This window comes from Zongyangia sp. (assembly GCF_965361945.1).
In genome coordinates this window covers 1-51,410 of record NZ_CBDTOK010000107.1, presented here as the reverse complement: position 1 = coordinate 51,410, position 51,410 = coordinate 1, and the positions used below count along the sequence as shown (strand labels likewise).

The window sequence follows — 51,410 nt, the reverse complement described above, 5'->3', positions numbered from 1 at the left end:
CTCATCTTTCCCTCTTTGACAAGCTGTAGCAGCTGCTTTATCTCCAAAGTATTTCACCTCTCCTTGTTAATATGTACATCCATGCTGCCAGATCGGAAGCCTTCTAGATCCAATGTTACATAGGAAAATCCCAGTCCTTTGATATATTGGGCCACATCTTCCCGCAGTTCCATCATTCTGTGGAAATCATCCGGTAGAATCTCAATCCGTACGGTATCTCCATACGCTCTCAGCCTGCAAACTTGAAAACCATTCCTTTTGAGAAAAGACTCTCCCTGTTCTATTTGTGCAAGGGCCTGGGGTGTAATCTGTGTTCCATAGGGCAACCGGGTCGCAAGACAGGGGGATGAAGGTTTTTGCGCTATCGACATTCCCATGGCCTGTGCCAACTCTCGAACCTGCGATTTATGGAGTCCAAGCTCTGCCAAAGGGCTCACCACTTTAAGCTCCGCCAAGGCCCGGAGTCCCGGCCGATATTCTGTCAAATCGTCTGCATTGGTACCGTCCATAACGCAACCAAGCCCCTGTTCCTCAGCGTACTCACGCAGCTTTGAAAACAAAAGCCGCTTGCACCGATAGCACCGGTCAGGAGGATTCATCAAAATCCCTTCGTCCATCAGTTCATCGATGGGGAGGATCGTATGGATTACTCCCAATTCATGGGCCATAGCACGGGCAGCTTCTAAATCCACGGCAGGGTGAAGCTGGGTGGCAAAGGTGACAGCATGGACTTTAATGGGCAGCTGGGCCGCGATTCCCAGCAAGAGTCCACTGTCCACGCCCCCGGAAAAAGCAATGCACAGCCCGTCTTTTCCGTGCTGTGCAATGGTTTTTTCTAAAAGTTTTTTCATCAAAATTCAGCTGTACCTACAGTTCTGGGGAAGGGCAGCACATCGCGGATATTGCTGATGCCCGTAATATACATAATAAGTCTCTCAAAGCCCAGACCAAATCCAGCATGCTTGGTTCCACCAAAACGACGCAGATCTAGATACCAATTGTAATCTTCTTCTTTCAGTCCCAGTTCTGCCATACGGGCTGTCAGCTTGTCCAGTCTCTCCTCGCGCTGGCTTCCTCCAATAATCTCACCAATCCCGGGAACCAACAGATCTACCGCGGCCACCGTCTTATTGTCGTCGTTCATCCGCATATAAAACGCCTTGATCTCTTTGGGATAATCGGTGACAAATACAGGCTTTTTAAACACCTGTTCCGTGAGATATCTTTCATGCTCCGTCTGAAGGTCGCAACCCCAGGAAACAGGATATTCAAATTGATCTTTGACCTTTTCCAGCAGTTCGATTGCCTCTGTATAGGTCACATGGGCAAAATCCGAAGTGATAATGTTGTCCAGCCGCTCTAAAAGCCCCTTGTCGTAGAAATTATTAAAAAACTGCATCTCCTGGGGGCATTGTTCTAACACATAACGCAGGACAAATTTAATCATATCACTGGCCAGTGCCATATCGTCGGCCAGATCGGCAAAGGCAATTTCCGGTTCGATCATCCAGAATTCCGCCGCGTGCCGGGCAGTATTGGAATTCTCCGCGCGGAAGGTAGGGCCAAAGGTATACACCTTGGAAAAAGCCATCGCCATGCATTCCGCTTCCAGCTGACCGGAAACAGTCAAGCTGGTAGGTTTTCCAAAAAAGTCCTTTTTAAAGTCTACCGCTCCCTCATCTGTGTGAGGAAGATTTTCCATATCTAAGGTAGTAACCCGGAACATCTCTCCGGCTCCTTCACAGTCGCTGCCGGTAATAATGGGGGTATGGACATAAACAAAACCCCGCTCATTAAAAAACTTATGGATGGCATAAGCTGCGACCGACCGCACTCTAAAAGCCGCCGCAAAGGTATTCGTTCTCGGACGCAGATGAGCAATGGTCCGCAGATATTCAAGAGAATGGCGCTTTTTCTGCAACGGATAATCTGGCGAAGAGGCCCCCTCAATTTCAATTGTATCCGCGTGAATTTCCAAAGGCTGTTTAGCGCCCGGTGTCAAAATGACTTCACCGGTAACAATTAGTGCCGTGCCAACGTTAATTTTTTCAATTTCTTTAAAGTTTTTAACCCTGCCTTCTCCAAAAACGACCTGTAGATTCTGAAAGGAGCTGCCATCACTGAGCTCAATGAATCCCAGTGCTTTGGAATTGCGCATGGTTTTTACCCATCCGCAGACCGTAATTGTTTCCTGTCCATATGTTTCCGCTTTTTCAAACAGGCTTTTTATCTCTACTCTTTCCATTATATACATAACCCCCAACGTTTTCTGGCACATGCAGAAATCCATCTGCCACAGTATATTTTATTATAGTACAAATCCCCATTTCCCACAAGTAGCCAGCGTTCATTTTCAGCATTATTCGCTCCTTTCCATATATATTTCTCCCTATGTTCCCCTTCTTTTCAAATAACCACAGCTATGTCCTGTGGCAACAGCTTTTCCCTTTACATATATTGGGTTGTGGGAATCTTCCCATAAATTTGCCAAACAAAGGATGAGATTCCATGAATTGCAATAATTGCCGTCCTAGTGGATTGGGCTGCTTTGTTGGGCCAACTGGCCCAATGGGGCCTCGGGGGCCTATTGGACCTTGTGGGCCTAGAGGTCCCGTAGGTCCGACTGGTCCAACTGGCCCTAGAGGAGTCACAGGCTCCAGAGGTCCTCAAGGTCCTATGGGTCCCACCGGCCTCCAGGGTTGGCCGGGTGCCGAAGGTCCTCAGGGGCCCATTGGGCCTCAAGGACCAGTTGGCGCAGCTGGCGCCACTGGTGCTACCGGGCCTACTGGACCAACTGGTCCTACTGGCGCTACAGGCCCCACCGGCGTAACTGGTACTACTGGTTCTACCGGACCTACTGGGCCTTCAGGTGTCGCTGCCACCATTACAGTGCGTAATACGACAACAGGAGAACCCGGTTCTGCTGCATCGGTCACTGATACTGTTGTAGGTAACAATCATATTCTTGATTTTGTCATTCCCAGAGGAAACGCCGGTGCTACCGGGCCTACTGGCCCCACCGGGCCTACCGGCGTTACCGGACCTATTGGCGCTACCGGACCTACTGGCGCTACCGGACCTACTGGCACCAGTGCTCCCGCTGATTTAGTAAACGCAACTAATGTTAGTCCTCAAACTCCAGCTGCAGGTGCCGCTTTGACCCTTGATACTAACCAGGTAAGTTTAGGCTCCGCTGTATCCCATTCTACTGGCGCAAGTAACTTTACTCTTGGAGCCACAGGCACCTATCAAGTGAGTTACAGTACCAATGCCACCCCCTCGGCCAGTGCTACCCCACCGGTCAATGCGAGCATCCAGCTCAATCAAGAAGGTTCCCTTATTCCCGGAACCCTTGCCACCGCCACCTTGGCCGCCTCGGGAAACAGCACACACCTCTCCGGTAACGCACTGATCCAGGTGAGTGCAATTCCTGCGACTATTACCTTAGTGTCCAACGATGCAAATAGCACCTACTCAAATACTTCGGTCATCATTCGAAAACTGAATTAAACTATGTTTATTCTTCAAACAGCCGCCTTCTCGGTGGCTGTTTTTCTTTTTTACTTTGCCCGTTATTGTTCATAGCGTTCGCGTTTTCATCTTCTCGAAAAATTTTGTGCTTGTTAAACATAATATGTCTCATTTGACTTTACTCCGGCAAAGAAAGGGCGTATTCTCCTTATTCTTGAAATGAATTTTAGTAAATATAAACAAAAATTTTGCATTTTTCACTGGGAAATGGTCCCATACTTTTACATAGCAAATGAACGACAGACATAATTTCTTAAAAAATTTATGCTATAATAAACCAAAAATTAGTATTTTCGTTTGAAAGCCACAGGAAATCAAAGGGGATGTAGGACGCCCATATTTGATAAGAAATTTTATGGAAAAGAGGCTATGACTATGTTGAATTCTAATGGAAACAGGTTCTCAGAGATCACTCCAGAAGTACAGGCTTTGACGGATCTCTGTTTAAAAAACAGTTACATCCCCCCTGAGCTTTACACCAAGTATAAGGTCAACCGGGGTTTACGTGATCTCAATGGTAATGGTGTTTTGACCGGACTAACCGAAATTTCAGAAGTCAAATCCACAAAAATCGTTGATGGCGAAAAGGTTCCTTGTGAAGGTAAGCTGTACTATCGCGGTGTGGATATTGATGAAATTGTCGCTGGTTTTGTCCAGGAAAAACGTTTCGGCTTTGAGGAAGCCACCTATCTTCTTCTGTTTGGGGAGCTACCCAATAAGGATCAATTGGATGGTTTCTGCAAGATTCTCTCTAACTATCGGACTTTGCCTACAGGTTTTGTCCGGGATATTATCCTAAAAGCACCTAGCTCCGACATGATGAACACTTTGGCTCGCAGCGTTCTAACACTCTATGCATACGACACCAAAGCTAATGACACCAGCATTCCTAATGTCATGCGGCAATGTCTACAGTTAATCGCTCTATTTCCCCTATTGTCGGTCTATGGCTATCAAGCATACAGCCATTATCATGACGGAAAAAGCCTTTACATCCACATTCCTCAACCTGACCTTTCGGTAGCAGAAAACATCCTCTATGTTTTACGTCCTGACAGTAAATATACCGAGCTGGAAGCACGTATTCTGGATGTGGCCTTGGTGCTCCATGCGGAACATGGCGGCGGCAACAATTCCACTTTTACTACCCATGTTGTTTCTTCCTCTGGTACAGATACCTATTCCACCATTGCGGCGGCGATCGGTTCCTTGAAAGGGCCTAAGCATGGCGGTGCCAATATCAAGGTAGTCCAGATGTTTGAAGATATGAAAAAGACAGTCAAAGATTGGCACGATGAAGAAGAAGTGGGGAATTATCTGCGTGCATTGCTCCATAAAGAGGCATTTGATAAGGCCGGACTCATCTATGGTATGGGGCACGCCGTCTATTCCCTCTCCGATCCCCGTGCCAACATCTTCAAGAAATTCGTCAAAAGCCTGTCAGAAGAGAAGGGCCTCACCGAAGAATTCGCCCTTTATTCCCTGGTGGAACGTCTTGCTCCCCAAATCATTGCTGAAGAGCGCAGAATTTACAAGGGTGTCAGTGCAAATATCGACTTTTACAGCGGCTTTGTCTACAGCATGCTCAACCTTCCCCTGGAACTGTATACTCCTATCTTTGCGATTGCCCGAATCGCTGGCTGGAGCGCCCATCGCATTGAAGAGTTAATCAATGCTGGAAAGATTATACGTCCTGCCTATCGGAATGTAGCCGAACATAAGCCTTATATTAAATTAGCTGACCGCAAATAAACATTAATAATAGAAAGCGCCATGGAAATTTCCATGGCGCTTTTCTTGCGAAAAAACAATGCTTATTCTGATAATTGGTTTGCTTTCTTTTTTCTATATAGAAGATAAGAATAAATAAACGGGATCAATACCATCAGTGCCAGACTTCCCCACAATATCCACTCCCAATTTAGAAAAGCATTTAGGATCATCAAGATGCCTCCTGCCATCCATGTCCAACCGGCTAGGCGGTGGGTTCTATTCCAGTTGTCCTCATCGTGCAATGTCCAAGGAAGTTTTATTCCCATGGTATAGTTCTGTTTGCATTTGGGCAAGTAGTTGCCAATAACCATAAAGAGTATACCCATTGCAAGAGAAAGGAAGAAGAAAATGGGGAAAGTGATTCCTAACCCAAAGGTTATAATCGCTGTTTGTACCAGTACAGAAAGGATCGGTACAAGCCAGTGGCTAATACCTCGCATGACAGAGGAATAATTTTTCTTTTTGGGATCGTTGGCCAATTGAAACCAAACAAACAGATGAATAAAAATTAAGATAACCGGTAGTAGAAATAAGGCAAAATCTTTGGAGGCAAACCCATTCGGTTCGCCGTTAAAATCAAAGTGGATGGCAACCTGATCTGGCAGCTCCTTATAAAAGATCAATCCCAATACCAACGGCAGCAAGCAAAGAAGCAGTGAAAGAACAAACTGCCTATCGACCTTCTTTTTCATCAGGAATATCCCCTTTCAATTGAGCAAGCCAGAGCATGACTTCCTCAAATATCGACGTGTTAATTTCATAATAGATATAATTTTTGTATTTGCTTTCCAAAACAAGTCCTGCCTTTTTGAGCCGAGACAAATGATAGGAGATCGTGGCACCTGTCATTTCAAAGTGGGAGCCAATTTCCCCCGCTGACATTTTCCCTCCCCGTGAAAGCAATGTCAGGATGTCCCGCCGCACTGGGTCAGACAAGGCTTTAAATGTATCTCCAAAACTCAATGATGACCCCCTCCCATCAGTATTTAGAATTTTTTCTAAATAGATAATAGCATTTCAATATGAAAAGTCAATAGCTATTTAGAAAAAATTCTAAATAGATAAGAAATAAGAAAACCGGCGAAAAGCCGGTTTTCTTATTTCTTTATCTTGGTACCTCCACAGGCACTGTCACCTCATCTTTTTTACGAAAGCTAAAGCTATAGACGATGCTGGAAATAAGTGGACCGGCTACACAAAAAACAAGCACAACCGCTATTTGCATCCACGTTAATGGGATTGTTTGGAAAATAAACTGTCCCCATGGATGATAAACAGAAAATATGACCACAGAAACGGAGATGCAAACCGCTGCTATCAGCTTCCAGTTGTCAAAGATATTGATTCTAAACAGGCTCTTTTTCTCACTTTTGCACTCAAAAACATGGATGAGCTGCGCCAACACCAAGGTCAGAAAAGCTCCCGTTCTTGCAATGGCCAAATTTCCAGTCATATTGATAAAGGTTACAAAACATCCCAGGGTGGCCAGGGCGATCAGACATCCACGGAAAAGAATAAGTCCCAAAAGTCCTCCAGAAAAGATACCGTCTTTGGAACTACGTGGTTTTCGACGCATCACGTCTTCCTGAGCGCCCTCCAACCCCAAGGCAATGGCGGGCAAACCATCGGTTACCAAGTTAATCAGCAGTATCTGAATGGGCAATAATACCACCGGCATTCCCATGAGCATCCCCACAAACATGGTGAGAACCTCGCCGATATTGCTGGAGAGCAGATAACGAATGAATTTGCGGATGTTATCATAAATAATCCTGCCCTGCTCTACCGCCGCCACCAAAGTTGCAAAATTGTCATCCATTAAGATGATAGAGGAAGCTTCCTTGGTTACATCGGTACCACCTAAGCCCATAGAGACACCGATATCTGCTTCCTTAATCGCAGGGGCATCGTTAACCCCATCCCCAGTCATTGCGACTACGTGACCATTTTTCTTCAGTGCTCGTACAATCCGAAGCTTATGCCCCGGTGTAACCCTTGCAAAAACGCTGATCCTATCCACCATCTGCTCAAAAGTTTTGTCATCCATGGCGTCGATCTCCGCACCGGTCATGGCAATACCATCCCCGGTCAGGATTTTAAGCTTCCGGGCAATGGCGGAAGCGGTGATGACATGGTCTCCCGTAATCATCACCGGCCGTATGCCGGCCTGACGGCAACGAAGTACCGCGTCATAGGCCTCCTGCCTGGGAGGATCAATCATTCCCACCAGGCCACAAAAAACAAGATTTGACTCTGACCGGTCAGCGGCCTTGCATTTTTTGTAGGCAAAGCCAAGAACCCGAAGAGCCTGCTTCCCCATCTCCTCATTTTGACGGAGAATTTCCTGTTTCATGGCAGAAGTCATAGGTCTAACCTGGCCATGGATTGATAGAAATCCGCACTTTTCCAGCACAACATCAGGGGCCCCTTTACACATAAGAAAAATATCTCCGTTGTTTTTTTCCGTTATGACAGACATACATTTGCGGATGGAGTCAAAAGGAATTTCATCAGTTCTTCGGTATTCTCTTTCGCTATCCTCCCTATAAACACCTGCTTTGGCCGCCATGACAAGCAGGGCTGTTTCAGTAGCCTCCCCCGCCGTTTGCCAAACGTCACGGGAGGGATTAAAGGTCCTATTGCGGGGTTCTCTAGGATCATCGGTATAAATGGCAGCGTTATTACAGCAGACGGCAATATCAAGCAGTATTCTGGCATCTGCTATCGCATTGATACTGATTCTCTTTCCTCCCAGTAGAAATTCTCCACCCTTCTCATATCCGCTGCCTGTAACCTCGACCATTCCCTCCATGGTGTAGATATGGGTAGCCGTCATCTTGTTTTCCGTCAGGGTTCCGGTTTTATCCGAACAGATAACATCGGCACACCCCAATGTCTCCACAGCGTGGAGCTTGCGCACTAGGGCATTTCGTTTGAGCATACGGGAGACGGAAAGCGCTAAGGCAATGGTCACAATCGCAGGCAGACCCTCCGGAACTGCAGCAACCGCTAAAGAAATTCCGGTGACGATCATATCAAAAATTGGTTCTCCCCGTAAGATACCGGTAATCGCTACGACGGTGCAGATGACAAGACAACCAATGGCGATATATTTTCCCAGCACCCCCAATTTTTTCTGTAAAGGGGTAGGCTCTGGCTCAATTTCACTGAGCATGCCGGCAATATGCCCCATCTCGCTTTGCATTCCGGTGGATACCACCAAGGCGCGGCCACGGCCCTTTGTGATTACCGTACCCATATAAACCATATCACTCCGATGCAGCTGGGGCGGTTGGGTCAAATCTGTGGAGGGAAGCTTTTCCACCTCTACCGATTCCCCGCTGAGCAGAGATTCATCACTAAAGAGTGAATTGGCATCCAATAATATTCCATCGGCGGGAACCCGATCCCCTGCTTTTAGAAGGATCACATCATCCCTGACAATTTGGGATGCGGGAATGATAACTGGAATCCCATCCCGTATCACTGTGGCCTGAGGTGCCGCCATATTTTTTAGCTTATCCAATGTTTTTTCGGTGCGAAACTCCTGAAAAAAGCCTAAAAGTGCATTGAGAAGCACAATCACGATGATGGTAATGGCTTCAGTCACTTCCCCCATCAACACGGATAAGATAGTACTCACCAGCAAAATCATCACCATGACGTCCTTGAATTGGGCGGCAAAAATATGGGATGCCTTAATTTTCTTGCCTCCCGTCAGCACATTTTCACCGAATTCTTCTAGACGTTTCTGTGCCTGTACCTGGGTTAATCCCTCTGTCAATGGTTGTTCCCCAGTCCTTTCCATTTTCTTTCTCATCGCTCTCCGTCCTTTTCTCCGCGCTCCCAATAAAGTTTCTCTCCGTCAGCCATCTGCGCGGAAAATGGCCGGCGCCCATCGCTGTTTTTACTGCCAGTCCCATTTTATTCTTTTTAGATGCTAAATATGTCTGCTTCTGCGCTGCCGTACCTCCTTGCACCAAAAGGCGAAACAGGATACAATAAAAAGAAAAGGCCATCGGACAGAAAGGAGCTCTGCATTGCGGATTTTGCATACCTCAGACCTGCACATTGGAAAAAACCTGAACGATTTTAGCCTCTTGGAGGATCAAGCCTATATCCTAGATCAAATCTGCGACATTGCCCTTCAGGAAAAAGCTGACTGCGTCGTTATTGCCGGCGATCTTTATGATCGTTCCATCCCTCCCAGTGAGGCTGTGGTTCTTTTGGATGACTTTCTCAGCAAACTCACCATGCAGCTTCATCTGCCAGTCATCGCCATTTCCGGAAATCATGACGGAGGCAAACGTCTTGCCTTTGCCAGCCGGCTTTATGAAGCTCAGGGGCTTTATATGGAGTCTATCTTTTCCCCCAAGCTACGACAGGTCACCCTATCCGACGCCTATGGAGAAATCCACTTCTGGTTGGTTCCTTATGTGGATCTTCCCACCATTAGAAGCGAACTATCGGCTTTTCCACAATTAGAAACGCCAGAGACCTTAAGCAGCGGTTATGCACAGTTCATGCGGCTCAACGTAGATCGAATCGACGCCTCCCAGCGTAATATTCTCGTGGGACACAGCTTCTTTGGCAAATTTTCCTCAGAAGGACAAAGTGAGCCAGATAAGCTAATCTTCAGCGAAAGTGAAGTAAGCGTAGGCGGGACCGACATTGTGGATGCCTCTGTTTTTGACTGTTTTGATTATGTTGCCCTCGGACATCTTCATGCGCCACAGAAGGTAGGTACAGAATGGATGCGGTATTCTGGATCTCCTCTAAAATATTCTATCAGTGAAGCGGAACATAACAAATCCGTCACTATGGTAGAAATGGGTCCCAAAGGTCAAGTGGATTTTAAAAAAATACCTCTGACGCCCTTGCGGGATCTACGGGTTCTCACCGGCTACCTGTCGGAGTTGACCGATCGAACCATGCTCTCAGAACAAAATCTGGAGGATTATGTGTTTGTTAATCTTCTCGACGACGGCTTTGTCCTAGATGCTATGAGCAAACTCAGGGTAATCTATCCCAATGTACTGGGCATTCGCATGGTCAAACAAGATGAAGAAATTTTGCTGCATCCTGCTTCTTCCTCCCATATCGCGAAAAAAGGCATGGAAGATCTTTTCGCAGAATTCTACGAAGCAGTCAAAGGCGAAACCCTCAATGAAGAACAGTTTCAAATTATGAACGATGTTTTTGAACAGGTGCGTAGAAACGAGGAAGGTGGTGACGAACAGTGAAGCCAATTGTGCTCACCATGAATGCTTTTGGGCCTTATGCTGGAGAGACTACCTTGGACTTCCGTGTACTAGGCAATACCCGGCTTTTCTTGATTACAGGTCCAACCGGCGCTGGTAAGACTAGTATTTTTGACGCGATCGCCTTTGCTTTATATGGAAAGGCCAGCTCCGCCAGCCGGGAAAGTGAGAATTTCAAAAGCCAGCACGCAGACGACACCACCCTTTGCTTTGTCAAGCTTCAATTTTCTGTCCGTGAAAAAAATTATTTCATTGAGCGTTATCCAAAACAGCTGCGGCTGGGCAGGGACAAGAAAAGCCTCAAGGTTTTTCCTGCCAAAGCAGTTCTCACTCTGGATGACGGTACCATCATCTCCGGTGTAGACAGCGTCAACGCAAAGATTCAGGAAATCTTAGGCTTAGATTATAAGCAGTTTCGACAGATCGTGATGCTCCCTCAAGGAGAATTTCAGGAGCTTCTTGAGGCAGAGAGCTCAAAAAAACAGGACATCTTTCGCCGCATTTTTGACACCAAACTCTATGACCAGGTTACTCGCCGTCTGGGACAGATGTGTTCTGAGCTGGAAAGCAATCTATCTGAATATAAAACGAGAATACAGCTCTCCTTGGGACAAATCGAAACAGATGATCCTGTTTTGCAGCAGCTGATCCTTGCGCCCTATCCCGATCTGCCCCAGATTACCGTCTATCTCAAGGAGTCCATCCAAGCTGACTCCTCCCGCTGTAAAACACTACAGCGGGAGATGGAGGCCCTCCGGAAAGAGCAGCAATCCATCCACCCTGATACGGCGAGAAAGCACAACGAAGCTTTGCATCGGCTTAAGGAAGTTGAGAACCAGCTTGCAGAGCTGGAAAAGGAACGTCCGTCCATTGAAGCCCTGCAAAAGGAGCTAACTAAAATCAAAGCAGCGTCGGAGCTTTCTACCTCTTTGACCCTGATCCAGGAAAAAGAGAATCAGATCCGTGGAACCTCTGAATCTCTCCATAAGAGCCAACATACACTGACTGGCCTGATGCCCAGATTGACGGCGGCCCAAAAAATGTTTGATTCTATGCCGGCTCTTACCAAGGAAAAAGAAAGGCTTTCCCGTCTGCAGATCTCACTGGAAGAAAGCTGCAAAAAGCTGCGGCAGTTAGAAGAAAGCAAGACAAAACTTGCCTCTGGACGTGATATTCTCCGCAAATTGGACAGCAATCTCTCTCTTCTCGGCTCCGTTAGCGCTTACCATGTTCTCTATGAAAAGATAGAAGCTAAAAAACGTCTTTTGGCTGATGTAGATTCCTTAAAGACAGCATTAGCACAATGCCGCTGCTGTAAGGAAAAACAATTAAAAGCTTATGAGGCATACCTGCAGTCCTATCACCAATTCCTTAATGGACAAGCCATCCTTCTTGCGCAGCAGCTCAAGGAAAACGCTCCCTGCCCTGTCTGTGGTTCCCTGGAGCATCCTAACAAAGCCCAGGCGGATGGCCCTCTGATTACCCAAGGCCAAGTTGACAAGCTGTGGGAACAACAAGACCAACTGACCCAAAAATTACATCAAATGCAGCTAAAAGGTCAGTCCATTCTCTCTTCCATCAACAGCCAGCTTGATTCTCCCTTAGATTTCTCTCTTCTGCTTACCGATTCCACTCCACTTCAGGCACTGCGCAACGCTACGGATAAAGCGCTTACACTCATAGAAAAAGAAGCAGCTACCATGCTGGAGAAAATTGGGCGGAGCCGCCAGGAGCTTTTAAATACGCCAGCTACCGCTTCAAAAGAAGAGGCCGACGCCGCCATTCTTTCCTTACAGGAGCGGCGTCTTAAATCCGCTTCATTGGTGCAAGGGCTTTCCCAGTCCATAGAACAACTTTCGGAAGGGCTGGAAGAAGGCCGTACACTTTTTACAATCGAGAAAGAAAAAAAGGATATTTTATCCCAACTGACCAAGCTCACCGATCATATTGTCCAGATACAGGCAGAATATCTAGATTGTAAATCTCAAAAAGACAAACTGGATGGAAATATTCGCGTTCTCACCCTTCAGCTTTCTCAAGCTGAGCAGGCCATGGCCAAAATGAAAGAAAAATTCGAATATGAGATTTCGCACAGTATCCTTCAAGACCGCGACACCTTTGATGAGTATGTTTCAAGGAAAGCCATGATCCCTACCATGGAAAAAACAGCAGAAAATTTTAAAAATCAGTTGCAGCTATTAACCTTTGAACGAAATACACTCAAAGAACAGACTGCCGGTAAAGGTCCTGTAGATCTTCAGGCCATGCAGCAGACGCTGGATGAGCTCTCTTCCACTGTTGATCGACTGGAGAAACAGTATACACCCCTCTATGCCCGTACCATGAGTAACCGCAAACAACTGGAATCTCTTCGGTCCGTAGCAAAACAGATGGATACTCTATATGAGCGCTATCGTGTGCTGGGGGATCTCTATAAGGTAGCAAACGGTGGAAACTCTAAAAATATCAACTTTGAGCGATACGTCCTTGCTTCCTACTTTGATGATATTATCAAAGCAGCCAATGTCCGGCTCATCGCTATGACAAATTCTCGATTTATGCTGCATCGCAGAGATGAAAAAGAAAAATATAACCGTGCCTCTGGTTTAGACCTGGAAATCTGGGACAGTTATACCGGTAAGCACCGTCATGTCAACACCTTGTCTGGTGGCGAGAGATTCAAGGCATCTCTCGCTCTCGCTCTAGGACTGGCGGATATCATCCAAATGCATTCTGGCGGTATTGTTATAGAAACCATGTTTATCGACGAAGGCTTTGGTACCCTTGACAGCCAATCTTTAGATAGCGCCATTGGCGCTTTAATGAGCCTTCAGCAGGATGGCCGGATGGTTGGTATTATTTCTCATGTAGCCGAGTTGTCCGAACGGATTTCTTCCAAACTGGTGGTGAAACCTTCCAAGTCAGGAAGTACCGCCTCCTTTGTTTGCTGAAATTTGCTAAAAAATGATTGACTTCACCTACAGAAAATGCTATAATATTGCTTGCTGAATGCGAGCGTGCTGGAATCGGCAGACAGGCACGTTTGAGGGGCGTGTGTCTTATGGCGTGTGGGTTCAAGTCCCATCGCTCGCACCAAGTAATAAACCGCATGATTAAGCTGTTTGTAGCTTGACCGTGCGGTTTTTGCTTTTCTCCATTTTCTTTTATTACGACACTTATAGCTCATTAATTCTCTATAACAAAGTTATTTAAAAGGAAAAGTTGAAAAGGCTATAATATAACAAAATTATTTTTATGAAAATTAATCTTTCCCTCTTTTTTTAATTTACTCAATTCTGCAGACATGGCACTTCGCTCTACCCCCAAATAGTCGGCAAGTTCCTGGCGATTGTATGGAATCCGGAAAGAGGCGGTGCCTTTATGTTTCGCCTCAGAAAGCAGATATGCCATCAACTTTTCCTTGGTGGTGCGCTTGGAAATCAATTCAATTTTCCGACTTAAAATCAGGTTTTTTGAGGCAACTACATAGAGAAGATTGTGTACCAGCTGATTATGAAATTCGTCGGCTTCCTGTGGCGCAATAATCTGCTCGCAGCGAATCAGCATAATTTCACTTTCACATACCGCAACTACGCTCACCGGCAGCGCCTCTACCCCTGCGCAGGCAAATGCCTCACCAAATAACTGGGAAGGTTCAATCTGAGCAACCAGATTTCGGTTGCCGTAATAGTCCTCCTTGACCACCTGCACCTGCCCCGAGAGGACAATGCCAATTTCTTTGGCGGGATCTCCTTCAAAGAATACCTGCTGACCTTTTGCAAATTGCTGTCTTTTTACCCCCAGATTTTGAAGCATCACAAGAAGCCTATTCGGATCAATATTCTCAAATAAAGAACATCTCTGTAGAATTTCCAGATATTTTTTCATTTTTCTCCTCATTTCGTTGGATTTCCAACATATTTTATTCTCCTATTTTAGTATAATCCAATCAGAAAGTCCAGAAACATGGAGGAAACAGAATATGTTGAGAAAAATTATAAAAATCGATGAAGAAAAATGCAATGGCTGCGGTGCATGCGCTGCAGCATGCCATGAGGGTGCTATTGCTATGGTGGACGGCAAGGCAAAACTCATGCGCGAAGATTACTGTGATGGATTAGGAGATTGCCTTCCTGCCTGCCCCACCCACGCCATCTCCTTTGAGGAAAGGGAGGCTCCTGCCTATAACGAGGCCGCCGTTCAGGCGAATAAGCAACGGATGGCCAATCCCACCCTTCCCTGCGGCTGTCCCGGCACACAGTCTAAGACCATCCATCATCAAGAGTCTCCTCGGAATGTAGGTGTCGCTGCTCCTGTAACAAGTCAGTTATCCCAGTGGCCGGTACAGATCAAATTGGTTCCCGTTAATGCGCCCTATTTTCACAATGCCAATCTGCTTGTTGCCGCGGATTGCACTGCCTATGCGTACGGGAATTTCCACCAGGACTTTATCAGAAACAAGATCACGCTCATTGGCTGTCCGAAGCTGGATGAAGGCGACTACGCTGAAAAACTTACTCAGATCATTGCGAATAACGACATTAAAAGCGTCACCGTGGTACGCATGGAAGTTCCCTGCTGCGGCGGCATCGAAACTGCTGTAAAAAGCGCTCTGAAAGCCAGCGAAAAAATGATTCCCTGGCAGGTTGTTACTATCTCCACCGACGGCAGGATTCTCGACTAATTTGTTGTAATTTTCTATCACTTGCAGTAACATGTACCAAATCAAATAACGAGCAACTTTTAAGTGGCATAAACGGCGCCGCGGAAAAATCCGCGGCGCCGTTCGCATTTTCTTATTGTGCTATTTCAATTTCTTTACCCGATTCTAATATTATCGGGAATTACCCTGTGGCAGGGCAGGAAAAACACAGATAAATTCTGTACCCTGGCCAAGTTCGCTTTCCACAGAAATTTGGCCATGATGGGCTTCTACAATCCACTTGACCATAGAAAGCCCCAATCCGCTGCTTGCCGAATTTCTGGACGGATCCACCTGATAAAATCGTTCCCAAATATGGGGCAATGCATCAGAAGGAATTCCTATTCCGTCATCTTTGACACTCATTTTTATATTTTCTCCCGCTTTTTGCAGCGAAATCCAAATATGTCCGCCTTTCTTCCCATAACAAATGGCGTTTTGTAGTAGATTGCTCCATAGCCGTATCATCAGCGTCTGATCTGCCATGAGATAAAGTCCTTTTTCGATGTCTGCTTCCAGGGATATTTCTGCTTCTGCGGCGATGTCTTTCCATTCATCGGCAGCCATTTCGCAAAGTTCACTGAAGTCAAGCGCTTCCAAATTCAACTTTTCTCTGCCCTGGTCCGCCCGGGAAAGCAGCAATAGCTGAGAAATCATATCAGACATGGACTTCACCTTTCGGTAGATCACTTCCACCTCTTTATATCTCTCTTCATCCAGATGGCCGCCATTGAGCAGTTCTTCACACTGCATTAAAACAACACTGATTGGAGTCCTCAGCTCATGGGCAACATCGCTGGTAAACTGCTTTTCCCGTTTAACCCCTGCCTCTATGGTATCTAACAGCTCGTCAAACGTTTTTGCCATGGTATAGATCTCATCACTCCCCGAGCCCAAACGGATTCTCTTGGAAAGATCCCGCTCTTTTTGGATTTTTTGCACCGTTTTGGTGATTTGGGAAACCGGAAGCAATGCCCGCCGGCTTAAAAGATAACCACACACTGCGGTTAACAAAATCAGCACTGGAAATAAAATGAGCGCCAGGTAAACTGTATACCGGAAATCCCGTTCGGCATCGGTGATGGAAACAATTCCTCTCACCACTAATGGATGATAGTTTTCTATAGGAAAGGTCATATCCAGGACATAATAGTCCGTAGCGCCAGAAGATATCGTCCGAATCCTGCCATTTTCAAAGGGCAGGTCATAGGAAAAGCCATAGGGTATCTTGCCATACAGCAGCTCGGTGCTTCCCTCCTCATAGACAGACAGATAAACGCCGCTGTCCAATTCCATCAGATCGGAGTCAAATTCCAAGCGGCCATTCTCATACTCGATATCCTCCATGGATTTGGATACCCGCTCTTCCAGGGTATTCTGGACATTGGACAGAATCTCATTGGAACTGATGGAGAAAAGCAAGCTGAACATAATACACATTACCAAAATCATCAGTCCGGTATGCAGCAGCACAAGCCTTGTTTTCAGCGACATCTTTCTCATGGCTTTTCATCTCTCAATACATATCCATGGCCCCTGACCGTATGGATTAGTTTTTGTTCATGTCCCTCGTCAATTTTCTTCCGCAGATACCGAATATATACATCAATCACATTAGAGCCACCTGAAAAATCATAGTCCCACACATGCTGCTCCAGTTTATCTCGGCTCAGGACAATACCGGCATTCTGCATCATATAGCGCAGCAGTGAATATTCCTTGGAGGAAAGCTGGATTTCCTTCTCTCCGCGGAAAACCTGTCGAGTATCCAGATGCAGGGATAAATCTCCGACCTTTAGAATCGTAGCTTTCTCTGTCATGGGTTTGCGCAAAAGGACACGGAGCCGCGCCAACAACTCCTCAAAGGCAAACGGTTTGACCAGATAGTCGTCTGCCCCCGCATCCAGACCAGTAACACGGTCTTCAATGCTATCTTTTGCGGTCAGAAGAAGCACAGGGACGGCATTGTGCTGCGCTCGCAGCTGGCGGAGGACTGTAATCCCATCCATCTTTGGCATCATGATGTCTAAAATCAGAGCGTCATATTCCGCTCCCATAAGATAGTCAAATACCTCCTCCCCATCAAAGCAGGAATCAACGCTGTAATCAGCCTCTTTCAACCTCTTCTTAAGCAGGCTGTTGAGGTCGCGTTCATCTTCTGCAACCAAAATTCGCATCATTCTTCCCCACTTTCCTGTTCTGGCACAGCATATCTACCTTGGAAATTGCCCATCCGCAGCAAGCTATTGATAGCTTGCTGCGGATGGTTTTTCTGGTATTACACGACAGAACCACTAATCTTTATAATCAACACTCCACTCGATGAAGTTTCCAGTAGAAGCATCAATCTCAAACTCGTATTCTATCCAGTTATAGTAAATTTCCCCTTCATAGATCTGCCGTCCGTCATCATGGTCCAAATGAATGCGGATATTGCTTGCCGTAGCACCGCTGACCCTTGACAACGCTAGTTCCTGTGCCTGCTCCAGGGAAATGATCGACCCGTTGCTTCCAGCGCCACTCTGGGGAGTATAATTTTCAATATCATAATCGCATTTTACAATTGCCCCACTATCTTTGGCGATCTCATAATCGTATTCTGTACCATTGGCATAAAATTCTATTTCATAGACGGCCCGACCATCGTCATAGTCTTCCTGCACACGGATAAACTGTGCGTCGGATTCCTGAACACCAGCATCCTCTAAAGCAATGGTCTTTGCCTGATCTTGGGTGATTGCGGAGGCGGTACCTGCGCTACTGTTAGTCTCCCCATTTGTCTGCGAAGAAGTTGAGCCTGCGGATTCAGCTCCCACATTCGATGAAGCAGATTGAGAAGAGCCGCTTCCGTTCTGAGTATCATCTGTATTGGAGGCAGAAAGGACCTCATAAGAAGAATTGATGATTTCTCCCGAGTTTCTCAGCACATCATAGTCATAGCTTCGATCTTTGGTTGTAAAATCGATGTCATAAATATCTGCGCCGTTTTCTTTGTCTTTGCTGATTTTAAGGGACAAGACATCGGATTCCGCGATTCCTGCATCAGAAAAAACAATGGCCTTGGCTTCTTGTTCTGTAATTTCAGCGGCAGACCGCGCTTGATGGGATAGTCCAATGGCAAGCGCCGTTCCGCATCCCACTACAAGTACCACTATTACTGCAACAATGGTGACCACCTTTGTATTTAACTTTTTCAAAAAATCCAATTTCATAGTCGCTACCTTCTTTCTGTCTTTCTCAAATTTATTTTTGACTGTATCTGAAGTATAGCCCTGAAAAATTAAAACTAGATTAAAATACTCTCTTTTTAGAAAATTTTTTGTGATGTGGCGTTTTATCAACATCCAGTCCTTATGGCTGGCAGTTTTGGCACGGTTCATAGCCCTGGGCAATCAGCTCATCTCTGGTTCCGGTAAATGTCTCTTTGTTTTTCTCCTTCATCGTTTCTACCGAAGGACAATCCATCCGATGGAATTTATGGGAACTGACATTGAGGATATAGGTCTGTTCTACCGCGGAGGATTGCTCTTCTGAATTCTCCGAAGAAGTAGTGGGCGCTGCATCACCAGCCCAACTCTCCCCTGTTTGATAATCAATGGTTACGCCGGGCTGATTGTTATAGACATAAACGTGAAAACAGACGCCATCTCCCTCATCTTCCACCGAAAGTGCTTCCATTTCAACTCCCTTTGCTACTAGGTCGTCCCCTTCAAAAACAGGCGTCACTCGGTACATCACGTGATTTCCCGTCTCTTTGATGTAGTCCGCCACCATATTTTCGAACGGCAGCATCCCCTCTACGTTCATATAGCGTGTGCCGGTAATCAGATTCTTTTCATTGGCGTTTTCTGCTGTCAGCTGAAAACCGATCAGATGGCAGCGGTTATAGAGGTACTTCCCATCCACAAAATCGTATTCAACACTTTGCCAGCCCGATGGCTTTATCTGGCTGATGCTCTCCCTATCTTCCGTGGGCATCAGTTCCTGCCCAACGCAGGCGTAAGCGACCCCGCACCTTCCCAGTGTATCTAATTCGCTATATGACTCAAACGCCTCCGTAGTTCTCTCCTCTTCGGAAAAGGAGGGCTGGTTTCCGTTGACTTCTACATAAGGCGAGCCGCTGAAATCTGGAATCTCATCCAGCGAAACAATGGATGTTGGCAGGGAACTTTCTTCTATTCCCGTAGGGCTATCCAGACCACATCCACTGAAGAGGATGACAAACACAAGCAAAACAGAGACAAGAGAAAGCATGCTTTTCTTCATCGTGTATAAATCTCCTTTGTTATCTTTTCATGTGAATATCCAGAAAACTCTTTTGTATCTTTTATCTTCCATCCATGATTCAGATCAATATCGAATGAAACATCTGCCGGATATACACGGTTCCACCTGTAAACTACCAGTGTCCCTATCTTCCCTTCAAAGGGATGTAAAGGTATATTCTCGATAAAGCAGAGGTCATTGTCTCCCGCACAGAAAAGAAGACGGTCATCTACAATGACGTCCTGCAGCTTTCCCTCAAAAAGCACAGTAGAAAAACTGCTGATCAAAAGCCTTCTGCCTTTGCTATCCTCCAGGATGTCCTCTATGACTCTACGATCTCGGCTCTGCCTTCGGTGATTGAAAAGCATGCCGTTTCTGTCATCCAGACACACAATAATTTCCATCGGAACTTCTCCCATCTGACCATAGATTCTACTGTATTATACCACATTTCGAGAGCAAAGAGATCATCTCCGACAATCTGAAGTTCTCTTTTCAATATAGTCTAATGCCTTATCATAAAGGAAAAGCCATCGGATATCCGATGGCTTTTCCTTTATGATCTATTTTTATTGATTCTGGCCTTATATTTACCGACTATAAATTCTTTACAAACAAGGCCCTGATTGCGTTGAGGACGGCCAAAATCATGACGCCAACATCCGCAAAGATAGCAACCCACATATTGGCAATGCCAAACGCTCCCAATGCCAGGCAGATCAGTTTAATGCCGATGGCAAACACTATATTTTGATAAACGATCCGCAAACATTTACGAGAAATCCGGATCGCTTTGGAAATTTTCATGGGATCGTCATCCATCAAGACTACATCTGCAGCCTCAATGGCCGCGTCAGACCCCATGGCACCCATAGCGATGCCGATATCCGCCCGGCGCAAAACCGGTGCATCGTTGATGCCATCTCCCACAAAGGCCAGTTTTTCCTTTTCTGGCTTTTGTTTTAGCAGCGTCTCCACCTTTTCTACCTTCCCAGCGGGAAGCAATTCGCTGTATACCTCATCCAGTCCCAGGGTTTTGGCCACCTGGTCTGCTACCTTGCGAGTATCACCGGTGAGCATAACGGTCTTTTTCACCCCCGCTTCCTTGAGAGCGTGAATCGCCTCCTGCGCACGGGGCTTGATAACATCAGAAATGACGATATGGCCGGCATACTGTCCGCGGATCGCCATATGAATAATGGTACCCACAGAGTGGCAGGGAATATAGGAAATCCCCAGCCGATTCATCAATTTGTCATTGCCAGCGGCAACCTCTACCCCATCCACCTTGGCGATGACCCCATTACCGCTGATCTCCTGAATATCGGTAACCCGCGACCGATCCAGGGGCTTTCCGTAGGCTCTTTGCAGGCTTTTACTGATGGGATGGGATGATGCGCTCTCAGCCAAGGCGGCATACTCAACTAGCTTTTCATTTTCAAGCTCATTGTGGTGAATGCCGTTGACCTCAAATACACCCTGGGTCAAGGTGCCCGTCTTATCGAATACTACAATTTTGGTCTGGGAAAGGGTTTCCAGATAATTAGAGCCTTTGACCAACACTCCGGCCTTACTAGCTCCACCAATACCGGCAAAAAAGCTCAATGGTATGCTAATCACAAGGGCGCATGGGCAGCTGATAACCAGGAAGGTCAGTGCGCGATAGATCCACACATGCCACTGTGCTGTAAGCCCCAATACAATCATGCGAACTAAGGGGGGCAGAATGGCCAGCGCCAATGCCGCAATACAAACCGCAGGGGTGTATATCCGAGCAAATTTAGAGATAAAATCCTCTGATTTTGACTTTCGAGAACTGGCGTTTTCAACCAGGTCTAGAATCTTGGAAACTGTGGACTCTCCAAATTCTTTGGTGGTTCTAATTTTCAACACGCCTGTCATGTTGATACAGCCGCTGATGACTTTGTCTCCATCTTTCACATCCCGGGGCAGACTTTCACCTGTCAGAGCACTGGTATTTAGACTGGAGAGTCCTTCCATTACGACGCCGTCAATAGGAACCTTCTCTCCCGGCTGCACCACAATGACACTGCCAATTTCCACCTCGTCCGGGTCTACCTTTTCCAGTTTTCCGTCACGTTCAATGTTGGCATAGTCTGGTCGGATGTCCATCAAATCACTGATATTACGCCGGCTCTTGCCCACCGCATAACTTTGAAACCATTCCCCCACTTGATAAAAAAGCATGACGGCGATGGCCTCGGTATAGTCACCGCTTTGATCGTAAACAGCTAAAGCAATGGCACCAATGGTCGCAATAGCCATCAAGAAATTCTCATCAAAGATTTGACGATTTTTTATGCCCTTTGCGGCTTTTAACAGGATATCATACCCGATAATAAAATAAGGAATCAAATATAGGGCAAATCGCAGAATACCTGTCACCGGAATAAAGTACAGGGCAATCAGAATAACTGCCGCTGTAATAATACGTACCAGCATCTTTTTTTGCTTTTTGCTCATATTCTCTCCTCCTATATGTTTCTTTTCTATTTCCTATTAAAGATAGATTTCACAGTCGTCCTCTACCCTTTTGCAGTTTTTGCGTACTTCCTGCATTACGGCCTTAGGATCCTGGCCCTCATCAAATTCCACATTCATCTTTAGGGTCATAAAGTTTACCACCGCATTTTTCACACCGTGAGTACGTCGTGCAGCATCTTCCATTTTATTGGCACAATTGGCACAGTCTACCTCAATTTTGTATGTCTTTTTCATCTGTAAAACCCCTTTCCAGTGCTCTTCATAAATATTAAAAGATTGCTTAATCGTTTATCTATATAATAGACGCTATGTATCTATCTGTCAATGCCGTAACGAGATGTCCTTCTAATTGGATTAAAAGTGTTTCCATTTGGGCCAATTGGTTACTGTCCTGTAGACTTTCCTTTCCAGCCAAAGATAGTGATTCATATGCTGTTTGTAGCCCACTAACAAAAGTCAACCTTTTCAGGGCTTGTATTCTTAGGGCGTTAATATTATAATAAATCTGTAGGGACAATTTATTCCATAAGTCTTATTTTGAAATATAGTTACTAAAATATACTATTAGAAAAGGAGTGGACAAAATGGTTGAAACAGCGATAAAAAAAGAGCTTCCATCCTGCCCAGTAGAAACTACATTAACACTGATCAGCGACAAATGGAAAGTTCTCATTTTGCGGGATTTGATGCCGGGGACCAAGCGGTTTGGAGAGCTGAAAAAGTCTATCGGCCATGTGAGTCAAAAAGTTCTCACTGCACAGCTGCGGCAGATGGAGGAAAGTGGCCTGCTCATCCGAAAGGTCTATGCTGAGGTTCCTCCCCGAGTAGAATACACATTAACAGAACTAGGCTATAGCCTTAAGCCTGTTCTTGACGCTATGTGGAACTGGGGAGAAGAGTATAAAGCTCAGCAGACAACGGAACAAAATAAGACAATAAGAAATTGAAAACTAAAAGAGCTACGTTTTATCTATTTCAAGTAAAAGGAGGATCTCTCAATGCAACAGTGTTCATTGCCGCACGATCACGGACAACTAATTGAGCAGAATTTAGATCATATGCCTAAAACAGAGGATTTTCAAATTGTTGCTGATATTTTTAAACAGCTCTGTGATGGAAGCCGTATCCGAATTTTTTGGTTACTGTGTCACTGTGAAGAGTGTGTTATCAATCTATCCTCCCTTGTTGACATGAACAGTCCTGCGGTTTCCCATCATTTGCGGCAGCTGAAAAACAGCGGGTTAATTGTCAGTCGGAGGGATGGAAAAGAAGTATATTATAAGGCTGCCGATACAAAACAAGTACAGCTACTCCATCAAATGATCGAAAAAATGGTGGAGATCTCCTGTCCATCAACATCACATTCGTCAAATTCCCAAGGCGGTGAAGCATGAGAGAAGATGATTACCTCGCCATTGCTGACGCGCTAAAGGATATAGCAGAGGGCTCCTTTGCAATGAAAGAAGGCAACAGTCTAGAAAAATTCCAGGAGCCTTTGGAGGGAGAATTACAGACTCACACCACTGGCAAGGGTAGGATCCTGTGTTTTGGGGTTTATCCTGGAATTCAAGTTTCTTTCCATCAATATTTGGCGGACAAGGTACAATTTCACCATAAAGCTATCCATTCCATCCTTGAGGTCAGCCACTGTAGAAAAGGACGCATCGGTTGGAATATGCGCAATCATATTTCCGTCTATCTGGGCGCGGGAGATTTATGCCTGCGTACCATGGATTGCTGCGCAGATTCTGAAATGTCCCTTCCCCTTGGATACTATGAGGGTCTCTCCTTTTCTCTGGATCTCAAAGTGTTACAGAATGACTGTCCGCAAATTGTCAGGGAAGCAAATATCGATATTCAAAGACTCCACCAAAAATTCTGTGAAAAAGGTACGCCGGTTGCTATTCCCTCTAGTAACATCATTGAGGGTATCTTTGATGTTCTTTATGAGCTTTCCCCTACCCTTCTCCTCCCATATTATAAACTAAAGGCGCAGGAGCTCCTTTTATATTTAAGCCAGTGGGAGCCCTCAGAAGGAAAAGAGGTAATCCCATATGCTTCGCAACAGACAGAATTAATGAAAGAAATTCATGACTTTCTTGTGGAACATTTAGAACATCGTTTTACTATAGAAGAAATATCTAAGAAATATCTCATCAATACCTCTTCGCTTAAATCTGCCTTTAAGGCTGTTTATGGTTATCCCATTGCTACCTATATGAAGGAATTCAGGATTCGGCAGGCAATGAAATTGCTGCAAACCACCAATGACAGTATTGCCGTAATCTCTGAAAAGGTAGGTTATGAAACTCAGGGAAAATTCACCAAAGCTTTTAAAGAAACCGTAGGAATACTTCCCACAGAATACCGCAAGGCAAATATAAAATCGGAACGGTAACAGTCCGCCACTACACAGATTATCTAAAAAGGGGAACTTCTATTACAACAGAAGTTCCCCTTTTTCACATCCATAAACGCCGATTATATAATGAGCATTGCGTCCCCAAAGCTAAAAAATCTGTATTTTTCTCTCACCGCTTCTTCATACGCCTTCATCACATGATCGTAACCGGCAAAAGCGGAAACCAGCATAATCAAGGTGCTTTCCGGTAGATGGAAATTAGTGATTAGCCCGTCGATTGCCTGAAAAGTATAGCCTGGATATATAAATATATCGGTAGAGCCTGAGCATTCTTTAAAATCGCCGTATTTTTGTGCCACCGATTCTAAGGTGCGGCAGCTAGTTGTCCCCACGGCAATGACTCTGTTTCCTGCTTCTTTTGCCTCCCGGATTAGACGAGCTGTGGCCTCGGGCATATAGTAGCGTTCCGAATGCATTTTATGTTCTTCAATATTCTCCACCTTTACCGGACGGAAGGTACCAAGACCCACATGAAGTGTTACATATCCAATCTTAATTCCCCGCTCTGTCAGTGCCTTCATGAGGTCCTTTGTAAAATGAAGCCCTGCTGTAGGCGCTGCCGCTGAACCGACCTCCTTGGAATAGACTGTCTGATAACGTTCCTTATCTTGGAGCTTTTCCTTTATATAAGGGGGCAGCGGCATCTGTCCGATGTGGTCAATAACATCGTAAAAATTCCCCTCATGGGTGAAGCGGATTAAACGGTTGCCACCTTCTAGTACATCTACGATTTCTCCTCGCAGGATACCGTCTCCGAAGACGAGCATATGTCCAGGTTTGGCCTTTTTCCCAGGGCGCACCAGCACTTCCCACAAATCTATCTGCTTCTGTTCCAGCAAGACAACTTCGATATGAGCGCCAGTATCCTCCCTATCACCATAAAGACGGGCGGGCAGCACTCGGGAATCGTTGACAATCAACACGTCCCCGGCCTTCAAAAGGTCAGGCAGGTCATAAAAATGATGGTGGGAAAGCTCCCCCGAAAAACGATCCAAATGGAGAAGGCGGGAATGGTCCCTTGGCTCTATGGGGGTCTGTGCGATTAGTTCAGGCGGAAGATCAAAAAAGAAATCCGATTTTTTCATTTGATTTATCCTCTTTCAACAAAATTATGAAAATGAACACAAATAGTTTGACATCAATTTGTGCAGATGGTAATATAGATAAAAAGAATATGCCCAGGGATAGAGGTGCATCTTTAAAAAGTATGTAAGAGCGAGACTGCCAAGGTCGCTTGAGCGATTACAGAAAGGTAAAGTTGCCGAAGGCGGACAGTGTCGGCAGCTGTCTGACCTGGTTGCTTAGTCGAACAGGCTGGTGACTGTCATCATGCAATATGATGAAGAGCTATCGTTTTTTCTCCATCAGGGAAAAGAGCGTCAATGTCTCTATTATATTGTATTAAAAGCCGGTTTTCAACCGGTTTTTTTCATATCCCCAAGTATTCCCCTGATATTATTTTGATAGACTGGAAGGAGTCAAGAACAAAATGAAGCAATATCGTGTTGCAGTTGTCGGAGCGACCGGCATGGTTGGCCAAAGATTTATCACATTGTTGGCAGATCACCCCTGGTTTAAACTTACCGCTCTGGCTGCTTCTCCCCGTTCCGCGGGCAAAACATACGAAGAGGCTGTTGGTAACCGTTGGGCCATGGCTGCCCCTATGCCAGAAGTGGCAAAAAAAATGGTAGTATTGGATGCTTCTCATGTAGAAGAGGTTGCCGCATTGGTTGACTTTGTTTTCTGTGCTGTGGACATGAAAAAGGATGAAATCCGCGCACTGGAGGAGGCTTATGCCAAAGCGGAGTGCCCTGTGGTATCCAATAACTCTGCCCATCGCTTTACCCCCGATGTTCCTATGGTTATTCCGGAGATCAACGATGCTCACCTGGAGGTCATCCCCGCCCAAAGAAAGCGCTTAGGAACTAAAAAAGGCTTTGTGGCGGTCAAATCCAATTGTTCGCTTCAAAGCTACGTTCCAGCTCTTCATCCTCTCATGGAATTTGGTTTAAATAAAGCATTGGTTTGCACTTATCAAGCAATTTCCGGTGCCGGTAAGACCTTTGCCACCTGGCCGGAGATGGTAGACAATGTCATCCCCTATATCGGCGGCGAAGAGGAAAAAAGCGAACAGGAGCCTCTGAAAATTTGGGGCAAAGTGGAAGACGGAAAGATTGTTCCCGTTTCTTCCCCTTCCATTACGGCTCAGTGTATCCGGGTTCCCGTTTCTGATGGGCATCTGGCCGCATGTTTCATGAGTTTCGATAAGAAGCCTTCCATCGAACAAATCAAAGAAAAGTGGGCCACTTATTCCGGAACTCCTCAGGCTCTTAACCTTCCCAGCGCTCCCAAACAGTTTCTCCATTATTTCGAGGAAGCAGATCGCCCTCAGACTAGGTCCGAACGTAATCTGGAAAATGGCATGGCGGTTTCTATTGGCCGTTTGCGGGAAGATACCCAGTACGACTATAAATTTGTCTGTATCTCCCACAATACCCTCCGAGGTGCCGCTGGGGGAGCTGTACTCTTGGCCGAGCTGTTGGCTGCAAAGGGATATTTTGACTAGTAAAATGATACATATGAAGTAATAAGAACCGCTTTCAGTATGCGTTAGAATGGAGGAAATTACAATGAAAAAGACAATTTTCACCGGTGCTGGTGTCGCCATCATTACCCCAATGAACGAAGATGATTCCATTAACTATGAACTGCTGGGCCAGCTCATTGATTTTCAGATCGACAACGGCACCGACGCCATTATCATCTGCGGTACCACCGGAGAATCCTCGACCATGACTGACGAGGAACATGTGGAAGCTATCCGCTTTGCAGTGAAAAAGACAGCGGGCAGGGTCCCTGTCATTGCGGGTGCCGGAAGCAACCACACTTCCTATGCTCAGTGGATGAGCAAACAGGCAAAAGATGCAGGAGCCGATGCCCTGCTTCATGTCACTCCTTATTATAACAAGACCTCTCAAGCCGGCCTTGTGAAGCATTTTATGACTTTGGCTGATACCACCGATCTTCCGGTGATTCTCTACAACGTTCCCAGCAGAACGGGCTGCAACATTACACCGGCTACCTATAAAGAGCTGTCAAAGCATCCCAACATTGTAGCTACCAAAGAGGCGAATGGCAATCTTTCCGCCATACTGGAAACCAGATATCTCTGCGGGGAAGACCTGGATATTTATTCTGGAAATGATGACCAAATCGTTCCCATCCTCTCCCTGGGCGGGAAGGGCGTTATCTCTGTTCTTTCTAATGTCATGCCCAAGGAAGCCCATGATATTTGCCAGCTCTTCTTCGACGGCAAGGTAGCGGAAAGTGCCGCGCTACAAACCAAGCTTTGTGGCCTCATTCAGGCTCTGTTCTGCGATGTAAACCCCATTCCCGTCAAAGAGGCCGTCTCCCTCATGGGATACGCAGCAGGTCCCTGCCGCTTGCCTTTGGTCGGCCTAAACGACGCCAATAAGGCCCGTCTGCGCGGTGAAATGGAAAAATTCGGCCTGGTAAAATAGAAAAAGGCTGAAATATAAGGGGAAGTTAAAAATGAAACAGATTATTCTTTCCGGTTGTAATGGGAAAATGGGGCATGTTATCTCAGATATTGTCATGGGACGGGATGACTGTACCATTGTCGCAGGATTTGATCTCAATACCCAGCGGCAATACGATTATCCTGTTTATGCCAAGCCATCAGAATATACCGGCGGTGGAGACGTAATTATCGATTTTTCCCATCCCTCCCTGCTTACCGCTCTGCTGGATTACGCAGAGGAAAAGAAAATCCCCATCGTCCTCGCCACCACTGGATACAGCAAAGCTCAACTTGAAGAAATCCATGCCGCGGCTCAGCGTCTTCCGGTATTCTTCTCCGCCAATATGTCTTTGGGCATTAATCTCATGGTAGAGCTTGCTAAAAAAGCCGCGTCTGTTTTGGGCGGGTCTTTCGATATCGAAATCATTGAAAAGCATCATAATCAAAAGATCGATGCTCCCAGCGGGACTGCGCTGATGATTGCTGACGCGGTCTCCGGTGTGCTGAGTGAGAAGCCGCAATATGTTTACGACCGCCACAGCCAACGGAAAAAACGCGACAAAAACGAAATTGGCATTCATGCTATTCGCGGCGGAACGATTGTGGGAGAACACGACATCATGTTTGCTGGTCGGGATGAAATACTCACCATTTCCCATACTGCTATGTCCAAAGAGGTGTTCGCTTCCGGAGCGGTAAATGCGGCCGTCTTTATGTGTGGCAAAGCACCCGGACTTTATAACATGAAAGATATGGTGTAAATTTAAGGTGGTAAGCGATTGCCTTGCCATCAATGAAGGAGGATGTTCTCATGAATGGAGTGCAACAAATTACTGCTGTCCACGATATCGCGCTGATTACCTTTAACAAAGCGCCTGCTAAGTTGGACTTTATTGCGCACATTTTTACGGCTTTTTCAGCGGGGCACATCAATATCGATATGATTTCCCAGACGCCGCCTCAAGGCGAATTCGTCAATCTGTCTTTCACTGTAGAGGATAAAGATCTTGCCTCTGCTCTTTCCATCATCACCAAGATCAGAGAGGATTATCCTTCTATCAAGCCTATGGTCAGCAGTGGAAACTGTAAGATTTCCCTGTTCGGCGAAGAAATGAGAGAGCAGTATGGTGTCGCCGCGGCGGCAATTGCTGCGGTGGCGAAAGCCGACACCGAGATCCTTGTCATTACCACCTCGGAAATTGATATCTCTTTTCTTTTTACCGAAGCCAATTATCATGATGCCCTGATTGCTTTGGAAGAGGAATTTCAGGTAAAAGAATAAAAGAGAAAAGCCGCCTTAATTGGCGGCTTTTTCTTTCCATAAAAGGGACCGAAAGCTAAGCTTTCGGTTCCTTTTCACTTAAAATGTTACCTTGTGGAACACCTTTTTACCTTTTTTCAAAATGAACTTTCCATTTTGAATAGTAGAAGCGTCGATGGTCATCATAGGATCGCTGACCTTCTCTTCCCCGATAGAAATTCCGCCCTGGGTGATGAGGCGTCTGCCTTCTCCTTTGGATTTTACAAGTCCGCATTTGACCAGCAGATCGGTAATACTGATCTTTCCATCGGTAAAGTCATCGGCTGTGACAACGGTGGTCGGCATGTTGGCGTCATCGCTTCCCGCCGAGAATAGGGCCTTGGCAGCAGCCAGAGCTTTGTCCGCTTCTTCTTTTCCATGAACGAGCTTGGTCACCTCATAGGCCAAAATCTCTTTCGCCTTGTTGAGCTGACTTCCTTCCCAATGCTCCATGGCCTCAATCTCTTCAATGGGAACAAAGGTGATTAGCTTAAGGCAGTTAATCACATCCCCGTCGTCTACATTTCTCCAATACTGGAAAAAGTCATAAGGGGAAGTTTTCTCTGCATCAAGCCAGACGGCGCCCTTTTCCGTCTTACCCATCTTTTTGCCTTCTTTGGTGGTGAGGAGGGTGAAGGTCATTCCATAGACCTCCTCCCCTTTGACCCGGCGTACCAGATCCACACCATTGATGATATTCGACCACTGATCGTCGCCGCCCAACTCCATCGTGCAGTTTTCGTCCTCAAATAAGCGGAGGAAGTCATAACTCTGCATCAGCATGTAGTTAAATTCCAGGAAGCTGAGGCCTCTTTCCAGGCGGGTCTTAAAGCACTCCGCTGTCAGCATCCGGTTGACAGAAAAGTGGACTCCAACGTCTCTGAGAAAGTCAATGTAGTTGAGTTTGAGCAACCAGTCGCCATTTCGCAGCATCTTTGCCTTTCCTTCGGAGAAGTCTATAAACCGGGACATCTGCCGCTGGAAGCATTCTGCATTATGATTGATTTCTTCCTTGGTCAGCATCTTTCTCATATCGCTTTTACCGGTCGGATCACCTACCATGGTGGTTCCAGTCCCTAAAAGAGCAATAGGCTGATGCCCCGCCTTCTGCAGATGTGCCATGACCATCAGCTGCAAAAAGTGGCCGACATGGAGGCTGTCTGCAGTCGCATCGAAACCAATGTAAAAGGTTACCTTCTCATTGTCCAGTTTTTCTTTAATTTTTTCCTCATTTGTCATCTGAGCAATGAGCCCGCGGCGTTTTAATTCCTCAAATACTGTCATCGTTCTACTCCTTTTTTCTTTTTTCTCTCGGGCATAAAAAAACCTCTATACGGCAATCACCGTATAGAGGACGTTATCAAACGTGGTACCACCTCTGTTTACCCCTTCCTCACGAAAAAGGGCCTCATCGGGTACAAATATACCCTAACGCTGTAACGGGCGTACCCGACGCAAAGCCTACTTCACCATTTCAGCCGGTAGCTCAGGGATGTATTCACGCCGCTCCTTTTCTCCCCTTCTCACCAAACCAGGGGCTCTCTTTGCAAAACAGACACGGGCTACTTGTTCCCATCAAAGCCGATGAACACATTATAGAGAAACTCGAAGCGTTTGTCAACACCCCTCGTCACTTTTTGCGCGTCGAAGCATTTCTTCCGCATTCTGCAAGGATAGCTCTGAAACATCCACACCGCTCATAATCCGGGCAATCTCCCGTACACGTCCCGGATGATCGAGCTCGGTGACCTGGGTAAAGGTATGATCGTCCTTTACCTGCTTCTGGATCAAAAGATGGTGATCGCACAAGGCAGCGATCTGGGCCAAGTGGGTAACGCAGATCACCTGCCGTCCTTTAGACACCTGCCGCAGCTTCCGCCCGATCTTTTCCGCTGCGCTACCGCTGACTCCTGTATCCACCTCATCAAATATAAGAGTGGGCACATCATCCTTGTCAGAAATCACATTTTTAATGCTCAGCATAATGCGGGAAAGCTCTCCCCCCGACGCAATCTTCGCAATGGGCTTAGGAGGCTCTCCTGGGTTGGTGGAGATCATAAACTCCACATCATCCAGCCCCTTTGCTCCCAATTTGCAGGGTAGAATGGAGATGGTGAATTTGACTGACGGCATGTCCAGGAAGCTAAGTTCCCCCTCAACCTGCTTTTCAAAACGCCGTGCCGCAGCTTTCCGCTCTTTGGAAAGCTGATCGGCTAAATTCTTCGCCTGAAGAAGCATCTCCTTGTAGGATTGATTCAGAGATTCTTTCTTTTCATCTGAAAGGGTGATCTTCTCCAGTTGCTTTTTATATAAAGAGAGATTTTGTAGAATTTCTTCAATATCTCCGCCATATTTCCGCTTGAGACGATAGATCAGATCTAGTCGGGCCTCAATCTCTTCCAACTCGCCTGGATCATATTCCATACCAAGGCGGGTATCATTGATTCCCATAAGAGAGTCTTCCAGCTCATATCCCATTTCCGTCAATTTAGAGGAAATAGGGATCAAAGTTTCTACATAGCGCGCCGCTTCTTCCAGCTCCGCCGCTGCATTTTGGATAAGCTCCAGCGCTCCTGTTCTTTCTTCTCCACCGGCAATCTGCTCATGAGCTTCGTCTAAGGACAGACAGATTTTTTCTGCATTGCGTATCATGTTGCGTCGGTCGGCCAGCTCTTCCTCTTCTCCTGGAACTAGCTCCGCCTGTTCAATCTCATTGATCTGGTATTCCAAAAGATCGATCTGCCGGGCTTTTTCCGCTTCGTCAACGTTCAGGCTGTTTAGTTCCCGTCTCATTGCAATCAGTTGAGAAAAGCAGTCTCGATAGCGGTCATAAAGTGTATCCAATTGAGCAAAGCTGTCCAGAAAGTCAATATGTTTCTCTTTATTGAGAAGGTACTGACTGTCATGCTGCCCATGGATATTGATCAGCGTATTGCCGATTTCCCGAAGCATGGTAACACCAATGGGACGGCCACATAATCTGCAAGTTCCCTTTCCATCCACCGAGATTTCCCGGGAAATCATCAATTCTCCCTCATCAGCTTCGTATCCCATCTGATCCAATAGCTCCAGCGTCGTAGTGGAAAGGCCGGAAAACACCGCCGTAATCTGGGCACGCGTCTCCCCCGTACGAACAAGATCCCGGGAAACACGCTGACCCAATACTGCATTGATGGAGTCAATGATAATGGACTTTCCTGCCCCGGTTTCTCCGGTAAAAACATTAAGTCCTTCTGAAAAACAAATATCTGTTTGCTTGATGACAGCGATATTTTTGATAAAAAGTTCCTTTAACATAACGGCCTCACCTGGCAATCAATTTTTTCAGCTCTCCCGCAAGCTCTACAGCACAAGCCTCGTCCCGCATGACAACCAGAAAGGTGTCATCACCGGAAATAGTTCCCACAATGCCGTTCCAATACATAGCATCCAGCGCAGCACAGGCAGCATTGGCCATGCCAGTATAGCATTTGACCACAATCAAATTCTGGGCATAATCTACCCGGTTGACCGATTCGGTAAAGATAGAGTGAAACTTGAAGGACATATCGGAAGCCTTGTCATGAGATGAAGTTGTGTATCTATATTTTCCATCATTGCCTAATGTTTTTACCAGGCGCAGCTCTTTGATATCCCGAGAAACTGTGGCCTGTGTGACATCAAACCCCATCTGCTTCAGACAACGGAGCAGTTCCTCCTGGGTATCAATAGCCTTTTCTGAAATCAGTTCCAGAATTTTAGCATGTCTTCTGGTTTTCATAAGAACCTCCTTTTCTGCACAGCAGCAAGATCGGCAAGTTTAAGGGATTATCTTGTTCTTCCCATAATTTTCTGGCTGAGGATTTCATAAAAATTCTTATCCGAAAAACTGATGAATTTGGCTGCCCGTGCTGCTTTTTTGACGGTGACCACGTCATCTGGTTCCAAAGAAACTTCTGTATCTCCATCAATGGATAGCCGTACTTTTGTACCGCCGTATGGGTTTTGGTGGATAGAAAGCACCTTGTCATCAGCGAAGGTAATGGATCGAGAAAAAAGAGAGTGGGGACAAATGGGAGTTAACAGGATGCAGGAGAGTTTGGGATCTACCACAGGTCCTCCCGCCGAAAGAGAATAGGCAGTGGAACCGGTAGGCGTGGCAAGGATCAATCCGTCGGCACGGTAGCCGCTGACAAGTTTATCCTGACACTTGACATCAACGTCAATCATCTTTGCCTGGGTTCCGTTGGAAACGATCGCATCATTCAGCGCGTAAAAAGTTCGTGTACCCTCCTTGGATTGGACGGAAACCTCCAGGACCATCCGCTGTTCAATCTGATAATTCCCGTCGACCAGTAATTTTAGCTTATCAAATTCATCCGCTTCAATCTGGGCAAGAAATCCCAGGCGTCCGGCATTGATTCCCAAGGTAAGCTTGTCCAAAAGCATGCCATGTTTCGCACTGTGAAGGATCGTACCATCCCCGCCGATGGCCAGGATAATGTCACAAGCACGCAAAGACCCGTCAAAGTCGCCATACCGTACGCCCGCAATGGGGAAAAGCGGCCGGAACTTTTCTTCCATCAAAATCTGAGCTCCCAAGCGCAAAAGCTGATGGGCGGCTCGATTGGTTAACTCCGTTGTATGTGCTTTTTCCAGATTCGGTATGATAAAAATGCGCATGAAATATTCCTTTCTCTCCAGAATTACACCAGTTGATTATGTGAGGCTGCCACAATTTTCTCTGGCGTAGTTTCTGCAAGATACTCCCCTTCATCTGCCTTTTGAAGACAGAGCAGATATTCGATATTCCCTTCTGGTCCCTTGATAGGGGAATAATCCAGATGCAGCACATTCCAGCCATGCTCTATACAAAATGCGGTAATATTCCGGAGCACCTCCAGGTGGACCTCCGGATCACGAACTACACCCTTTTTCCCTACTTTTCCCTTTCCCGCTTCAAATTGCGGTTTGACAAGGCATACAGCTTTACATTGATCTTTGAGAAATTGTCGGGCAACTGGAAGGATCAGTGTCAAGGAAATGAATGATACATCCACTGAAAAGAAGTCAATAGAATCTGTAATTTGATCCTGTGTCACATGTCGGAAATTGGTCCTTTCCAGATTGACAACTCGGGAATCGTTGCGCAGATTCCAGGCCAATTGTCCGTAACCTACATCAATAGCATATACCTTTTCAGCCCCATTTTGCAGCATGCAGTCAGTAAAGCCTCCCGTGGAGGCTCCAATGTCCATGCAGATAGAGCCATCTAAACACAGATCAAAGGCCTTGATTGCTTTTTCGAGCTTTAGGCCGCCTCTGCTCACATAACGCAGCCCACTTCCCCGGACTTCGATCTCGTCGCTTTCTTTCACGAGTTCTCCTGCTTTATCGTATTTCTGACCATTGACATAGACATTGCCTTCCATAATCAGGCTTTTGGCCCGCTCTCTGCTTTGGGCAAGCCCATGTCCAACAAGATAAACATCCAGCCTTATTTTTTCGTTCAATCTGATAACCCCTGTAATATAAATTTTTCAATAGAGGCTGCATCCAACCCCAAAGCCGCCAACGCCTGGGATACGCTGGCCTGTGGAACAAAGTCCTCAACTGCACGGATCCTGACCCTTGCTGTACTTCCACGACTGTGAAGTCTCGCAGACACATGTTCGCCAATGCACCCAGTCTTCATGGTTTCCTCCACAAAGAATATCTTTTCATAGCCTGCCATGATGTCGATACATTCTTCACTCAAGGGAAAGATTCGATTGAGCTTCATCACCGCAATGGGACATTGTGGACGAATCTGTGAGGTGGCCTCCCATACTTCTGTAAAGGTCCTGCCATAGGTAACCACTAGCACCTTGGCCTCCTCATGAAATAGCTCATATTCTCTGTACCGCTCAAAGGAAAACCCCTCCACTGTTCGTTCCTTCCCTCGTGGATATCGAATCGCACAGGGACCGTCGCAATCATCAATGCAATGGCGAAGCATGGCATCCAGCTCACGATAACTGTAGGGCGCGTATATCTCCATATGCGGGATAGAGGATAAAAAACTAATGTCAAACAGTCCTTGATGGGTCTCTCCATCATCGCCTACAACGCCGGCTCGGTCTACTCCAATGACTACATGCTGTTTTTCAATCGAAAGATCATGAACGATTTGATCATATCCCCGCTGTAAAAAGGAGGAATACACAGCAAAAACCGGAATCATTCCTCCAGCCGAAAGCCCGCCAGCAAAGGTGAGGGCATAACTTTCCGCAATTCCCACATCGAAAAAACGGGATGGAAAGCGAGCTGCAAACCTATCGAGACCGGTTCCATATTTCATGGCTGCCGTAATGGCGCATATCTTGTCATTGGTCTGCGCTAGCTGTGTCAGGCTCTCTCCAAAGGCGGTGGAAAAATTAACGCCAGGTTCGGCATCTGGATTCCCAGTTTTTACATTGAATTTTGATACGCCGTGATATGCGCCAGGGTTCTTTTCCGCAAAAAGATATCCTTTTCCTTTTTTTGTCTCCACATGGATCAGTACGGGCCGGGCCAGTTCCTTTGCCCGTTGGAGAACCTCACACAGATTCTTGATATTGTGTCCGTCTACTGGTCCTAAATAAGTAAATCCGAAATATTCAAACAATGTGGTTTTGTAAAGAGCCCGCTTGACTGCTTCTTTGGATCGGAAAACTGCATTGCGCAATTTGGGACCAACCACTGGAATAGATTTAAGTCCTCTTTCTACCCGATCTTTCGCGCGGAAATACTTGGGATTGGACCGAATTGTGGATAGATACCTTGCCAAAGCCCCAACATTATGGGAAATTGACATCTCGTTATCATTGAGGATTACAATAATCCGATCATCCCCACGAGCTGCATTGTTCAGACCTTCATAAGCAAGTCCTCCCGTCATAGCTCCATCCCCAATAACAGCCAATACATAGTTATGATTGCCTTTGAGGGTATTGGCTTTGGCGAGTCCAGTGGCAACTGCGATAGAGGTGCTGCTATGACCAGAGATAAAACTGTCATATTCACTTTCACACCGTTTAGGAAAACCTGAAATACCATCCTTTTTGCGGATGGTATCAAAACGTTCTTTCCGATGGGTGAGGATCTTGTGGGTGTAGCATTGATGCCCAACATCCCAGACAAATTGGTCGTTGGGGCAGTCAAATACCCGGTGCATGGCGACAGTTAATTCCACAACTCCCAGGTTGGAGGCTAAGTGACCACCGTTGCGAGAGATCACCTCAATGAGGCGAGATCTCAGTTCAGCACAGAGGAAATCTAGTTCCTGGAAACTTAATTTTTTAATATCCTCCGGACCATCTATCTGATTCAGAATTTTATAATCTGACATAGATTTAATTCCTTCATTCCTACTACTTAAGATACCGGCATTAATATGGCGATCAGCACTCCTAAGAGCGCACCTGCCAACACCTCCAGTGGTGTATGCCCAATAAACTCCTTGAGAAGTTTATCTTCATCCTCCAGCTCTAACTCTTCGTCATCAATATCGTCTGCCATTTCTTTGGTAAATTTTATGACGTCGCCATTACCAAATTTCTTAAAGTCGAAAACAATCTTATTGATGACTTTGGCATGCTCGCCAGCTGCTCGGCGCACCCCCATGGCATCATACATAACAATAGCCGCCAATATAAAGGCTACGGCAAACAGTGGAGACGCAAACCCATAGGCTCGCGCAACAGCAACCGTTAGTCCAGCTACCGTAGATGAATGGGAGCTCGGCATACCGCCAGAACCCACCAATCGTTCCAGCACCAGTTCTTTGGTGTTGATTAGAGTAAAGAGGGTTTTCAACAGTTGGGCAACAAGCCAGGACAGTAGAGCCGCATTGAGTACATAATTGCTAAATAGCTGATTGAGTACGCCCATGATTCTCTCCTTATTATTTTTGTCTGTGTGCCAGCATGTCCGTCAGCTCATAGAGGAAAGTATCGCTGGTTCCCCATTCATCTAAAATGTCTTTTGCCTCTCGTGAGAGCTTTTCTACCTCGCCTTGCGCCTGCGCAAGACCCATCAAAGTAACAAAGGTAGATTTCTCATTTTCTTCATCACTGCCAATGGGCTTGCCCAGTATTTCAGCCGAGCTCACTACATCCAGAATATCATCTACAATCTGAAACGCAAGCCCTATCTTTTCGGCGTATGTTCCCGCCAGACCCATCTGCTCTTCTGAGCCGTTGCCGGCCAAACATCCCAACTGTGTCCCTGCTTTGAGCAGCGCACCAGTTTTCAAGCTATACATCTGGGTAATATGCGCCAGATCTGTCTTCTTTCCTTCGCTCTCTAGATCGATAACCTGGCCGCCAATCATGCCCAACACGCCTGCCGCCTGTGACAAAATGGAGACCGCTTTTACAATATTTTCTGTCCCCACGACCTGCTTGTCCGATTTTGCAAGGGTTTCAAAAGCCAAAGTCAACAGTCCATCCCCTGCCAGCAGTGCATTTGCTTCCCCAAACTGGATATGGCAGGATGGACGTCCACGTCGCATGTCGTCGTTGTCCATACAGGGCAGGTCGTCATGGATCAGAGAATAGGTATGCACCATCTCTAAAGCACTTGCAAAAGCCAGTGCCGCCTGTGGGTCTCCTCCACACTGCCGGCAAAATTCTAATACAAGCACCGGACGAATTCTTTTTCCTCCAGCCGTAATGCTGTATTTCATGGCCTGCATCACATGCTGCTGCAGACAGTTGTCATCTGGAAGATAAGATATAATTGCCCGATCCACCATCTCGCCATAGAGAGACAGCCTTTCTTCTAACAAACCCATAACCTTCTCCTCTATTCAAGCCGTGCTCATGCCTCAGTGTCTTCCGGTATATTTTTCTCCCCATCCACTGGAACTGTTAGTTTTTCCACACGTAATTTTGCCTGTTCCAAAGTGTCGTTGCAAAAAGTAATCAGGGATACACCTTCCTCAAACAATTTAAGAGAATCGTCCAAAGGCGCCTCATTCTTTTCCAGAAGGGAAACAATCTCCTCCAAACGCTGCATTGCGTTTTCAAAGGTCTGTTTTTTCTTTGGCATCTGCTTTCTCCTCCTGCTGATAAACTCGGATCACTTGGGCATCCACATAGCCTTTGCCCAACCGGATATTAATGGTATCCCCACTCAGTAGCTGTTCACTTTTTTTGACAATTTCCCCATGCCTGAAAACAACGCTATATCCTCTTGAAAGAATATCCAAAGGATTGTAGGAATTTAAAAGCGCCGCCTGGGATTTCAGCTGCTGCTCATGTTTATTCATCATTGACTGCATATTTTTACATAATGATTGTACCAAAAAATCAAGTTGTTGTCTATTTTTATCAACCAAAAAAGAGGGGGACCTTATACATTCTTTTTGTGAAATTTGTTCAAGCTGCTGCTGACATTTTGCCAGTTTTCCTTCGATGCACCCGTAAATACGCACCTCAGCATTGGCCAGTTGATAAGCGAGATCTACCTGGCTGGGAGAAACCAACTCCGCTGCCGCCGAAGGGGTCGGCGCCCGCATATCTGCGACAAAGTCGGCAATCGTGAAGTCCGTTTCATGGCCTACGGCAGACACCACCGGCGTCTTGCAGGCAAAGATAGCGCGGGCCAACGCCTCGTCGTTAAAAGGCCACAAATCCTCGATGCTGCCGCCACCTCTACCGATAATGATGACATCTACCTTACCCCACCGGTCCATAAGGTTCAGCGCCTGGATCAAATCTCCTGCTGCATCCTCTCCCTGTACCTTGGCCGGCGCCAAAACCAGCCGGCACAGTGGGTACCGCCGACCCAGCACATTACGGATATCCTGCAGCACAGCTCCCGTTTCCGAAGTGATGACCCCAACCCGCTGAGGGAAAGCTGGCAATGGCTTTTTCCAGCGCTGGTCAAATAGGCCCTCCTTTTCCAACTTTTCCTTCAGCTGCTCATAGGCTAGATAGAGTGCGCCCTTGCCCACCGGCTGCATGTCGTATACATACAGCTGATAGACGCCGTCCCGTTCGAAAACGCCTACATCCCCCTTGACGATCACCTTCATGCCATTTTCAGGACGAAAACGCACTTGGGAGGCATATCCGCGAAACATGACAGCCTTGATTGCGCAATGGGCATCCTTGAGGGTAAAGTAGAAATGGCCCGACTTTAGGTGATTGACAAAATTTGAGATTTCGCCCTCCACCAATAAGCCTGTCAGATTAGGATCCTCGTCAAATTTGCTCTTAATATAACGGTTGAGCATGGAAATTGTGAGTACGTTCATTGATTCACCGCCTTCATGGAGGCCAAAATTGCCGTACCGCAGGCGTTGTCACTGGAAAATTCCGGCGCCGCAAAATAAGCGCCAAACTTTTTCTCCATCGCCTTCCGAATGATCGAGTTGGACATAACTCCACCAGCACAGAGAATGGGAAGATCTCCTTGTTGGGCGAGGACCGCCTCTGTCATTCCCATTACGGCCGTTTTCACCGATTCGATACAATAACGAGCAATGTATTCTGCCGGCGCCTTTTTTTCTACCAACTGCGCACATTGATTTTCAATTCCTGAAAGGCAGCAATCCATTCCTTTTAATGTTGCCCGCACCTGAATTTTGTCGGCACACTGCAGTGCCATTTCTTCCAGCTTCGGTCCTGCTGGAAAGGGCAATCCCAGCTGGTGCCCTACCCTGTCGATGGCTTGACCCGCCTTTAAATCTAGGCTGGAGGCGAGCAAAGTGATCTGAAAAACATGCACTGGGTCAGGCTGAACCAGAAGGCATTCTGTTGTTCCGCCTGAGACATGAAACGCAATAAATTTTTTCTTCGTCAGATAAGTCTGACCAGATGAAAAAATAGCGGCCATCACATGTCCCGCTTGATGGGAAAAGGAAGATATAGGGATATCCTGGGAAGTCCCAATTGCAGCCGCCGCCATTTCACCCACTAGAAAGCAGGGCATATAAGAACCCTCTACATCTCTCGGACGGGAAGAAAAACCGATTCCTGTAATGGAAGGGCGTATACGAGCAAAAAGCCGGGCAAAAATGTCCGGCAGTTGCTTGACGTGATGAAAAACAGCGTCGCTCTGTCGTAATCCCACACGCCCCGGCTCCACAGGAAGAAGTTTTTTCTCTCCCAGTATCTCTCGGGTCTCTGTATTATAAAGGGCGGCAGATGTAGTATAGTTGCTGGTATCAATACCTAAAAACCAACTCATTGCTCCACTTTTTCCTCTTTCATCTGCTCTAAATCTTTTGCCACCGCACCCAGCACTCCATTAACAAAGGAGGCGTCATCCTCTGTGGCATATTTCTTGGCAAGCTCCACTGCCTCATTAATAGAAACGCTCACCGGAATATCCTCCAGATACAACATTTCGCTGATGGACATCCGGAGGATCGCCAAGGATACCTTCACAATGCGGTCCAGCTTCCATTTTGTAGAATATTTCTCGATCACTCCATCCACCTGCTCAAGATGGTCATAGGCCTGCTGGGCCAAAGCATAGGAGAACTTGTCTACCACAAAATCTCTTCCCGCTTGTGCGTTTGCAATAATGTTATCCAACGTATCGCTTTGATTAAAAGACTTTTCAAATACTAGGATGAAAGCCTGTTCTCTTGCCTCACTTCTTGTCATAATAAACTCCAATCTGCCGCTGCACCGGCAAGGAATTTGAACGCCTAAAATACGACGTCAATTGCGCTCATACTTTTTTGTTTTAGTCTATTTTACCATAAATGAACCTATGAATCCACAGGTTTTATGATTCTTTTAGATAAAGAAAAAGTCCTCTGCCATCAAGGCCGAGGACTCAGAAAATCACTCTGCACTACTTTCGTCAAACACAATACCTGTCACCACAACATTTACCTTGGAAACGGTGATACCAGTCATATTCTGAACTGACTCTTTCACACTGGACTGGATAGCTTCCGCCACCTGCGGCACCTTAGCACCAAATTTCAGGTTAACATTGAGATCAATAACAGCAATATCGTCGTTGAGCTCTATCCGTATGGATTTTCCCTTAGAAGGATTGACCAAGCCTTTGATGGGGGTTGTGGAAAAGGGCGCCAGAGACGCTACACCCTCCACCTCTGTGGCGGCGAACTTTGCAATGGTCGCCAATACATCCTCCGATATTTTCAGGCTCCCGATCGCCTCTTTATAAGGTCTTTGTTCCATAGCTGCGGCCTCCTTTTATTTTGCGCGGTTCTTCCCCTCCAAAGCGGCGCAAACCGTGGTAATCTCCTCAATGATCCGCTGCCCTTACAGGGTCTTTGAAGTTATTATACCACAAAAAAAGAATTTCACAACTATTTGACCTCAACTATGGAAATATTTTCTACCGGCACTTCCGTTTCCTGGAGGAGTATTTCTTTAATCTGAGCCGCCTCATTTTCCAGCAGGCCATCAGTCTTGACAATGACGTTGGCTTTATCTCCATCGATGTAGGCAATACAGTCGTCAAAACCTTTGGCCTTGATTAAGTTTTCAATGCGGCTTTCCGTCTCAATGGCGCTTGCAATTTCAGACGCCTGGGCGGAAAGGGTCTCTTTCTGGGCTTCTTCAATCCCCTCATCGGAAATCATCGACTGGATTGTTTCCACCGCTTCATCCCGAGTTTTCTGGCGGCTGAGTTTCGCTTCGGCAAAATAGGTGTCGCTATCGCTCTCTACTCCGGTCTGGTTGTCAACATATTGAGCGTCGCCATAATTCTTAGTTTCAGACTCAGTCTGGTTGGTCACAACCAGGTCGTTTCCATTAGAAAACTGCCAATTGAGGTAAATGGCAATGCCCAGCACTAAAATGAGGGATGCCAGGATAATCTGTCTTTTGCCAATAATCATGTTCATAGTTCTTCCTCCTGTTGTCTGCAAAATTTCTATCTTTCTCGTCCCCGGTTCCATGCGACCTGGGACGCTAAGCCATAGTAAATTATTCTTCCAGCTTGGTGACACAAACCTTGGATGACGAAATATCAAGAGCTACGGTGACTGCATCAATCACCCTCTGCTGAACACCTATATCATCCCCGCCTTCACATACCACCACAACCCCCTTTACCGTAGGTTCCAGCTGTTTTTGTATCAAAGCCTGCTTTTGTCCATTTTCATCCTCTATTAGGATGAGACTGCTTTCTCTGACATCCTTGATCTGCGTCTTTTTGGAGTTGTCAGTTCCAACGTCCTCTGTACGATCCAGGCTGTCTTTCGTTTCGCTGGCATATACATACTCCTCAGAACTCGCTAGGGTGACCATGACCTGATTTTCCCCCACCCCTTGAATGGAGGATACGATTTGGGTGATCTCCTCTTCCAGATCACTGGTATAGTCTGCCATCACCACCTGGGTACTCTGTTGTGTTGGCTGGGGCTCCTTGCTCTGTTTGCTGCCGCATTCTGAAAGCAAGATCATCAAAATCCCGACTAGGCCCAGAAGCACGATAATTTTCACCTTGGCATCCTTTCCAAAAAGCCTGCCCAGTGTGTCTTTTAACTTTGGGAATTTCTTTACAAAATCCACCTCAATACACTTCCTCTACATAGGTGATCTCTGGCTTTTTTCCTAAATCTGTTTCAATTTGACGGCTGATGGCCTGATCCTGAGAAATAAATTCATTGGGAAGCAGAATCTCTATTTGATTCATTAATATGCCGGACTTGTCGTCTACATTCATGTTTATCTCGATTTTGGATTCCTCCACCCCATAACTCTTTAGAATGGACTCAATGTGAGAGCGGATGGTATCTTCCATCGTTTTTTGAAGCTGGCTGTTGATGGTTTCTTCCAAATTTCCAGCATATTCTCCAGATCTTTCTTCCAATTCTCCTGTCAAATTGTCATCAAACTGGATATTACCAAAAGCGAACGGCATGATGAGGCAGCAAAGCATGAAGAGTGAAATGGTCATCTTGAAAATTTTAGCTAAGTTCTTTGCCGGTGCCAACATATACATTAGAGAGCCCGCGACCATACAGCAGCACAGAGAAAAAGCCCATTCCCTTACCATGTCCATTCCAATTACCCCCCTGTTCCCAGCAGCATCATGATGGTTGTTGTTATTATAATGAGCATCATAAAACAAAGGATTATTGCCAAAATAATGCCAAGAACACTGGAAGTGGCTTTGAGCACCGGGGTTACTCCTCCTACCCCTAGAAATTCGGCCACAACCTGAGAGATTTTCGTAACCAGCAGCCAAGAAATGCTCTCGATAAGCAGGGGAAGAAATGTCATGACCGCTATGATAATTCCGTAGGCTCCTACCGATGTTTTCAACAACTTTACGCAGCTTTGCACCGAGCCCAGCGCGTCAGAGAGGGCTCCACCCACAACAGGAACCACACTGCTAATGAGAAATTTGGTGGCTTTGAGGGAGACGGTGTCAGCGCTGGATGCCACAATCCCCTGGATGGAAAGAATACCGACAAATACGGTGAGAAGTCCTCCTAAAGACCAGCAGATAAGGGATTTTAAACTGTCCGCTATTTTATCCAACCGAAATTCAGTGTTCATGGATGACGTAATGGCAATTGCAAGGTAAATCCCCAAAAAGGGGACCAATGTCCTGGAAACGATGACAGAAACCAGCTCCGCTGCCCAGAACAAAAAGACCTGATAAGAGGTGGCTGTAACAATCTGGCCTCCCGCTGTCATCACACCGGACAGCACAGGAACAAAACTGATTAAAAAGTTAGAGCAGTCAAAAATTGTCTTTCCTGTTTTAGAAATACAGTCGATCACCGGTGTGATGACAGCGGCACAGATGCAGAGGATAGAAACCACCTGGAATACTTCCTTGAGCTTGTCCTTGGCCATAGACTGCTTTAGTGCATTCATTAGGGCGCAGAGCACAATGATTCCGACAACAATGGCCAAAAGTTTTACTGGCCGGGCAATCATCGCTTGAACCTGATCTATAAAATAAGGAATAAATTCTTTTGGAGACAGGGAGAGGATTTTCTGGAAGGAGATGGTGTCCAGTCCCAGGTCATAAAGGGATTCCTTGACCTGCTCCGGAGCATTTTCAATAAGCTCGTCCGCTCCGCTGGCTTCCAGTTGTTCCTCAAACTGCTCCTGCAATGTGCTTTCTCCCGACGCATTAGAGCCGCTTACAGCAGAGACTGGCATGCACAGCAGCAGAAGACACAGGAGAAACATCAGTATCTTTTTCATGTTCATCCCTCATTTTTCACATCTGTCGAATCAAGCGTTGATCAGCTGAGAAGCGATGGAAAGCAGTACGTTAAACAGTGGGAGGCTGATGAGTAGTACCGCTACCCTTCCCGCAATCTCAATTTTGGAGGCAATGGCTGTCTGTCCGGCGTCAATACAGGCATCACTGGCAAGCTGGGTGACAAAGCAGATCCCCAGGGCTTTAAAAAGAATGCTGGTATACTCGAACTCTACATTGATATTGGAAAATAGAGAACGAATTTGGTCAAAAATGGGCAGGGCCTCTACCAGAACCATTAAAAAAACCGTAACGCCTACGGCAAGTCCCACGCCGATGGCGTATTCCGGCTTGTACTGCTTGAGCAAAACTGCCAGCACCATCCCAACGATGCCCATTCCGATCACAGTTATTACATTCATAGTCCAAACACCGATTTCACCACTTCAAACAGATTGCTGATTTCATAAACAATCATCATAAGCACTACAATAAGTCCTGCCAAAGTGGTCATCATGGCCTGTTCTTCCCTTCCTGAACGTATCAGTACCTGATTGAGCACGGCTACAATGATGCCGATGGCCGCAATTTTAAAAATCAAATCCACATCCATCTGTTTTGCCTCCCATCATTTTTTCGTCCTTATCAAAAGGTCACCAGCACAATAAATACGCCTGTCAGAAGGCCAAGGGTCCGATATAGGCTGCCATTGCGTTTTCTCTCTTCCCGGGCGGCAGCCAAGGACTGTCCTATCTTCTTGTCCGCTAAGGAAAAAATAGCCAGCTGGCCCTCTACATCGGTGGAACCCAGCCGTTCTCCTAGTTCGTATAAAGGCAGCATATCCACACCCTTCAAGGACAATGCTGCCGCAGCAATATCCAAGGCTTCTTTCCAGGCTTCTGGAAAGGCGTGCCCCTGCTTCATCAGCTCCAGGCACTTGCCGGGGAAAATAATATGCGCTGCAGCCGTTGTGTCAGACAGCTCTTCCAGCAGCACATCCAATGCCGGCATGGTATATCTGAGCTGTGTTGCCATCAGTCTCAAAAAGGTGATAATATTTTCAAGCTGGGTGACCCGCCGGGTCAGGGACAGTGAGGCCCTGTGTCCAGCATAGGCGCCAGCCACGATAATGAAGATCATTCCCATGGTCTTGATCATCCTTCTCACCTGCTCGATAAAGAGAACTCACCCTGCCTGGACGGGAGGAATCGCCTAAAAAGCACAGGGTGGAAAATGCACCGGTTTCCATAAGGGGTAACATCTGCCGGCGGGAGAACAGTTCCTCAATGGAGCCACTGTGAACCGTGGCTATGATGGCAACGCCGGCATACATGCTGGCCAGAAGCCCGTCCACATCGTTTTTATCTCCGATCTCATCACAGAGGATCAGGTCCGGCGAAAGAGTCCTAATTGCTTGGAGCATTGCTTCCCCTTTCGGGTAGCCGCTGAGGACATCACAGCTGTATCCCAGATGGTTTTGCATCGCCCCGCCGCTCATAGCGGCAATCTCTCCCCGTTCGTCGATAACCGTGATCTTATAAAAACGTCCTAGGCTTCCGTCTGACAGCCTGCGTGCCAGGTCCCGCAGTACGGTTGTCTTACCGCTTCCTGGCACACCGGCAATCAAGGTTCCGGATGGACTTTCTCCCAGCAAATGGATAAGCTCGTCCGCGGCGCCATAAATTTCCCGGGCAATTCGAATATTCAGGGAGGATATTTCCCGAACTCCGCTGATCTGGCCGTTTTCGCTGACACAGGTGCCGCAGATGCCCACCCGATGTCCCCCGGAAAGGGTAATAAATCCCCGTTTCATATCCTCCTGATGGGCATGAACACTATATCCGCAAACACTTCGGAAGCATTCCGCAAGTGTAGTTCTATCTATGATGACGCATCCTTTCGGTGGATGTTCGGCGAGACCACCTTCCGTTGTCAGAAAGGCCTGCCGACCGCCAAGACATAAATGTAATGGGAGGTCATTTCGTATCCGGATTTCGTACACCTGTTTTTTGATCTGTACCGGCAGTGATAACAAAAGCTCTCGGAGCTCTATCGGAAATATTCCAACGGCTTGGTCAAATTTCTGATCTGTCCTCATCTGTTCCAATTTTTCACCTTCTTTGCTCTATTCTTATGAGGCCACGGGACAAGATATGCCCCAACGATGCGAGAACTTTTCTGCCTTTTGTTGTCTTGTGGGCACAAAAAAGCCCTGAGCAGATGAAAAAGCTATCTGCTCAGGGCTTTTTATCTTTTCTGTATACCGGCCTAGAATTTATCCACGGGCCACCATTTCTCCATATTCTTCTTTTTCCTTACGGATGAACTCCTGAATTGCCTCCGCGCTTGGCATATCCGCAGAACAGGCATGGCTCGCGATCAGCATAGCCGCGGACGCGCTGCCAAATTCCAGTGCATCGATAACCGGCTTACCCTCCAGAAGGCTGTAGATAAATGCAGAGGCATACCCATCGCCTCCCCCAAAACCTTTGAGGCTTTTCACTGGGAAAGGTTTGATCGTAAAGCTCTGTCCATCGCAGGTATAAGCGGTGGAACCTTCCTTGCCATGCTTGATAATGACGATCTTGTTGCCATATCCGATCCAACGAGCGGCCGTTTCCTTGTCATCGCTGTTCTTGGCAATCAGGCCTTCCATGAGATCGAATTCCTCACGGGATCCTAAGAGGATGTCGCTGTGGCGGCCCACCAGGGAATAATAAATAGCCAGCTCGTCTTTGCTCTTCCAGTTATAGGGACGATAATCTATGTCAAAAATAATGACAGTGTTATTTTTCTTTGCAAACTCTACCGCTTTGAGCACTGCCTCCCTGGAGGGAGATTGGCACAACGCTGTACCAGAAATGACCACAGCCTTAGCGCTAGCTATGTATTCCTCGCTTACATCGTCGGTGGTCAACATGAGATCCGCCGCCTGATTGCGGTACATCAAGATGCTGCTTTCGGTAGGGCTGAGGATTTCTGTAAAAGTAAGCCCCATCTTTTCCCCATGTCTCGCCCGGCAGATTCCACTGGTATCAATGCCCTCATTCTCAAAATAATGGGTCACATAGTCTCCAAAACGATCATCGGAAACCATGCCGATAAATCCAACCTTTTTGCCGAGTCTTGCAAGTCCAACTGCAATGTTGGCAGGCGAACCTCCCACATATTTTTTAAATGTGGTGCTTTCCTCCAATGTACGGTTGTAATCCACCGGATTGAGATCCACCGTAGCACGACCAATGGGAATGACATCAATAGGTCTCGTTGAGTCAAAAAATACATATTGTTTTGCATTCTGTTCGCTCATTACCGTCACCTCATAATTATATTCTGAATATTTCTTGGATTTATCTATAATTTCCATTTTGATTATATCACATTCTTTTCATGAGTCAACCATCTATTCCCTTTAGCCGATAATATTTTGAGTAAATGATTGATTTTGTTTTGTATCTCTGTTATACTAGTTAATATAAATTAAGAAAATTGGGAAGTCGGTGAGTAAGCTTTATGAAAATCAAACGTATTGACGAAATGCAAAAATATATTTTGCAAAACACCTCTGTCACCATCGACAAGCTTTGTGAAGAATTTGGCGTCTCAAAAAATACGATTCGCCGGGACATTGACGAATTATGCGCATCCGGTATTATCAAAAAAGTATATGGCGGTGTTACCGCTATCGTGAAAGCGCCAACTTCTTTTGAAGAGCGTGGTAACGAAAACAGCGACCAAAAGCATCGCATCGGCAAGGCAGCAGCCAAATTGGTGGAAAAGGACGACAGCATTTTCATCGATTCCGGTACTACCACCTTCCAGATGGTACCTTATCTCTCGGAATGTGGTGGGATTAATGTTTTCACCAATAATATCAAAGCTGTATTTGCCGCTTATCCCATTGAAAGCATCCATCTTTATTCCCTGCCCGGCACCCTCAACCGCAAAACCAATTCTCTCATGGGTGCAGATACCACCAAGGCTATTGAAAAATACAACATTAACAAGGCGTTTTTGGCTTCTACGGGCCTGACCTTTGAATCCGGTGTCACAAACTCTGAACAGATGGAGTACGATATTAAGCGTGCTGTTATCGAAAAAAGTACCAAAACCTATCTTCTCATCGATTCCACCAAGTTTGGCAAGGTTTCTCTTATTACCTTTGCCTCTATCGGTGATTTTGACGCGGTCATTACCGATAAAATGCCTGCCCAAGAATATGTGGACTTACTGAAGGAAAATAATGTAGAATTAATCATTGCTGATGAGTAATAATCAGCGCCTCTATAATATTTTCTGGATTGGCGCCGCAGTCATTTTGACTGTGGCGTCGCTTTATATAGAATACTATCCTTATATTCACTCTTCTTCTCTTTTTTCTCATCCAAAGATCGTATATAATAAAATAAAAACGGGAGAAATAAGATGAAGCATGTAGCATTGATTACCGGTGCATCGGGTGGAATCGGCAGCAGTACATCACAGGTGCTGGCCGCCCAAGGGTTTCAAATAGCAGTCCACTATCATCAGGGGGAAGACCGCGCCCATCAGTTGTGCAAAACCCTATCAAAGCAAGGTTATGTAGCAAAGCCATTTGTTGCTGATATCACAGATCAGCAACAGGTTTTCCAAATGGTATCACAGATTGCAGAAGAAATGGGAGATATTGATCTACTTGTCAACAATGCAGGTATTGCGCAGCAAAAACTCTTTTCCGATATTTCGGAAGAGGATTGGGATACCATGTTTGCGGTGAATGTAAAAGGGATGTTTCACTGTATCCAAGCCGTACTTCCCCGGATGATTCATTACAAAAGAGGAAAAATTATCAATCTTTCGTCGATTTGGGGCATGGTAGGCGCTTCTTGCGAAGTGCACTATTCCGCTGCGAAGGCGGCTATCATTGGGATGACAAAGGCTTTGGCAAAAGAAGTAGGTCCTTCCGGAATCCAGGTGAACTGTGTCGCCCCTGGTGTGATCGACACCCCAATGAATGCGCAGCTTGATGCTACAGCTCTGGATGCGCTGGTCGAAGAAACTCCTTTGGAGCGATTAGGCACCCCATTGGATGTCGCCCATATGATCGCCTATCTCGCTTCTCCACAAGCTGATTTTATTACTGGTCAAGTTTTTAGCCCCAATGGTGGTTTTGTAATTGTGTAATAAAAAGAATTTAGATCAAATTTTTTCGTTAATTTTTGCATCTTTGTCCCATTAATGGTATAATGTTTATATTATCTTTCGATTTATGGGCAAAGAGGTGGATGGCATGGCCAAGGCAAAAGGAGAAAATAACCGTCATCTAAAATATCGAAACCGCGGTTTAATATTAAAACTCATCTGTACTGAAAAAAATATTTCTCGTATTGATCTTTCCCGAATGACGGGATTAACCAAAATGACGGTGACCAATATTACGGGTGAACTGATCCAACAGGGCTATATTGTAGAGGGAAGCCAAGGACAAAACAGCAATGTTGGACGAAATCCAATTATCTTGGACCTTTCCCCCAATGCGCCAAAAGTCCTAGGAATCCATATGGGAAGGGATCATTGTAGCGCTGTTTTGGTGGATCTAAGGATGCGCACCTTGCAGCGAAAAACGATTCCTCTTGGCAGTGAGGAAACAGGCGAAACCATTATTGAAAAGGTTTTTCAACTGACCGATGAAATGACTAACTGGGAAAATAATATCCTTGGCTGCGGGATATCCGCAGTTGGCCCACTTGATGTAGAAAATAAAATGATTCTCAATCCACCCAATTATTTTGGTATTCAGAATCTTCCTATTGGAGATATCCTCTCTGAACGCTATTGCATGGATGTTTTTATCGACAATGATACCAATGGTTCGGCTTTGGCTGAAAAGCTGTATGGCAGTGGAAAGGGCTACAGCAATTTTCTCTATGTTGGTATTGACAACGGAATCGGATCAGGCATTATTACGGATGATGTTCTCTATCAGGATAATAGCGGTATGGTAGGAGAATTCGGCCATGTCATCATCAACTATGATGGGGAGCTTTGCTCTTGTGGCAACAGAGGATGTCTGGAAGCCTATGCCAGCATTCCCATCATAGAAAAAAGGCTACAGAAAGTAACCGGTAAAAAACTTGGATTCACGGCCTTTTGCCAGTTGCATGAGGATCCACTGGTCCATGAAATTCTCTGTGATATGGCTGATAAAATCGCTTGTGCTCTAACCGGTGTAGTTAATATGCTCAATCCCAGTGCTATTTTTATAGGACATTGCGGAGCGCTGTTAAATGATATCTATATTCAGCGTATAGAAGATCGGGTAAATGCTATGAAGCTTTCCGGAAATTACCAAACCGTTCGTGTACAAAAATCATTTTTTGGCGAGGATGCTCCTCTGTTCGGTAGTGCTTGTATTGTTCTTAATCGCCTCTTTGACGGAAAAATTCTGGCCCATCTTGATGCATAAATAAACTATAAGAAGGCCGATCATTTTAAACGGTCTTAGATTGAACAAGGCTCCGCAGATTTTTCTGCGGAGCCTTGTTTCTTATTGTTATCTTTATCAATATCAAATTTTTAATGGATACTTTTTGGCTATAGTCTTCTTCTAATTCTTTGATCAATATGAACTTTCCTACTGCGAAGAGAATAACGCTGGCGCACATTTCTCCGCACGACAGCTCGGATAACAAACAATGCGATGACCAAAAGCAACAAGAAAGCCAGCAATCCAAGCCCAATGATTAAGAATATTTGAGAACCGCTCTTCGGTGTCTCCCTAGCCATACTCATATTAGCGTTAATATGACTTTTGGTTTCCAGGGCAAAATCTAAAGGCTCATTGGGCATACAGTCTACCCCGTCCTTGAGTTGTATGGTAAAACCTGCCTGGATTTCCTGATCCAGCAGATAATATTCTGGCACATGGATTTTTACCTGCACATCGTCTTCGGTGAGATGGTTATGAATCA

52 protein-coding genes, 1 tRNA gene, 1 riboswitch and 1 other annotated feature are annotated in these 51,410 nt (G+C 46.1%); of the genes, 16 read left to right on the top strand and 37 right to left on the bottom strand.

The features are described 5' to 3' along the window. Positions 1-53: 53 nt before the first annotated feature. Together larE and asnS are read right to left on the bottom strand one after the other, a co-directional pair. Positions 54-851, bottom strand: coding sequence for an ATP-dependent sacrificial sulfur transferase LarE (gene larE / locus ACZ25G_RS07350; protein ID WP_463682017.1), 798 nt, complete (start codon positions 849-851; stop codon positions 54-56). After that, positions 851-2,245, bottom strand: coding sequence for an asparagine--tRNA ligase (gene asnS / locus ACZ25G_RS07345; protein ID WP_191483305.1), 1,395 nt, complete (start codon positions 2,243-2,245; stop codon positions 851-853). Before asnS ends, larE begins: the two co-directional genes overlap by 1 nt. 431 nt (positions 2,246-2,676) lie before the next feature. Here asnS and ACZ25G_RS07340 point away from each other — a divergent pair, with 431 nt between their 5' ends. Next, positions 2,677-3,510 carry a hypothetical protein gene (locus ACZ25G_RS07340; RefSeq protein ID WP_463682016.1) on the top strand — a complete coding sequence of 278 codons (834 nt, stop codon included), beginning with the start codon at positions 2,677-2,679 and terminating at the stop codon, positions 3,508-3,510. Positions 3,511-3,906: 396 nt separating this feature from the next. Beyond that, positions 3,907-5,283, top strand: coding sequence for a citrate/2-methylcitrate synthase (locus ACZ25G_RS07335; RefSeq protein ID WP_191510270.1), 1,377 nt, complete (start codon positions 3,907-3,909; stop codon positions 5,281-5,283). 62 nt (positions 5,284-5,345) lie between these two features. Here ACZ25G_RS07335 and ACZ25G_RS07330 read toward each other — a convergent pair whose 3' ends face one another. The 3 genes from ACZ25G_RS07330 to ACZ25G_RS07320 form a co-directional block, all read right to left on the bottom strand. Next, complete coding sequence (locus ACZ25G_RS07330; RefSeq protein ID WP_463682015.1) at positions 5,346-5,996, bottom strand: SdpI family protein; 651 nt, start codon at positions 5,994-5,996, stop codon at positions 5,346-5,348. After that, a complete protein-coding gene (locus tag ACZ25G_RS07325; RefSeq protein WP_191482738.1) occupies positions 5,977-6,267 on the bottom strand; it encodes an autorepressor SdpR family transcription factor in 291 nt (96 codons plus the stop codon). Before ACZ25G_RS07325 ends, ACZ25G_RS07330 begins: the two co-directional genes overlap by 20 nt. 142 nt (positions 6,268-6,409) lie before the next feature. Then, positions 6,410-9,124: a cation-translocating P-type ATPase gene (locus tag ACZ25G_RS07320; RefSeq protein WP_463682014.1), complete on the bottom strand. Its 2,715-nt coding sequence runs from the start codon at positions 9,122-9,124 to the stop codon at positions 6,410-6,412. Between the two features lie 229 nt (positions 9,125-9,353). Between ACZ25G_RS07320 and ACZ25G_RS07315 the strand changes: the two genes are divergently transcribed. The 3 genes from ACZ25G_RS07315 to ACZ25G_RS07305 all read left to right on the top strand — a co-directional run bounded on the left by ACZ25G_RS07315 (position 9,354) and on the right by ACZ25G_RS07305 (position 13,661). Next, positions 9,354-10,547 carry an exonuclease SbcCD subunit D gene (locus ACZ25G_RS07315; RefSeq protein ID WP_463682013.1) on the top strand — a complete coding sequence of 398 codons (1,194 nt, stop codon included), beginning with the start codon at positions 9,354-9,356 and terminating at the stop codon, positions 10,545-10,547. Continuing rightward, positions 10,544-13,516 carry an AAA family ATPase gene (locus ACZ25G_RS07310; RefSeq protein WP_463682012.1) on the top strand — a complete coding sequence of 991 codons (2,973 nt, stop codon included), beginning with the start codon at positions 10,544-10,546 and terminating at the stop codon, positions 13,514-13,516. Before ACZ25G_RS07315 ends, ACZ25G_RS07310 begins: the two co-directional genes overlap by 4 nt. A gap of 60 nt (positions 13,517-13,576) precedes the next feature. Then, positions 13,577-13,661, top strand: a tRNA-Leu gene (locus ACZ25G_RS07305). Positions 13,662-13,796: 135 nt separating this feature from the next. Here the strand turns inward: ACZ25G_RS07305 and ACZ25G_RS07300 are convergent. After that, positions 13,797-14,453 carry a Crp/Fnr family transcriptional regulator gene (locus ACZ25G_RS07300; RefSeq protein WP_463682011.1) on the bottom strand — a complete coding sequence of 219 codons (657 nt, stop codon included), beginning with the start codon at positions 14,451-14,453 and terminating at the stop codon, positions 13,797-13,799. A gap of 94 nt (positions 14,454-14,547) precedes the next feature. Here ACZ25G_RS07300 and ACZ25G_RS07295 point away from each other — a divergent pair, with 94 nt between their 5' ends. After that, positions 14,548-15,249 carry an ATP-binding protein gene (locus ACZ25G_RS07295; RefSeq protein ID WP_463682010.1) on the top strand — a complete coding sequence of 234 codons (702 nt, stop codon included), beginning with the start codon at positions 14,548-14,550 and terminating at the stop codon, positions 15,247-15,249. A gap of 150 nt (positions 15,250-15,399) precedes the next feature. Here the strand turns inward: ACZ25G_RS07295 and ACZ25G_RS07290 are convergent, their stop codons facing one another. From ACZ25G_RS07290 to ACZ25G_RS07260, 7 genes are all read right to left on the bottom strand, one after another. After that, positions 15,400-16,770, bottom strand: a complete 1,371-nt coding sequence (locus tag ACZ25G_RS07290) for a sensor histidine kinase (protein WP_463682009.1) — start codon at positions 16,768-16,770, stop codon at positions 15,400-15,402. Further along, positions 16,767-17,444: a response regulator transcription factor gene (locus ACZ25G_RS07285; protein WP_342681457.1), complete on the bottom strand. Its 678-nt coding sequence runs from the start codon at positions 17,442-17,444 to the stop codon at positions 16,767-16,769. The genes ACZ25G_RS07290 and ACZ25G_RS07285 overlap by 4 nt, the downstream gene beginning before the upstream one ends. Before the next feature lie 117 nt (positions 17,445-17,561). Then, the gene (locus tag ACZ25G_RS07280) at positions 17,562-18,464 is read right to left on the bottom strand and encodes a PepSY domain-containing protein (RefSeq protein WP_463682008.1); all 903 of its coding nucleotides are present in this window, start codon (positions 18,462-18,464) and stop codon (positions 17,562-17,564) included. Positions 18,465-18,618: 154 nt separating this feature from the next. Then, positions 18,619-19,533 (bottom strand): DNA/RNA non-specific endonuclease, encoded by a 915-nt coding sequence (locus tag ACZ25G_RS07275; RefSeq protein ID WP_463682007.1) that lies wholly within the window; start codon positions 19,531-19,533, stop codon positions 18,619-18,621. Continuing rightward, positions 19,530-19,937 (bottom strand): ribonuclease Z, encoded by a 408-nt coding sequence (locus ACZ25G_RS07270; RefSeq protein WP_463682006.1) that lies wholly within the window; start codon positions 19,935-19,937, stop codon positions 19,530-19,532. Before ACZ25G_RS07270 ends, ACZ25G_RS07275 begins: the two co-directional genes overlap by 4 nt. 193 nt (positions 19,938-20,130) lie before the next feature. Further along, entirely contained in the window at positions 20,131-22,017 is a 1,887-nt protein-coding gene (locus ACZ25G_RS07265; RefSeq protein WP_463682005.1) for a heavy metal translocating P-type ATPase, read from the bottom strand. A 36-nt stretch (positions 22,018-22,053) separates the two neighbouring features. After that, on the bottom strand, positions 22,054-22,272 hold the full coding sequence (locus tag ACZ25G_RS07260) for a cation transporter (protein WP_191482727.1): 219 nt from the start codon (positions 22,270-22,272) through the stop codon (positions 22,054-22,056). A 350-nt stretch (positions 22,273-22,622) separates the two neighbouring features. Between ACZ25G_RS07260 and ACZ25G_RS07255 the strand changes: the two genes are divergently transcribed. From ACZ25G_RS07255 to ACZ25G_RS07245, 3 genes are read left to right on the top strand one after another with little or no spacing between them, the layout of a single operon-like run. Next, positions 22,623-22,985, top strand: coding sequence for a winged helix-turn-helix transcriptional regulator (locus ACZ25G_RS07255; RefSeq protein ID WP_191482726.1), 363 nt, complete (start codon positions 22,623-22,625; stop codon positions 22,983-22,985). A 51-nt stretch (positions 22,986-23,036) separates the two neighbouring features. Beyond that, positions 23,037-23,432 (top strand): ArsR/SmtB family transcription factor, encoded by a 396-nt coding sequence (locus ACZ25G_RS07250; RefSeq protein ID WP_463682004.1) that lies wholly within the window; start codon positions 23,037-23,039, stop codon positions 23,430-23,432. Beyond that, entirely contained in the window at positions 23,429-24,436 is a 1,008-nt protein-coding gene (locus ACZ25G_RS07245) for a helix-turn-helix transcriptional regulator (RefSeq protein WP_463682003.1), read from the top strand. Before ACZ25G_RS07250 ends, ACZ25G_RS07245 begins: the two co-directional genes overlap by 4 nt. A gap of 83 nt (positions 24,437-24,519) precedes the next feature. Here ACZ25G_RS07245 and queA read toward each other — a convergent pair whose 3' ends face one another. Next, positions 24,520-25,545 carry a tRNA preQ1(34) S-adenosylmethionine ribosyltransferase-isomerase QueA gene (queA, locus tag ACZ25G_RS07240; RefSeq protein WP_463682002.1) on the bottom strand — a complete coding sequence of 342 codons (1,026 nt, stop codon included), beginning with the start codon at positions 25,543-25,545 and terminating at the stop codon, positions 24,520-24,522. Positions 25,546-25,637: 92 nt separating this feature from the next. Further along, a riboswitch (Lysine riboswitch) is annotated at positions 25,638-25,818 on the top strand. Positions 25,819-25,949: 131 nt separating this feature from the next. On the opposite strand from queA, the gene asd reads away from it, so the two are divergent. The 4 genes from asd to ACZ25G_RS07220 all read left to right on the top strand — a co-directional run bounded on the left by asd (position 25,950) and on the right by ACZ25G_RS07220 (position 29,283). After that, positions 25,950-27,026, top strand: a complete 1,077-nt coding sequence (gene asd / locus ACZ25G_RS07235; protein ID WP_463682001.1) for an aspartate-semialdehyde dehydrogenase — start codon at positions 25,950-25,952, stop codon at positions 27,024-27,026. A 64-nt stretch (positions 27,027-27,090) separates the two neighbouring features. Further along, positions 27,091-27,981 carry a 4-hydroxy-tetrahydrodipicolinate synthase gene (gene dapA, locus ACZ25G_RS07230; protein ID WP_191509935.1) on the top strand — a complete coding sequence of 297 codons (891 nt, stop codon included), beginning with the start codon at positions 27,091-27,093 and terminating at the stop codon, positions 27,979-27,981. Positions 27,982-28,012: 31 nt separating this feature from the next. Then, on the top strand, positions 28,013-28,762 hold the full coding sequence (dapB, locus tag ACZ25G_RS07225) for a 4-hydroxy-tetrahydrodipicolinate reductase (RefSeq protein WP_191509936.1): 750 nt from the start codon (positions 28,013-28,015) through the stop codon (positions 28,760-28,762). 50 nt (positions 28,763-28,812) lie between these two features. Continuing rightward, positions 28,813-29,283, top strand: a complete 471-nt coding sequence (locus ACZ25G_RS07220) for an ACT domain-containing protein (RefSeq protein WP_191509937.1) — start codon at positions 28,813-28,815, stop codon at positions 29,281-29,283. 78 nt (positions 29,284-29,361) lie between these two features. On the opposite strand, the gene tyrS is transcribed toward ACZ25G_RS07220, so the two are convergent. The 22 genes from tyrS to iolC form a co-directional block, all read right to left on the bottom strand. Beyond that, a complete protein-coding gene (tyrS, locus tag ACZ25G_RS07215) occupies positions 29,362-30,585 on the bottom strand; it encodes a tyrosine--tRNA ligase (RefSeq protein ID WP_463682000.1) in 1,224 nt (407 codons plus the stop codon). Between the two features lie 63 nt (positions 30,586-30,648). Continuing rightward, positions 30,649-30,889 (bottom strand) — a binding site (T-box leader). A 29-nt stretch (positions 30,890-30,918) separates the two neighbouring features. Beyond that, positions 30,919-32,598 carry a DNA repair protein RecN gene (gene recN / locus ACZ25G_RS07210; RefSeq protein WP_463681999.1) on the bottom strand — a complete coding sequence of 560 codons (1,680 nt, stop codon included), beginning with the start codon at positions 32,596-32,598 and terminating at the stop codon, positions 30,919-30,921. A 7-nt stretch (positions 32,599-32,605) separates the two neighbouring features. Continuing rightward, entirely contained in the window at positions 32,606-33,061 is a 456-nt protein-coding gene (locus ACZ25G_RS07205; protein WP_191509940.1) for an arginine repressor, read from the bottom strand. A 47-nt stretch (positions 33,062-33,108) separates the two neighbouring features. Next, positions 33,109-33,963, bottom strand: coding sequence for an NAD(+)/NADH kinase (locus tag ACZ25G_RS07200; protein WP_463681998.1), 855 nt, complete (start codon positions 33,961-33,963; stop codon positions 33,109-33,111). Between the two features lie 23 nt (positions 33,964-33,986). Further along, positions 33,987-34,793 carry a TlyA family RNA methyltransferase gene (locus ACZ25G_RS07195; protein ID WP_463681997.1) on the bottom strand — a complete coding sequence of 269 codons (807 nt, stop codon included), beginning with the start codon at positions 34,791-34,793 and terminating at the stop codon, positions 33,987-33,989. After that, entirely contained in the window at positions 34,790-36,649 is a 1,860-nt protein-coding gene (gene dxs / locus ACZ25G_RS07190) for a 1-deoxy-D-xylulose-5-phosphate synthase (protein WP_463681996.1), read from the bottom strand. The genes ACZ25G_RS07195 and dxs overlap by 4 nt, the downstream gene beginning before the upstream one ends. 26 nt (positions 36,650-36,675) lie before the next feature. Continuing rightward, positions 36,676-37,191: a divergent PAP2 family protein gene (locus ACZ25G_RS07185; RefSeq protein WP_342681377.1), complete on the bottom strand. Its 516-nt coding sequence runs from the start codon at positions 37,189-37,191 to the stop codon at positions 36,676-36,678. Between the two features lie 13 nt (positions 37,192-37,204). After that, positions 37,205-38,095 (bottom strand): polyprenyl synthetase family protein, encoded by an 891-nt coding sequence (locus tag ACZ25G_RS07180; RefSeq protein WP_463681995.1) that lies wholly within the window; start codon positions 38,093-38,095, stop codon positions 37,205-37,207. A gap of 26 nt (positions 38,096-38,121) precedes the next feature. Continuing rightward, a complete protein-coding gene (xseB, locus tag ACZ25G_RS07175; RefSeq protein ID WP_191509946.1) occupies positions 38,122-38,352 on the bottom strand; it encodes an exodeoxyribonuclease VII small subunit in 231 nt (76 codons plus the stop codon). Next, a complete protein-coding gene (gene xseA, locus ACZ25G_RS07170; RefSeq protein ID WP_463681994.1) occupies positions 38,327-39,562 on the bottom strand; it encodes an exodeoxyribonuclease VII large subunit in 1,236 nt (411 codons plus the stop codon). Before xseA ends, xseB begins: the two co-directional genes overlap by 26 nt. Beyond that, positions 39,559-40,497 carry a peptidase M22 gene (locus ACZ25G_RS07165; protein WP_463681993.1) on the bottom strand — a complete coding sequence of 313 codons (939 nt, stop codon included), beginning with the start codon at positions 40,495-40,497 and terminating at the stop codon, positions 39,559-39,561. The genes xseA and ACZ25G_RS07165 overlap by 4 nt, the downstream gene beginning before the upstream one ends. Continuing rightward, positions 40,494-40,919: a transcription antitermination factor NusB gene (gene nusB / locus ACZ25G_RS07160; protein WP_191509949.1), complete on the bottom strand. Its 426-nt coding sequence runs from the start codon at positions 40,917-40,919 to the stop codon at positions 40,494-40,496. The genes ACZ25G_RS07165 and nusB overlap by 4 nt, the downstream gene beginning before the upstream one ends. Before the next feature lie 183 nt (positions 40,920-41,102). Next, positions 41,103-41,468, bottom strand: a complete 366-nt coding sequence (locus ACZ25G_RS07155) for an Asp23/Gls24 family envelope stress response protein (protein ID WP_191509950.1) — start codon at positions 41,466-41,468, stop codon at positions 41,103-41,105. Between the two features lie 131 nt (positions 41,469-41,599). Further along, a complete protein-coding gene (locus tag ACZ25G_RS07150; RefSeq protein ID WP_463681992.1) occupies positions 41,600-42,139 on the bottom strand; it encodes a SpoIIIAH-like family protein in 540 nt (179 codons plus the stop codon). Between the two features lie 82 nt (positions 42,140-42,221). After that, positions 42,222-42,809: a hypothetical protein gene (locus tag ACZ25G_RS07145; protein ID WP_463681991.1), complete on the bottom strand. Its 588-nt coding sequence runs from the start codon at positions 42,807-42,809 to the stop codon at positions 42,222-42,224. A 1-nt stretch (position 42,810) separates the two neighbouring features. Then, positions 42,811-43,236, bottom strand: a complete 426-nt coding sequence (locus ACZ25G_RS07140; RefSeq protein ID WP_463682019.1) for a stage III sporulation protein AF — start codon at positions 43,234-43,236, stop codon at positions 42,811-42,813. Positions 43,237-43,307: 71 nt separating this feature from the next. Then, the gene (locus tag ACZ25G_RS07135) at positions 43,308-44,462 is read right to left on the bottom strand and encodes a stage III sporulation protein AE (protein ID WP_463681990.1); all 1,155 of its coding nucleotides are present in this window, start codon (positions 44,460-44,462) and stop codon (positions 43,308-43,310) included. Between the two features lie 30 nt (positions 44,463-44,492). Further along, positions 44,493-44,882 carry a SpoIIIAC/SpoIIIAD family protein gene (locus tag ACZ25G_RS07130; RefSeq protein WP_191509955.1) on the bottom strand — a complete coding sequence of 130 codons (390 nt, stop codon included), beginning with the start codon at positions 44,880-44,882 and terminating at the stop codon, positions 44,493-44,495. After that, complete coding sequence (gene spoIIIAC / locus ACZ25G_RS07125) at positions 44,879-45,073, bottom strand: stage III sporulation protein AC (protein ID WP_191509956.1); 195 nt, start codon at positions 45,071-45,073, stop codon at positions 44,879-44,881. The genes ACZ25G_RS07130 and spoIIIAC overlap by 4 nt, the downstream gene beginning before the upstream one ends. A 32-nt stretch (positions 45,074-45,105) precedes the next feature. After that, entirely contained in the window at positions 45,106-45,600 is a 495-nt protein-coding gene (locus tag ACZ25G_RS07120) for a stage III sporulation protein AB (protein WP_463681989.1), read from the bottom strand. Next, positions 45,521-46,558: an ATPase, T2SS/T4P/T4SS family gene (locus ACZ25G_RS07115; RefSeq protein WP_463681988.1), complete on the bottom strand. Its 1,038-nt coding sequence runs from the start codon at positions 46,556-46,558 to the stop codon at positions 45,521-45,523. Before ACZ25G_RS07115 ends, ACZ25G_RS07120 begins: the two co-directional genes overlap by 80 nt. A 177-nt stretch (positions 46,559-46,735) precedes the next feature. Beyond that, a complete protein-coding gene (gene iolC, locus ACZ25G_RS07110) occupies positions 46,736-47,770 on the bottom strand; it encodes a 5-dehydro-2-deoxygluconokinase (RefSeq protein ID WP_463682018.1) in 1,035 nt (344 codons plus the stop codon). A 203-nt stretch (positions 47,771-47,973) separates the two neighbouring features. Between iolC and ACZ25G_RS07105 the strand changes: the two genes are divergently transcribed. The 3 genes from ACZ25G_RS07105 to ACZ25G_RS07095 all read left to right on the top strand — a co-directional run bounded on the left by ACZ25G_RS07105 (position 47,974) and on the right by ACZ25G_RS07095 (position 50,905). After that, positions 47,974-48,732, top strand: a complete 759-nt coding sequence (locus ACZ25G_RS07105) for a DeoR/GlpR family DNA-binding transcription regulator (RefSeq protein WP_342681368.1) — start codon at positions 47,974-47,976, stop codon at positions 48,730-48,732. A 153-nt stretch (positions 48,733-48,885) separates the two neighbouring features. Next, positions 48,886-49,623, top strand: a complete 738-nt coding sequence (gene ymfI, locus ACZ25G_RS07100; RefSeq protein ID WP_191510671.1) for an elongation factor P 5-aminopentanone reductase — start codon at positions 48,886-48,888, stop codon at positions 49,621-49,623. Between the two features lie 106 nt (positions 49,624-49,729). Continuing rightward, positions 49,730-50,905: an ROK family transcriptional regulator gene (locus tag ACZ25G_RS07095; RefSeq protein ID WP_463681987.1), complete on the top strand. Its 1,176-nt coding sequence runs from the start codon at positions 49,730-49,732 to the stop codon at positions 50,903-50,905. Between the two features lie 128 nt (positions 50,906-51,033). Here ACZ25G_RS07095 and ACZ25G_RS07090 read toward each other — a convergent pair. Further along, positions 51,034-51,410: hypothetical protein (locus ACZ25G_RS07090; protein WP_463681986.1), on the bottom strand; the 377-nt coding region annotated here is incomplete at its 5' end.

What these genes read in the sequence shown, in the direction of transcription:
- larE (WP_463682017.1), bottom strand. Translation starts at nt 851, where the DNA reads ATGAAAAAACTTTTAGAAAAAACCATTGCACAGCACGGAAAAGACGGG.
- asnS (WP_191483305.1), bottom strand. Translation starts at nt 2,245, where the DNA reads ATGGAAAGAGTAGAGATAAAAAGCCTGTTTGAAAAAGCGGAAACATAT.
- ACZ25G_RS07340 (WP_463682016.1), top strand. Translation starts at nt 2,677, where the DNA reads ATGGGTCCCACCGGCCTCCAGGGTTGGCCGGGTGCCGAAGGTCCTCAG.
- ACZ25G_RS07335 (WP_191510270.1), top strand. Translation starts at nt 3,907, where the DNA reads ATGTTGAATTCTAATGGAAACAGGTTCTCAGAGATCACTCCAGAAGTA.
- ACZ25G_RS07330 (WP_463682015.1), bottom strand. Translation starts at nt 5,996, where the DNA reads ATGAAAAAGAAGGTCGATAGGCAGTTTGTTCTTTCACTGCTTCTTTGC.
- ACZ25G_RS07320 (WP_463682014.1), bottom strand. Translation starts at nt 9,124, where the DNA reads ATGAGAAAGAAAATGGAAAGGACTGGGGAACAACCATTGACAGAGGGA.
- ACZ25G_RS07300 (WP_463682011.1), bottom strand. Translation starts at nt 14,453, where the DNA reads ATGAAAAAATATCTGGAAATTCTACAGAGATGTTCTTTATTTGAGAAT.
- ACZ25G_RS07295 (WP_463682010.1), top strand. Translation starts at nt 14,548, where the DNA reads ATGTTGAGAAAAATTATAAAAATCGATGAAGAAAAATGCAATGGCTGC.
- ACZ25G_RS07290 (WP_463682009.1), bottom strand. Translation starts at nt 16,770, where the DNA reads ATGAGAAAGATGTCGCTGAAAACAAGGCTTGTGCTGCTGCATACCGGA.
- ACZ25G_RS07285 (WP_342681457.1), bottom strand. Translation starts at nt 17,444, where the DNA reads ATGCGAATTTTGGTTGCAGAAGATGAACGCGACCTCAACAGCCTGCTT.
- ACZ25G_RS07275 (WP_463682007.1), bottom strand. Translation starts at nt 19,533, where the DNA reads ATGAAGAAAAGCATGCTTTCTCTTGTCTCTGTTTTGCTTGTGTTTGTC.
- ACZ25G_RS07270 (WP_463682006.1), bottom strand. Translation starts at nt 19,937, where the DNA reads ATGGAAATTATTGTGTGTCTGGATGACAGAAACGGCATGCTTTTCAAT.
- ACZ25G_RS07265 (WP_463682005.1), bottom strand. Translation starts at nt 22,017, where the DNA reads ATGAGCAAAAAGCAAAAAAAGATGCTGGTACGTATTATTACAGCGGCA.
- ACZ25G_RS07260 (WP_191482727.1), bottom strand. Translation starts at nt 22,272, where the DNA reads ATGAAAAAGACATACAAAATTGAGGTAGACTGTGCCAATTGTGCCAAT.
- ACZ25G_RS07255 (WP_191482726.1), top strand. Translation starts at nt 22,623, where the DNA reads ATGGTTGAAACAGCGATAAAAAAAGAGCTTCCATCCTGCCCAGTAGAA.
- ACZ25G_RS07250 (WP_463682004.1), top strand. Translation starts at nt 23,037, where the DNA reads ATGCAACAGTGTTCATTGCCGCACGATCACGGACAACTAATTGAGCAG.
- ACZ25G_RS07245 (WP_463682003.1), top strand. Translation starts at nt 23,429, where the DNA reads ATGAGAGAAGATGATTACCTCGCCATTGCTGACGCGCTAAAGGATATA.
- queA (WP_463682002.1), bottom strand. Translation starts at nt 25,545, where the DNA reads ATGAAAAAATCGGATTTCTTTTTTGATCTTCCGCCTGAACTAATCGCA.
- asd (WP_463682001.1), top strand. Translation starts at nt 25,950, where the DNA reads ATGAAGCAATATCGTGTTGCAGTTGTCGGAGCGACCGGCATGGTTGGC.
- dapA (WP_191509935.1), top strand. Translation starts at nt 27,091, where the DNA reads ATGAAAAAGACAATTTTCACCGGTGCTGGTGTCGCCATCATTACCCCA.
- dapB (WP_191509936.1), top strand. Translation starts at nt 28,013, where the DNA reads ATGAAACAGATTATTCTTTCCGGTTGTAATGGGAAAATGGGGCATGTT.
- ACZ25G_RS07220 (WP_191509937.1), top strand. Translation starts at nt 28,813, where the DNA reads ATGAATGGAGTGCAACAAATTACTGCTGTCCACGATATCGCGCTGATT.
- tyrS (WP_463682000.1), bottom strand. Translation starts at nt 30,585, where the DNA reads ATGACAGTATTTGAGGAATTAAAACGCCGCGGGCTCATTGCTCAGATG.
- recN (WP_463681999.1), bottom strand. Translation starts at nt 32,598, where the DNA reads ATGTTAAAGGAACTTTTTATCAAAAATATCGCTGTCATCAAGCAAACA.
- ACZ25G_RS07205 (WP_191509940.1), bottom strand. Translation starts at nt 33,061, where the DNA reads ATGAAAACCAGAAGACATGCTAAAATTCTGGAACTGATTTCAGAAAAG.
- ACZ25G_RS07200 (WP_463681998.1), bottom strand. Translation starts at nt 33,963, where the DNA reads ATGCGCATTTTTATCATACCGAATCTGGAAAAAGCACATACAACGGAG.
- dxs (WP_463681996.1), bottom strand. Translation starts at nt 36,649, where the DNA reads ATGTCAGATTATAAAATTCTGAATCAGATAGATGGTCCGGAGGATATT.
- ACZ25G_RS07185 (WP_342681377.1), bottom strand. Translation starts at nt 37,191, where the DNA reads ATGGGCGTACTCAATCAGCTATTTAGCAATTATGTACTCAATGCGGCT.
- ACZ25G_RS07180 (WP_463681995.1), bottom strand. Translation starts at nt 38,095, where the DNA reads ATGGGTTTGTTAGAAGAAAGGCTGTCTCTCTATGGCGAGATGGTGGAT.
- xseB (WP_191509946.1), bottom strand. Translation starts at nt 38,352, where the DNA reads ATGCCAAAGAAAAAACAGACCTTTGAAAACGCAATGCAGCGTTTGGAG.
- xseA (WP_463681994.1), bottom strand. Translation starts at nt 39,562, where the DNA reads ATGAACGTACTCACAATTTCCATGCTCAACCGTTATATTAAGAGCAAA.
- ACZ25G_RS07165 (WP_463681993.1), bottom strand. Translation starts at nt 40,497, where the DNA reads ATGAGTTGGTTTTTAGGTATTGATACCAGCAACTATACTACATCTGCC.
- nusB (WP_191509949.1), bottom strand. Translation starts at nt 40,919, where the DNA reads ATGACAAGAAGTGAGGCAAGAGAACAGGCTTTCATCCTAGTATTTGAA.
- ACZ25G_RS07155 (WP_191509950.1), bottom strand. Translation starts at nt 41,468, where the DNA reads ATGGAACAAAGACCTTATAAAGAGGCGATCGGGAGCCTGAAAATATCG.
- ACZ25G_RS07150 (WP_463681992.1), bottom strand. Translation starts at nt 42,139, where the DNA reads ATGAACATGATTATTGGCAAAAGACAGATTATCCTGGCATCCCTCATT.
- ACZ25G_RS07140 (WP_463682019.1), bottom strand. Translation starts at nt 43,236, where the DNA reads ATGTTGGCACCGGCAAAGAACTTAGCTAAAATTTTCAAGATGACCATT.
- ACZ25G_RS07135 (WP_463681990.1), bottom strand. Translation starts at nt 44,462, where the DNA reads ATGAAAAAGATACTGATGTTTCTCCTGTGTCTTCTGCTGCTGTGCATG.
- ACZ25G_RS07130 (WP_191509955.1), bottom strand. Translation starts at nt 44,882, where the DNA reads ATGAATGTAATAACTGTGATCGGAATGGGCATCGTTGGGATGGTGCTG.
- spoIIIAC (WP_191509956.1), bottom strand. Translation starts at nt 45,073, where the DNA reads ATGGATGTGGATTTGATTTTTAAAATTGCGGCCATCGGCATCATTGTA.
- ACZ25G_RS07120 (WP_463681989.1), bottom strand. Translation starts at nt 45,600, where the DNA reads ATGATCTTCATTATCGTGGCTGGCGCCTATGCTGGACACAGGGCCTCA.
- ACZ25G_RS07115 (WP_463681988.1), bottom strand. Translation starts at nt 46,558, where the DNA reads ATGAGGACAGATCAGAAATTTGACCAAGCCGTTGGAATATTTCCGATA.
- iolC (WP_463682018.1), bottom strand. Translation starts at nt 47,770, where the DNA reads ATGAGCGAACAGAATGCAAAACAATATGTATTTTTTGACTCAACGAGA.
- ACZ25G_RS07105 (WP_342681368.1), top strand. Translation starts at nt 47,974, where the DNA reads ATGAAAATCAAACGTATTGACGAAATGCAAAAATATATTTTGCAAAAC.
- ymfI (WP_191510671.1), top strand. Translation starts at nt 48,886, where the DNA reads ATGAAGCATGTAGCATTGATTACCGGTGCATCGGGTGGAATCGGCAGC.
- ACZ25G_RS07095 (WP_463681987.1), top strand. Translation starts at nt 49,730, where the DNA reads ATGGCCAAGGCAAAAGGAGAAAATAACCGTCATCTAAAATATCGAAAC.